The 57671-nt window shown below is 74.4% G+C and carries 44 protein-coding genes (2 of these 44 only partly in view); 31 read left to right on the top strand and 13 right to left on the bottom strand.

The features are described 5' to 3' along the window. The 5 genes from AC29IT_RS10115 to AC29IT_RS10135 form a co-directional block, all read left to right on the top strand. Window positions 1-362: the final stretch of a helix-turn-helix domain-containing protein gene (locus AC29IT_RS10115; protein ID WP_488218522.1), read on the top strand. The gene continues 1114 nt to the left of window position 1, outside the view; 362 of the gene's 1476 nt are visible here — the last part of the coding sequence; the start codon falls outside the window, past its left edge; its stop codon occupies window positions 360-362. A 59-nt stretch (window positions 363-421) separates the two neighbouring features. Continuing rightward, a complete protein-coding gene (locus AC29IT_RS10120) occupies window positions 422-1327 on the top strand; it encodes a diacylglycerol/lipid kinase family protein (protein ID WP_488218523.1) in 906 nt (301 codons plus the stop codon). A 164-nt stretch (window positions 1328-1491) separates the two neighbouring features. After that, the gene (locus AC29IT_RS10125; RefSeq protein ID WP_488218524.1) at window positions 1492-4620 is read left to right on the top strand and encodes a DEAD/DEAH box helicase; all 3129 of its coding nucleotides are present in this window, start codon (window positions 1492-1494) and stop codon (window positions 4618-4620) included. A gap of 153 nt (window positions 4621-4773) precedes the next feature. Beyond that, entirely contained in the window at window positions 4774-5715 is a 942-nt protein-coding gene (locus AC29IT_RS10130) for a DUF4333 domain-containing protein (protein ID WP_488218525.1), read from the top strand. A gap of 51 nt (window positions 5716-5766) precedes the next feature. Beyond that, window positions 5767-6987 (top strand): GNAT family N-acetyltransferase, encoded by a 1221-nt coding sequence (locus tag AC29IT_RS10135; protein WP_358441203.1) that lies wholly within the window; start codon window positions 5767-5769, stop codon window positions 6985-6987. Between the two features lie 34 nt (window positions 6988-7021). Here the strand turns inward: AC29IT_RS10135 and AC29IT_RS10140 are convergent, their stop codons facing one another. Beyond that, complete coding sequence (locus tag AC29IT_RS10140; protein ID WP_488218584.1) at window positions 7022-7933, bottom strand: 5'-3' exonuclease; 912 nt, start codon at window positions 7931-7933, stop codon at window positions 7022-7024. A gap of 374 nt (window positions 7934-8307) precedes the next feature. Here AC29IT_RS10140 and AC29IT_RS10145 point away from each other — a divergent pair, with 374 nt between their 5' ends. The 5 genes from AC29IT_RS10145 (at window position 8308) to AC29IT_RS10165 (ending at window position 14865) form a co-directional block, all read left to right on the top strand. Further along, on the top strand, window positions 8308-9456 hold the full coding sequence (locus AC29IT_RS10145; RefSeq protein ID WP_488218526.1) for a M24 family metallopeptidase: 1149 nt from the start codon (window positions 8308-8310) through the stop codon (window positions 9454-9456). After that, entirely contained in the window at window positions 9453-9917 is a 465-nt protein-coding gene (locus AC29IT_RS10150; RefSeq protein WP_374108128.1) for an Lrp/AsnC family transcriptional regulator, read from the top strand. Before AC29IT_RS10145 ends, AC29IT_RS10150 begins: the two co-directional genes overlap by 4 nt. Before the next feature lie 488 nt (window positions 9918-10405). Further along, window positions 10406-11971: a condensation domain-containing protein gene (locus AC29IT_RS10155; RefSeq protein ID WP_488218527.1), complete on the top strand. Its 1566-nt coding sequence runs from the start codon at window positions 10406-10408 to the stop codon at window positions 11969-11971. Next, window positions 11968-13401, top strand: a complete 1434-nt coding sequence (locus AC29IT_RS10160; RefSeq protein WP_488218528.1) for a condensation domain-containing protein — start codon at window positions 11968-11970, stop codon at window positions 13399-13401. The genes AC29IT_RS10155 and AC29IT_RS10160 overlap by 4 nt, the downstream gene beginning before the upstream one ends. A gap of 6 nt (window positions 13402-13407) precedes the next feature. Further along, a complete protein-coding gene (locus tag AC29IT_RS10165; protein WP_488218529.1) occupies window positions 13408-14865 on the top strand; it encodes a hypothetical protein in 1458 nt (485 codons plus the stop codon). Here the strand turns inward: AC29IT_RS10165 and AC29IT_RS10170 are convergent. From AC29IT_RS10170 to AC29IT_RS10180, 3 genes are all read right to left on the bottom strand, one after another. Continuing rightward, window positions 14852-15715, bottom strand: coding sequence for an EamA family transporter (locus tag AC29IT_RS10170; RefSeq protein WP_488218530.1), 864 nt, complete (start codon window positions 15713-15715; stop codon window positions 14852-14854). The genes AC29IT_RS10165 and AC29IT_RS10170 overlap by 14 nt on opposite strands. Before the next feature lie 100 nt (window positions 15716-15815). Continuing rightward, window positions 15816-16247, bottom strand: coding sequence for an OsmC family protein (locus AC29IT_RS10175; protein ID WP_488218531.1), 432 nt, complete (start codon window positions 16245-16247; stop codon window positions 15816-15818). A gap of 326 nt (window positions 16248-16573) precedes the next feature. Further along, window positions 16574-17269 (bottom strand): TetR/AcrR family transcriptional regulator, encoded by a 696-nt coding sequence (locus AC29IT_RS10180; RefSeq protein WP_488218532.1) that lies wholly within the window; start codon window positions 17267-17269, stop codon window positions 16574-16576. A gap of 174 nt (window positions 17270-17443) precedes the next feature. Here AC29IT_RS10180 and AC29IT_RS10185 point away from each other — a divergent pair, with 174 nt between their 5' ends. The 7 genes from AC29IT_RS10185 (at window position 17444) to AC29IT_RS10215 (ending at window position 26839) form a co-directional block, all read left to right on the top strand. Next, window positions 17444-20167, top strand: coding sequence for an MMPL family transporter (locus tag AC29IT_RS10185; RefSeq protein WP_488218533.1), 2724 nt, complete (start codon window positions 17444-17446; stop codon window positions 20165-20167). 20 nt (window positions 20168-20187) lie between these two features. Beyond that, window positions 20188-22113, top strand: a complete 1926-nt coding sequence (locus AC29IT_RS10190; protein WP_358441226.1) for a YhgE/Pip family protein — start codon at window positions 20188-20190, stop codon at window positions 22111-22113. 335 nt (window positions 22114-22448) lie between these two features. Next, window positions 22449-23171: a dienelactone hydrolase family protein gene (locus AC29IT_RS10195; protein WP_358433086.1), complete on the top strand. Its 723-nt coding sequence runs from the start codon at window positions 22449-22451 to the stop codon at window positions 23169-23171. Beyond that, the gene (locus tag AC29IT_RS10200) at window positions 23168-23644 is read left to right on the top strand and encodes a pyridoxamine 5'-phosphate oxidase family protein (RefSeq protein ID WP_358433088.1); all 477 of its coding nucleotides are present in this window, start codon (window positions 23168-23170) and stop codon (window positions 23642-23644) included. Before AC29IT_RS10195 ends, AC29IT_RS10200 begins: the two co-directional genes overlap by 4 nt. Window positions 23645-23813: 169 nt before the next feature. Next, a complete protein-coding gene (locus AC29IT_RS10205; protein ID WP_358433090.1) occupies window positions 23814-24719 on the top strand; it encodes a bifunctional methylenetetrahydrofolate dehydrogenase/methenyltetrahydrofolate cyclohydrolase in 906 nt (301 codons plus the stop codon). A gap of 386 nt (window positions 24720-25105) precedes the next feature. Next, window positions 25106-26104 carry an aldo/keto reductase gene (locus AC29IT_RS10210; RefSeq protein WP_358433092.1) on the top strand — a complete coding sequence of 333 codons (999 nt, stop codon included), beginning with the start codon at window positions 25106-25108 and terminating at the stop codon, window positions 26102-26104. 369 nt (window positions 26105-26473) lie between these two features. Next, complete coding sequence (locus AC29IT_RS10215; protein WP_358433093.1) at window positions 26474-26839, top strand: cupin domain-containing protein; 366 nt, start codon at window positions 26474-26476, stop codon at window positions 26837-26839. A gap of 44 nt (window positions 26840-26883) precedes the next feature. Here the strand turns inward: AC29IT_RS10215 and AC29IT_RS10220 are convergent, their stop codons facing one another. From AC29IT_RS10220 to AC29IT_RS10230, 3 genes are all read right to left on the bottom strand, one after another. Next, window positions 26884-27330: an STAS domain-containing protein gene (locus AC29IT_RS10220; RefSeq protein ID WP_358433094.1), complete on the bottom strand. Its 447-nt coding sequence runs from the start codon at window positions 27328-27330 to the stop codon at window positions 26884-26886. 206 nt (window positions 27331-27536) lie between these two features. Continuing rightward, entirely contained in the window at window positions 27537-28625 is a 1089-nt protein-coding gene (locus AC29IT_RS10225; protein WP_488218534.1) for an NAD(P)-dependent alcohol dehydrogenase, read from the bottom strand. Window positions 28626-28650: 25 nt separating this feature from the next. Continuing rightward, complete coding sequence (locus tag AC29IT_RS10230) at window positions 28651-29124, bottom strand: DUF4334 domain-containing protein (protein WP_488218535.1); 474 nt, start codon at window positions 29122-29124, stop codon at window positions 28651-28653. Window positions 29125-29217: 93 nt separating this feature from the next. Between AC29IT_RS10230 and AC29IT_RS10235 the strand changes: the two genes are divergently transcribed. The 5 genes from AC29IT_RS10235 (at window position 29218) to AC29IT_RS10255 (ending at window position 33249) form a co-directional block, all read left to right on the top strand. Then, a complete protein-coding gene (locus AC29IT_RS10235) occupies window positions 29218-29808 on the top strand; it encodes a TetR family transcriptional regulator (protein WP_488218536.1) in 591 nt (196 codons plus the stop codon). A 32-nt stretch (window positions 29809-29840) separates the two neighbouring features. Then, complete coding sequence (locus tag AC29IT_RS10240) at window positions 29841-30611, top strand: Clp protease N-terminal domain-containing protein (RefSeq protein ID WP_488218537.1); 771 nt, start codon at window positions 29841-29843, stop codon at window positions 30609-30611. Between the two features lie 9 nt (window positions 30612-30620). After that, entirely contained in the window at window positions 30621-31070 is a 450-nt protein-coding gene (locus AC29IT_RS10245; RefSeq protein ID WP_358433101.1) for an acyl-CoA thioesterase, read from the top strand. 59 nt (window positions 31071-31129) lie between these two features. Then, window positions 31130-31954, top strand: coding sequence for an SAM-dependent methyltransferase (locus AC29IT_RS10250; protein WP_488218538.1), 825 nt, complete (start codon window positions 31130-31132; stop codon window positions 31952-31954). 176 nt (window positions 31955-32130) lie between these two features. Beyond that, entirely contained in the window at window positions 32131-33249 is a 1119-nt protein-coding gene (locus AC29IT_RS10255) for a DUF418 domain-containing protein (RefSeq protein WP_358433105.1), read from the top strand. On the opposite strand, the gene AC29IT_RS10260 is transcribed toward AC29IT_RS10255, so the two are convergent. Next, window positions 33246-34028: a nuclease-related domain-containing protein gene (locus tag AC29IT_RS10260; RefSeq protein ID WP_358433107.1), complete on the bottom strand. Its 783-nt coding sequence runs from the start codon at window positions 34026-34028 to the stop codon at window positions 33246-33248. The genes AC29IT_RS10255 and AC29IT_RS10260 overlap by 4 nt on opposite strands. A 227-nt stretch (window positions 34029-34255) precedes the next feature. Between AC29IT_RS10260 and AC29IT_RS10265 the strand changes: the two genes are divergently transcribed. Further along, a complete protein-coding gene (locus AC29IT_RS10265) occupies window positions 34256-34981 on the top strand; it encodes an enoyl-CoA hydratase (protein WP_488218539.1) in 726 nt (241 codons plus the stop codon). 77 nt (window positions 34982-35058) lie between these two features. Here the strand turns inward: AC29IT_RS10265 and AC29IT_RS10270 are convergent, their stop codons facing one another. Genes AC29IT_RS10270 through AC29IT_RS10285 form a run of 4 tightly spaced genes read right to left on the bottom strand, consistent with a single transcriptional unit; the run spans window position 35059 to window position 38937 of the window. Continuing rightward, entirely contained in the window at window positions 35059-35823 is a 765-nt protein-coding gene (locus tag AC29IT_RS10270; protein ID WP_488218540.1) for an ABC transporter permease, read from the bottom strand. After that, window positions 35820-36770, bottom strand: coding sequence for an ABC transporter permease (locus AC29IT_RS10275; RefSeq protein ID WP_358433113.1), 951 nt, complete (start codon window positions 36768-36770; stop codon window positions 35820-35822). Before AC29IT_RS10275 ends, AC29IT_RS10270 begins: the two co-directional genes overlap by 4 nt. Further along, window positions 36767-37432, bottom strand: a complete 666-nt coding sequence (locus AC29IT_RS10280; protein WP_488218541.1) for a class I SAM-dependent methyltransferase — start codon at window positions 37430-37432, stop codon at window positions 36767-36769. The genes AC29IT_RS10275 and AC29IT_RS10280 overlap by 4 nt, the downstream gene beginning before the upstream one ends. Continuing rightward, complete coding sequence (locus AC29IT_RS10285; RefSeq protein ID WP_488218542.1) at window positions 37429-38937, bottom strand: ABC transporter substrate-binding protein; 1509 nt, start codon at window positions 38935-38937, stop codon at window positions 37429-37431. Before AC29IT_RS10285 ends, AC29IT_RS10280 begins: the two co-directional genes overlap by 4 nt. Before the next feature lie 385 nt (window positions 38938-39322). On the opposite strand from AC29IT_RS10285, the gene AC29IT_RS10290 reads away from it, so the two are divergent. Together AC29IT_RS10290 and AC29IT_RS10295 are read left to right on the top strand one after the other, a co-directional pair. Beyond that, window positions 39323-40201: a chitosanase gene (locus tag AC29IT_RS10290; protein ID WP_488218585.1), complete on the top strand. Its 879-nt coding sequence runs from the start codon at window positions 39323-39325 to the stop codon at window positions 40199-40201. A gap of 97 nt (window positions 40202-40298) precedes the next feature. Then, complete coding sequence (locus tag AC29IT_RS10295) at window positions 40299-40781, top strand: carboxymuconolactone decarboxylase family protein (RefSeq protein ID WP_488218543.1); 483 nt, start codon at window positions 40299-40301, stop codon at window positions 40779-40781. Between the two features lie 33 nt (window positions 40782-40814). Here the strand turns inward: AC29IT_RS10295 and AC29IT_RS10300 are convergent, their stop codons facing one another. After that, complete coding sequence (locus AC29IT_RS10300; protein ID WP_358433122.1) at window positions 40815-41405, bottom strand: helix-turn-helix domain-containing protein; 591 nt, start codon at window positions 41403-41405, stop codon at window positions 40815-40817. Window positions 41406-41537: 132 nt separating this feature from the next. Between AC29IT_RS10300 and AC29IT_RS10305 the strand changes: the two genes are divergently transcribed. The 6 genes from AC29IT_RS10305 to AC29IT_RS10330 all read left to right on the top strand — a co-directional run. Further along, entirely contained in the window at window positions 41538-41810 is a 273-nt protein-coding gene (locus tag AC29IT_RS10305; protein WP_488218544.1) for a GlsB/YeaQ/YmgE family stress response membrane protein, read from the top strand. 406 nt (window positions 41811-42216) lie between these two features. Continuing rightward, window positions 42217-43407: an alpha/beta hydrolase gene (locus AC29IT_RS10310; protein WP_358433126.1), complete on the top strand. Its 1191-nt coding sequence runs from the start codon at window positions 42217-42219 to the stop codon at window positions 43405-43407. Between the two features lie 382 nt (window positions 43408-43789). Then, window positions 43790-55123 (top strand): amino acid adenylation domain-containing protein, encoded by an 11334-nt coding sequence (locus AC29IT_RS10315; protein ID WP_488218545.1) that lies wholly within the window; start codon window positions 43790-43792, stop codon window positions 55121-55123. Further along, on the top strand, window positions 55120-55335 hold the full coding sequence (locus AC29IT_RS10320) for an MbtH family protein (protein ID WP_488218546.1): 216 nt from the start codon (window positions 55120-55122) through the stop codon (window positions 55333-55335). The genes AC29IT_RS10315 and AC29IT_RS10320 overlap by 4 nt, the downstream gene beginning before the upstream one ends. Further along, complete coding sequence (locus AC29IT_RS10325) at window positions 55332-57167, top strand: class I adenylate-forming enzyme family protein (protein WP_488218547.1); 1836 nt, start codon at window positions 55332-55334, stop codon at window positions 57165-57167. The genes AC29IT_RS10320 and AC29IT_RS10325 overlap by 4 nt, the downstream gene beginning before the upstream one ends. A gap of 2 nt (window positions 57168-57169) precedes the next feature. After that, on the top strand, window positions 57170-57671 hold the 5' portion of the coding sequence (locus AC29IT_RS10330) for a cupin domain-containing protein (RefSeq protein ID WP_358433133.1). It continues 35 nt past the right edge of the window; only the first 502 of its 537 coding nucleotides appear in the window; it begins with the start codon at window positions 57170-57172; its stop codon lies beyond the right edge, outside the window.

Consider the following 57671-nt stretch of genomic DNA (forward strand, 5'->3'; position numbering starts at 1 on the left):
CGCTGCTCGCGGAGCTGGACGTGGACTCCGCCGAGCGGGCGCTGGAGGAACTGGTGGACCTCGGGCTGCTGGACTGCGCGGCGGGCGGCGGGCGCTACGCCCTCGCGGAGCTGCCGCGGCTGTTCGCGGAGGAGCGGTTTCGCGCGGAGGAACCGGCGTGGCCGAGCCCGGTGCGGGCCGCCGAGCGCGCCTGCGCGGGTCCGGCCCGCCCGGCCGCCCGCGCACCGCACCTGCCGCAGGCGGCGGGCCACGAGCAGCACCGCGTCGCGGAACCCCCGCTGCGGGGGGTGTCGCGCGCGCTCGAAGGCCTCGTCCGGTTGGACGAGTCCACCCCGGATTTCGGCGCGAACGGCCGCCGCTGACCGGCGGCGCCGGAGGGGCGCTGGTCACGTGACGGGGGCGTGGGCCACGATGTTGCCCCATGCGCACCGTGGTGTTGATCAATCCAGCTTCCGGCCGGGGCCGCGCCGCGGCCATCGCCGCGCAGGCCGTGCGGCGGTTCCGCGTGGTCTCCGCGGTCCGGGTCGTGGTCGCCGCCGACGCCGCCGAGTTCGCGAGCGCCGCCCGCGCCGCGGTGGGCGACGACGTCGACGTGCTGGCCGTGGTCGGCGGGGACGGTGCCGCGCACGCCGCGGTGCAGGTCTGCGCCGGGGCGCGCACCGCGCTGGCGATCATCCCGGTCGGCACCGGCAACGACCTGGCCCGCGCGCTCGGCCTGCCCACCGACCCGTTGGAGGCCGCCCGCGCCGCCACCGACGCCGTCCAGGGCGGGCACCGCAGGGCGCTGGACCTGGGCCGCGTGGTCGGCGGCCAGCGGTTCGCGACCGTGCTGTGCGCCGGGTTCGACGCCCAGGTCAACGGCCGGGCGAACCGCTCCCGGCTGCCCATCGGGCGCGCCCGCTACGACGTGGCGGTGCTGCACGAGATCGCGCGGCTGCAGGCCATGCCGCTGCGCGTGGAAGCGGACAACGTGGTGCTCGACGTGGCCGCGACCTGCGTGGCCGTCGGCAACACCCCCTACTACGGCGGCGGGGTGCCGATCTGCCCGGACGCGGACCCGACCGACGGGCTGTTCGACGTGACGGTCGTCGGGGAGGTCGGCCGCGCCGACCTGCTGCGGGTGCTGCCCGCGATCCGCAGCGGCAAGCACGTCGAGCACCCGGCGGTGCGCACGCTGCGGGCCCGTTCGGTGCGGCTCGGCGGCGGCAACGGCTGGACCGCGTTCGCCGACGGCGAACCGCAGGCCAGGCTGCCGGTGAGCCTGCGCTGCCAGCCCGCCGCGCTGCAGGTGCTCGCCCCGGCCGCCGCCAAGATCGACGCGGCCTGAGCTGCTCGTTCGCCCCAGGTGAACGGCCCGTTCGCCCGCGCACGCCGCTCGGACGGGCCGTTCACCTCGGCGCCCCGGGACGTGGCCGGAGCACTGCGCGTGCGACGACGGTCGGTGCGATGTGAAAGCCTGTCAGGGTGGCTGTGAGCCGTTCGCACTCCGACATGTCGCATCCGGATCGCTCGGGATCGGATGAGAAGAACCCCGGTTCGCCGGGTGACCCGGCCGCCGAGAACCCGCCCGCGGTGGAGCCCGGTTCCGCCGACGCGTCCCGCGGGAGCGGGGGAGCCCCGCGCCGCAACCGGACCCGGGGCGGCCGCCGCACCGGTGAGCAGGACCGGGGCGCCCGGTCCGCAGGTGGGCCGAGCCGGGAGGACCGGTCCGCCGACGAGCGGAACCGGGACGACCGCTCGACCGGGGAGCAGGACCGGGACGACCGCTCCGCTCCGGAGCAGGACCGAGGTGACGGCCCCGTCGCGGACGAGGCCCGCCGCGGCCGCTCCACCGGCGAGAACGCCCGCCGCGCGGCCCCGGGCGACGCACCCGCCTCGCCCGCCGAGTCCTACGCCGCGCACCGCCGCCGCAGCGCGCACCCGAAGTTCGCCGAGTTCGCGGGCTCGATGAACTTCGAACTGGACGCGTTCCAGCGCACCTCCTGCCAGGCCCTCGAATCCGGCCACGGCGTGCTGGTGTGCGCGCCCACCGGCGCGGGCAAGACGGTGGTCGGCGAGTTCGCGGTGCACCTGGCGCTGTCCGAGGGCCGCCGCTGCTTCTACACCACCCCGATCAAGGCGCTGTCCAACCAGAAGTTCGCCGACCTCTGCGAGCGCTACGGCGAGGACGCGGTCGGCCTGCTCACCGGGGACACCTCCATCAACGGCGACGCGCAGGTCGTGGTGATGACCACCGAGGTGCTGCGCAACATGCTCTACGCGGGCTCGCGCGGCATCGACCAGCTCGGCTACGTGGTGATGGACGAGGTGCACTACCTCGCCGACCGGTTCCGCGGCGCCGTCTGGGAAGAGGTGATCCTGCATCTGCCGCAGCACGTGCAGCTGGCCAGCCTGTCCGCGACGGTCAGCAACGCCGAGGAGTTCGGCGAGTGGCTGGTGGCGGTGCGCGGCGACACCACCGTCGTCGTGGACGAGCACCGCCCGGTGCCGCTGTGGCAGCACATGCAGGTCGGCTCCCGGATGTTCGACCTGTTCGGCGGCGAGACCTCCGAGCGGGAGCTGACGCTGAACCCGCGGCTGCTGCGCCACACCCAGGAGCTGTCCCGGGTGCACTCGCCGTACGGCCGCGGCCGCGGCGGCCCCGGCGGCGGCAAGCGCAAGGGCGCCCGGCCACCGCGGTTCTTCGCGCCGTCGCGGGTGGAGATCCTGGACAGCCTGAACTCGGCGGGCCTGCTGCCCGCGATCGTGTTCATCTTCAGCCGCGCCGGTTGCGACGCCGCGGTCACCCAGTGCATGCGCGCCGGGCTGCGGCTCACCGGTGAGCACGAGCTGGACGAGATCCGCGAGGTAATCGACGAGCACACCAGCTCGCTGCCCGAGGCGGACCTGACGGTGCTCGGCTACTGGGAGTGGCGCGACGCGCTGGAGCGCGGGGTCGCCGCGCACCACGCCGGGCTGCTGCCCGCGTTCAAGGAGACGGTGGAGGAGCTGTTCGTCCGCGGCCTGGTGAAGGCCGTGTTCGCCACCGAGACCCTCGCCCTCGGCATCAACATGCCCGCCCGCACCGTGGTGCTGGAGCGGCTGGTCAAGTTCAACGGCGAATCGCACGTCGACCTCACGCCCGGCGAGTACACCCAGCTCACCGGCCGCGCGGGCCGCCGCGGCATCGACATCGAAGGCCACGCGGTGGTGGTGTGGCAGCCGGGCATGGACCCGAAGCAGGTCGCCGGGCTCGCCTCGACCCGCACCTATCCGCTGCGCTCCTCGTTCCGGCCCGGCTACAACATGGCCGTGAACCTGGTGCAGCGGGTGGGCCGGGATGCGGCGCGGGACCTGCTGGAGCAGTCGTTCGCGCAGTTCCAGGCGGACCGCTCGGTGGTCGGCCTGTCGCGGCGGGTGGACCGCAACGCGGAAGCCCTGGAGGGCTACGCCGAGTCGATGACCTGCCACCTCGGCGATTTCGCCGAGTACTTCGCGCTGCGCCGGCGCATCTCCGAGCGGGAGAAGGTGCTGGCCAGGCAGAACCGGGCGTCCAAGCGGGCGGAGGCGGCGAAGTCGCTGGAGAACCTGCGCAAGGGCGACGTCATCCAGGTGCCCGCAGGTCGCCGCTCCGGGCTGGCCGTGGTGATCGACCCCGGTCTGGAACCGATGGGGGAGCCGCGTCCGCTGGTGGTCACCGAGGACCGCTGGTCCGGCCGGTTGTCCGTCGCCGACTTCACCTCCCCGGTGGAGGCGCTGGGCCGGATGCGGCTGCCCAAGCACGTGGACACCCGCTCCCCGAAGTCCCGCCGCGACCTGGCTTCGAGCCTGCGGGACACCGGGATCTCGGTGGGCGGGCGCGGCGGGCGCCGGTCCGACGTCGGCGACGACGCCGAGCTGGCCAGCCTGCGCCGCGCGCTGAAGGCGCACCCCTGCCACGGCTGCGACGAGCGGGAGAAGCACGCCCGCTGGGCCGAGCGGCACGAGCGGCTGCGCTCGGAGACCGAGCACCTGCGGCGCAAGGTCTCCACCACCACGCACTCGCTGGCGCGCGCGTTCGACCGGATCATCGGCCTGCTCGCGGAGCGGGACTACGTGGCGCCGGACGATCCGGAGCAGCCGGTCACCGAGAACGGCAGGCGGCTCACCCGGCTCTACAGCGAATCGGACCTGCTGGCCGCGGAATGCCTGCGCGCCGGGATCTGGAAGTCCTTGCAGCCCGCGGAACTCGCGGCCGTGGTGTCCGCGCTCGTCTACGAGACCCGGCGGGAGGGCGCGGTCTCGCCGCCGGTGCCGTCGGGTGCGGTGGCCGACGTGCTGGACAAGACCTGGGACGTGTGGGGCGAGCTGGAAGAGGACGAGCGCAGGCACAAGCTGGACCGCACCCGCGAGCCCGATGCCGGGTTCGCGTGGCCGGTGTACCGGTGGGCGCGCGGCGAATCCCTGGAGCGGGTGCTCACCGCCGCCGAGTCCACCGGGCACGAGCTGTCCGCGGGTGACTTCGTGCGCTGGTGCCGCCAGGTGGTGGACCTGCTCGACCAGATCCGCGACGTCACCGGCAAGTCCGATCCGGTGGGCGCGGCGGCGGCGAAGGCCGTCACCGCGATCCGCCGGGGGGTCGTCGCCGCGGGCGCGGTCTGATCGGCCGCCGCGCCGGGATCGGTTGCGGCGGCGGCTGAATCGAGGCGGACCCGGCGGGGGTCATGGCGCGGTGGCGCGCTGTGATTGGATTCGGGGGAGCGGTGCGTCGGGGGTCGCGCACCGCAGAACTCTCAGCTTTCCCGGAGGTACCAGATGAGCGGCCCCAACGGCCCGTCCCCGCAGGGCGGTCGGCCGGCGCAAGGGCACCCCGGTTCCGCGGCCGGTGTCGGCCAGCGGACCAACCCCGGTCTCCCGGTCCCCGGCCGTCGTCCCGGGCGGCCGGGCCAGGGCAGGCCCGGGCAGGGCGGTCCCGAGCAAGGCAGGCCGGAACAGGGCAGGCCGGAGCAGGGCGGGTCCGGGCAGACGCAGCCCGGCCAGGCCCAGCCGCCGGCGCAGCAGCAGGCCCGGAACCAGCCGACGCCCAACCAGCCGACGCAGAACCAGCCGACGCAGAACCAGCAGGCGCAGCAACAACAAGCGCAGCAGCACCAGAACCAGTCGGCGCAGCAGCAGGCCTCGCACCAGTCGCAGCAGCAGACCGTCCGGACCCAGCACCCGCGGCAGCAGCAAGCCCACCCGCGGCAAGGGGAATCCGCCCCGCAGCAACCGGGACCGGACCGCAGGCCCGGCGGCGCGAACCAGGACACCCGGCCCCGCACCGGCGACGCGGGCGCCCGCCCGCGGGCCACCGGCGCCGAGTCGACCGCCCCGAACCTGCCGCCGATCGTCGTCGGCCCGCCCGGCCGCGGCTCCGCCCCGCCGTCGGCACCGCGCACGAGGTCGAAGGTGCCGTGGGTGTTCGGCGGCGCGGTCCTCGTGACCGTCGCCGGATCGCTCGCCGTCGTCGGTTTCGTGCACCCCGGCGTGCTGGTGCACGACCGGTTCGACGCGGACGGCCTGCAACGGGGGGTGGAGCAGACGCTGCGCGACTCCTACCACCTGGGCACCGTCGAATCGGTGAGCTGCCCGGCGGGCCAGGAGGTCGTCGCCGGGAACCGCTTCGACTGCCAGGTGACCCTCGGCGGCGGGACCAAGCCGGTGTCGGTGACCGTCCGGGACTCCTCCGGCATCTACGAGGTGGGCTACCCGCGGTAGTCGGCGGGGAATTCGCTCGACGAACTCGGCGGTGCTGGGCAGGATGCAGGCGTGACCGACGTCCACGTGCGGCCGCTGGCCGAATCCGAGTACCGCCCGAGCTTCGACCTGTTCGTGACCGCCCTGCACGAACCGCAGCGCGTCGGCGACGACCGCTGGCGCCGCTCGGTGGCCCGGTACGAGCCGGGCCGGGTGCTCGGCGCGTTCCTCGACGGCGAGCTCGCGGGCACCGCCCTGTCGCTGCCTTCCACGCTGGAGGTGCCCGGTGGCGCGGTGCTGCCCGCCGCCGCGGTGACGGGGGTGGCGGTGCGCGCCGACCGCACCCGGCGCGGCCTGCTGCGGGAGCTGATGCGCGCGCAGCTGGCCGACCTGCGCGAGCGCGGGGAGCCGCTGGCGATGCTGCACGCCTCCGAGACGCGGATCTACCCCCGCTTCGGCTACGGCCTCGGCACCCGTTCGCAGCGGGCCCGGGTGGCGCGCACGCACGCCGAGCTGCGCCCGGACGCTCCGGTCGGCGGGCAGGTGCGGCTGGTGGACGGGATCGCGGCGGAGAAGCTGCTGCCGGAGCTGTACGCCCGCATCGGCACCGGCAGGCCGGGGCTCATGGCGCGCAGCGACGGCTGGTGGACCACGCGGCTGGGCGCCGCGGTGGAGAACGGCGGAACGCTGCGGGTCGCGGTGCACTCCGACGAGTCCGGCACCGACGACGGCTTCGCGCTGTGGGAGCCGTCGAAGGCGGACCACCAGTTCGGCGACGGCGCCGTCCAGATCCAGGTGAGCGACCTGCACGGCGCGGACGACACCGCCGTCGCCTCGCTGTGGCGGTTCCTGCTGGGACTGGACCTGGCGACCTCGGTGATCGCGGTGGACCGGCCGTTGGACGAGCCGATGCCGTGGTGGCTGGCGGACCGGCGCGGGTACGGCGTGGACCGGGTGGACGACGACCTGTGGGTGCGGCTGGTGGACGTGCCCGCGGCGCTGGCCGCGCGGTCCTACGGCGCGGCGGCCGCGGTCGTCGTGGAGGTGCGGGACGCGTTCCTGCCGCAGAACTCGGGCGCCTACCGGATCGGCCCGGGCGGCGCGGAACCGGTGGCGGACGCGCCGCAGCTGAGCCTGGACGTGGACGTGCTGGGGTCGCTGTACCTGGGCGACGTCGCCCCGAGCACCCTCGTGGCGGCGAACCGCATCGACGTCCACGACCCGGCGGCCGTTCCCGCCGCCGACGCCCTCTTCGCCACCCCGCGCCTCCCGTGGTGCGGAACCGGGTTCTGACCCTTCCCGGCGGCCGAACGGGCTGTGCCCGGTGTCAGAGCGCGGCGATGAGGCGGTCCAGCGGGCCGCCGAGGCCCCAGCGGGCGCCGAGCTCGGCGAGCCGGTCCGGGTCGGCGGGCGCGGCGGGCACCGGGTCCGGCCGGTCCAGCACCACCGGCGCGTCCCGCACCACCCGCACCACGGCGGGCGCGGCGGCCAGGTACTCGGCGGCCTCGGCGAGCTTGCCGCGCACCCGGGGCGTGAGCCGCCGGTCGCCCTGCTCGGACGCCGCCAGCAGCGCCGCCAGCGAACCGAACTCGGTGATCAGCTTCGCGGCCGTCTTCTCGCCGATCCCGGCGACCCCGGGCAACCCGTCGGAGGGATCTCCGCGCAGCACGGCCATCTCCGCGTAGGCGTCGCCCGCCCGCGCGGGGTCCAGCGCGTAGCGCTCGGCGAGCTCGTCGGGACCGAAGTCCTGCGCCTTCGCCAGCCCGGCGCCGACGTAGCGCACCCGCACCGGCGCGGGACCGGACCGCACCAGCTGGAACAGGTCGCGGTCGCCGGTGACGACCTCCACCGGGTCGGTGGATTCCCGTTCGGCGAGCACGCCGATCACGTCGTCGGCCTCGTAGCCCTCGGCTTCCGCGGTGGCCACGCCGAGCGCGTCCAGCACGTCCAGGATGATCGGGATCTGCGGGCCGAGGGTGTCCGGCACCTCCTCGGCGTCCGGGTCGGCCTCGGCCACCCGGTGCGCCTTGTACGACGGCAGCGCCGCCACCCGGAAGGCCGGCCGCCAGTCGTTGTCCAGGCAGGCGACCACGCGGGTCGGCCGCCGCTCGCCGATGAGCTTCGCCAGCATGTCGCAGAACCCGCGCACCGAGTTCACCGGAATCCCGTCCGGGGAGGTCAGCGACTCGGGCAGCGCGTAGTAGGAGCGGAACCACAGCCCGGCGGAGTCGATCAGCATCACAGAACCCGTCACGGCGCCCACTCTGTCACGGCGGGCCGACACCGCCCGGCGGGCAGGGCTGTCCGATCGCCGACCGGCGGGTCGGGCCGCCAGATCGCCGCAGGGCTGTCAGATCACTGTCACCAGGCGGCTCGAGCGGCGCCATACAGTCTCAGCAGCCCGGTGCGCACGCGCCGCGCACCGCGGCTTCCCGGCCATCGCGGCCGGGGTGCGGAGCGGCCCGTCGCCGACCCCCGACCGGTGGGCGGGTCGCTCCGGCCCGCGCCGGACGGCGCCGTCCCGCATCGGACGAATGGACCATTCGCCCGAACCGGCTGGGCGAACGGGCCATTCAGCTGGCGCGCGGCGCCCGGCGGTTAGGCTTGGTGGCCATGGCCACTGACTCGCTCAAGCAGGATCCCGCGGTGTTCTCCGCCCGGTTGCGCCGCGCCGCGGAGACGGCGGCGCGCGCCGATCTGGACGCCCTGCTGATCACCCCCGGTTCGGACCTGCGGTACCTGCTCGGTGCTCGCGGGGAGTCCTTCGAGCGGCTCAGCACCCTGGTGCTGCCCGCCGCGGGCGGTGCCGCCCCGGTGCTGGTGCTGCCGAAGCTGGAGGCGCCCGGTTACGCGGACGTGCCCGCCGACGAGCTCGGCATCGAGGTCGTGACCTGGGTTGACGGTGAGGACCCGCACGCGCTGGTCGCGGACCTGCTGCGCCGCGGCGGCCGCACCCCGTCCCGGCTGGGCGTCGCGGACGTGATGCCGGCGCTGCACTGCCTGCCGCTGCGTTCCACGACGGGCGCCGAGCAAGTGCTGGCCGGTTCGGTGCTCCGCGAGCTGCGGATGCGCAAGGACGCCGCCGAGATCGAGGCGCTGCGCACGGCGGGTGCCGCGATCGACCGGGTGCACGCGCGGATGGGCGAGTTCCTCCGCGCCGGGCGCACTGAGGCGCAGGTGGGCGCGGACATCGCCGCGGCCATCGTCGCGGAGGGCCACGTCGAGGCCGAGTTCGTCATCGTCGGTTCGGCCGCGAACGGCGCGAGCCCGCACCACGCGCTGTCGGACCGGGTGATCGAGGCCGGTGACGTGGTGGTCGTGGACATCGGCGGCCCGATCGCGTCCGGCTACAACTCGGACTGCACCCGCACCTACGCGGTGGGCGAGCCGGCGCAGCCGGACGTGGCGGAGACCTACGCGGTGCTGCAGGCGGCGCAGGACGCGGCGGTGCGGGCGGTGCGCCCCGGCGCCACCGCGGAGTCGATCGACGCCGCGGCGCGGGAACCGATCGCGGCCGCCGGGTTCGGCGAGCACTTCATCCACCGCACCGGGCACGGCATCGGGCTGGACGTGCACGAGGAGCCCTACATCGTCGGCGGCAACGCGCTGGAGCTGGAGCCGGGCATGGCGTTCAGCATCGAGCCGGGCATCTACCAGGCGGGCCGGTGGGGCGCCCGCATCGAGGACATCGTGGTGGTCACCGAGGACGGCGTCCTGAGCGTGAACGAGCAGCCGCACGACCTGGTGGTGCTGCCGGCGTGAGCGACCGGAATTCGGGCGAACTGGAAGCGACCGACCGCGCGATCCTGCGGGAGCTGGCGCACGACGGCCGGTGCAGCTTCACCGATCTGGCCGAGCGCGTCGGGTTGAGCGTGTCGGCGGTGCACCAGCGGGTGCGGCGGCTGGAGCAGCGCGGCGCGCTGCAGGGCTACGTGGCCAAAGTGGACGGTGATCAGATCGGCTTGCCGCTGACGGCGTTCATCTCGTTGACGCCGATCGATCCGGCCGCGCCGGACGACTACCCGCAGCGGCTGGAGCACCTGCCGGAGATCGAGTCGTGCTACTCGGTGGCGGGCGACGAGTCCTACATCCTGCAGGTGCGGGTGGCCTCGCCGCTGGGTCTGGAGGAGCTGCTGCGGCAGATCCGGGAGGCGGCGAAGGTCTCGACGCGGACGACGGTGGTGCTGTCGACGCCGTACGAGCACCGGCCGCCGCAGATCTAGCCACGTCCGGCCCGCATCCAGCCCGCGACGTTCCGACATGGCGGTGCCGATCCGTTCGGTGCCGCCATGTCCGTTCTCCGGGTCGTGCCGTGATGAACGGCGTCTGTTGCACCGATGCGAGTTCGTGGTGAATCGTGCGGCAAGATCGATAAAACTCGCAATCAGCGCGAAATTTTTCACGTCGCCGAGAAAAGATGCAGTCCAGTGAGAAGTATTCACGGACCGGTGGAATGCTATTCCGATCTTACTTGGTGGACATCGATTTCGGCCCCGCTGGGCTGCGAAAACGCGCGATTTGCGGAATCGGGCCTTGCGGCCGCGCAGTTCCCCGGTTTTGAATGACCGCCCCAGCGCGCTGGACCGGCGGGGCCCCGAAACCCATTCCGGTCTCCTTGCGGCATCATGGCCTCGCCGCGCACCGGAATGGTCCAGTGCGACGACGAGACCGAGGCGCGCGGGGCGCGGTATCGGCAACCTGATTGGGCGGCATGAGATTCACGGAGATCGCGGACTACAGCGTCCGGCCGGGCGAGGCGGCGCAGTGGTGCGTGTCCCCGCCGGACGGGGCCGAGCCCGAACCCGACCCGCGCCCGCCGTCGCACCTGCAGCAGGCCCACGTGCGGGCCAGGGCGGAGCAGGGTGCGGCGAGCGACCCGAGCTGGCTGGCGGTCGGTTTCGACCTGGACGGCCCGCTGGACGAGCCGGCCTGGCGCACGGCGCTGCTGGACTGGCTGGACCGGCACGAGACGCTGCGCAGCGCCCTGCGCCCGGACGGCGACGAGGTCCGGCGCCACACCTGGGAACCCGGTCGATTAACGGTCTCCCGCACCGGCCTCGGTACCTTCCGGAATCCGGCCGAGGCCTCCGACGCGCTGCGCGAGCTGTTCAACGCGCGCACCGATCCGACGAGCTGGCCCTCCTTCGCCTTCGCCACCGTCTCCCGCGCCGACTCGTGCACGGTCTGCCTCGCCTTCGACCACGGCAACGTGGACGGCTACTCGATCCTGCTGGTGCTGCACGAGATCCGCGAGCTCTACCTCGCCGCCCGCGGCGGACGCGCCGCCGACCTGCCCGCGGTGGCGGAGATCGGCAGCTACGTGGACTTCTGCGCCCGGGAGCGGGAGTACACCGACGGTTTCGAGCGCTCCGACGAGCCGGTGGCGCGGTGGGCCGAGTTCCTCGCCGACTGCGGCGGCGCACCGCCCGGGTTCCCGCTGCCCGCGGGCGCGCCGTTCGCCGCGGACGGGTCGCGCCAGCACGGCCTGTGCGAGTGGCTGGTGGACGCGGACGGCGCCGCGGCGTTCGAGCAGGCGTGCCGCCGCAACGGGGGCAGCGCGTTCTCGGGGGCGCTGGCGGCGCTGGCGCTCGCCGCGGCCCGGCCGGGGGCCGCCGACGCGCCGGACCGGTTCCGCGCGTTGCTGCTGCTGCACACCAGGTCGGCGCGGTCGTGGGCGCGATCGGTGGGCTGGTTCGTCGGCCTCGCCCCGGTGGAGCTGGCGCTGCCGGTGGGCGTGACCGCCGCGGGTGCCGCCGGGGTGCCGGATGGCGTGGACCTGCTGGACCTGCTGCCGAGCGCGGGCGCGGCGTTGCGGCGGGCGAAACCGCTGTCCACGGTGCCGGTGCCGAAGGTGGCGGAACTGCTGGGCGTCGAGCTGCCGCCGCGGTTCGTGGTGTCCTACATGGACCTGCGGTCCAGTCCGGGATCGCGCTGCTGGGCCGAGTCGAACGCGCGGGCGCTGCACGCCCCGGCCAGCTCCGCGGACGAGGTCTACCTCTGGGTGATGCGCAGCGTCGAGGGCATCTACGTGACGAGCAGGTTCCCCGGCGCGGAGCAGGCGGACGCCGCGGTGCGCGAGTACGTCGCCCGGCTCCGCTACCTGGTGCTCGCGGCGGCGGCGACGGCCGATGCGGACCTGGTGCCCGAGTTCGCGCCACTGTGGACGGACGTCGAACTTCATGATCAAGTAGGGTCGGGCGCGCGCACGCCGGTCGGCGCGGGTACGCGGCACACCGGACTGGACCACGACGTGGTGCTGAAGGGAACTCGTCCATGAGGATGAACGCACTCCGCGACTACGAGCCCGCTCCGGGCAGGCTCGTCGAATGGCACCCGTCGGAGTCCACTTCGGACTCGGTGGGTTCGGCGCTGGAGCACCCGGCGCCGCCGTCCTCGTTCCAGGAGAACCACCTCCGCCGCTCGCTGGCCAACGACGCCGCGGGCGCGGTGCACTCGCCGTGGCTGGCCACCGCGTTCGACCTGCCGGGGGAGCTGGACCCGGCGGCGATGGCCGGGGCGTGGCAGCGCTGGGTGCGCAGGCACGCCACCCTGCTGACCTGGTTCGAGAACACCGGTGACGAGCTGCGCCGCTGCGCGCTGGACGCCGCGGACGTCGAGTTCGTGCCCGTCGAGGTCGGCGAGTACGACAGCGGTGCCGACATCCGGGACCACCTGCTGCACCGGTTCGCCACCGCCACCAGCGCGCTGAGCTGGCCGCCGTTCGTGCTCGGCGCGGTGCTGCGCCCGGAGTCGTCGACGGTGTTCTTCGCGGTCGACCACGCGCACACCGACGGCTACTCGATCTTCCTGGTGTTCGACGAGTTGCGCCGCCTGTACCTGGAGCAGGTCACCGGCGAACCGGCCGAGCTGCCGGAGGTCGGCGACCATGCGGACTTCGCCGCGCTGGAGCGCGCCCGCGAACTCGGTCCGGAGGAGCAGGCCGCGGCCGCGCGGACCTGGGGCGAGTTCTGGCTCGACGGCGGCAGCAGGCCGCCGTCGTTCCCGCTGCCGCTGGGGCTCGGCGACGAACCGCGCGGCAAACTGCTGACCGAGCGCGAGTTGTTCGACGACGCCCAGGCCACCGCGTTCGGCAAGCGCTGCCGGGCGCACCGCGGCGGCTTCCCGGCCGGGATCTTCGCGGCGCTCGCGATCGCCGCCGCCGAGCTGGCCGGCGCGAGCTCGTACCGCACGCTGACCCCGGTGCAGACCCGCGACGAGCCGCGGTGGGCCGCGGCGCAGGGCTGGTTCGTGAACCTGGTGCCGCTGCACTTCTCGCTCGCCGGGCTGAGCACCTTCGGCGAGGTGCTCGCCGCCGCCGAGGAGGCGTTCGTCCGCGCCCGCGCGATCGCGGACGTGCCGGTGGTGAAGCTGCTGGAGGTGCTGGGGTCGCAGCTGCGGCTGCAGGAGGACGCGCGCACGGTGCTGCCGATCGTGTCGTTCATCGACCTGCGCCGCATCCGCGGCTCCGAGCTGTGGGCGGAGGCGGGCGCGCAGGTGCTCAGCGGCCCGGGGGAGGGTTTCGACGTGCCGATGTGGATCAACCGGTTGCGCGGGCTCACCTACCTGAAGGCCAGCTACCCGGACACTCCGGTCGCCGCGGAGAACGTGGCCCGCTACCTGGACCGGGTGCGTGCCGTGCTGCACCGGGTACTCGCCGACGGCGACCACGAGTTCCGGACCGCCGCGTCGCTCGCGGCCGTGGAGTGATCGCCGGTGCACGTCACGACGACCAGCGCGTTCGACCCGCCGCCCGGCGAGGTCGTGGAGTGGACAGCGTTCCCGGCCCCGGGCCACGAGTTCACCCCGAGCGAGGTGCCGCCGTCGCTGAACCAGCGCTTCCACCTGGACGGCATCGCCGCAGGCGGGGCGCCCCACTGGCTGGCCTGCGCGTTCGACCTGCCGGGGGAGCGGGACACCGCCGCGCTGGCGGAGGCGTTCGGCCGGTGGGTGCGGCGGCATCCCGGGCTGCTGAGCCGGTTCACCGAGCGCGGCGGTGAGATCGGCCGCGCGGTGCTCGACCCCGATGCGGTGGCGCTGCACCGCGAGGACGCCGGGGAGTTCCGGACTTCGGCGGCGGTGCGCGCGCACCTGGCACGGCGGTTCGCCGAGCAGTGCCACCCGCTGCGGTGGCCGCCGTTCCTGCTCGGCGCGATCCGGCACGAGCGGGGGATGACGGTGTTCGCCGGGTTCGACCACTCCTGCGCGGACGCCCAGTCGATGGCGGTGGCCGCGCACGAGATCCAGGTGCTGTACCGCGCCGCCGCCCGCGGTGAGGAGGCGGCGCTGCCCGCGGTCGGCGATTTCGTGGCGCACTGCGCGGCGGAGCACGCGGCGGTCGCCGCGGCGCGGGTCGACGCGGTGCGCACCACGCCCGAACCGGAATGGGACGCGCCGGGCCTGGAGGCGCTGGGCGCACCGCCCGCGCCGATCGGCGAGCACCCGGCGGTGACCTACTGGCGGGACTTCCTGCTGGACTGCGGCGGCACGACGCCCGCGTTCCCGCTGGAGCTCGGGGTGCGGCCGGGCGAGCCGGTGCCGCAGCGCTCGACGACGGACCGGCTGCTGGACGCGGAGTCCGCGGACGCGTTCGACGCGGCCTGCCGGTCCGCGGCGGGCAGCGTGTTCACCGGCCTGCTGGCGGCGGCCGGGCTGGCGCTGCGCGACCTGGGCGCGGAGGACCGGATCGGGTTGCTCGTGCCGCTGCACACCCGCCGCGAACCGCGCTGGCGGCACGCCGTCGGCTGGTTCACGACGAACGCGCCGATCGCGTTCAACGTGGTGGACGGCCGGTTCGCCGAGACGCACACGCACGCGAAGGTCGCGTTCCGGGAGGCGCTGGGCACGCTGGGCGTGCCGCTGCCGACGGTGCTGGCCGCCGTCGCCGACGACTACGAGCGGGTGCGCCGCGACATCTTCATGCTGTCCTACGTGGACTACCGCGGGATGCCGGTGTCCCTGGAGTTCCCGGAATCCCGGCCGCGGCACGTCAGCAGCGAGACGGTGGCCGACGACGTGCAGCTGTGGGTGTCGCGCACCGCCGACGGGCTGTTCCTGCGCACCCGCCTGCCCGGTACGCCGGAGGCGGAGGCGGCGGTGCGCGGGTTCCGCGCCCGGCTGGTCGCGGCGCTCACCGCGGCGGCACGCCGTCCGGTGGCGGTCAGGGCAGGTTGAGCAGCACGATCCCGGCGAGCACGACGGCGCTCGCGACCACGCGCCCGCGCCCGAGGTGCTCGCGGAACAGCACCGCCCCGATCAGCGCGCCGAACACGATGCTGGTCTCGCGCAGCGCGGCGATGGGGGCGAGCGCGCCGCGGGTCTGCGCCCACAGCACGATGCCGTAGGCGGCCAGCGAGAGCACCCCGCCGAGCAGCGCGCCGCCCGGTGCGGAGCGCAGCTGTCCGGGCAGCGCCCGGCCGCGCACCGCGAGCGCCAGCGGGGGCAGCGCGAGGCCTTGCAGCAGGAACAGCCAGGCGCCGTAGGTGAGCACGTCGGTCCGGTGCACGCCGACGCCGTCGAGCACGGTGTAGAGCGCGATCATCAGCCCGGTGCCGAACGCGGCGGCCGATGCCGGTGACCGCGCCGCGGTGGGCCGGCCGCCGACGAGCACCAGGCTCATCAGACCGGCCGAGATCACCAGCACTCCCGCGAGCTCCGGCGCCGAGATCCGCTGCCCGAGCACCGTCGCGGACACCAGCGCGACGACCCACGGCGCGGTGCCGCGCGCGAGCGGGTAGACCTGGCCGAACCGGCCGAGGCGGTAGCTGAGCATCAGCCCCACCTGGTAGAGCACGTGGGCGGCGGCGGAGGCGAGCACGTACGGCCATGCGGCGGCGGACGGGAAGCCGGTGCACAGCGCCGCGACTCCGCCGACCGCGGCGTAGCTCAGCGCCATCAGCGTGAACCCGGCGAGCCGGTCGTCCATGCCGTGCGCGAGGGCGTTCCAGGTGGCGTGCAGCAGCGCCGCGCCGAGCACGGCGAGCACTACGTCGATGCCGATGGCCGCCTCCGAGGTTCCGGCCACAGCCCACCCGACGCACCGCGATCACGTCAAGGTGGACGGCTCGTCCGGCCGATCGGCACGGCCGGACGAGCCCGGCTCGCCGCTGCGGCGAGCGGAGGGGTCAGGACAGGGTGGCTTCCAGGGTGATGGTGGTGCCGGTGAGGGCGGCGGAGACCGGGCAGATCTCCTTGGCCTTCTGGGCGGCCTGCTGGAAGGTGTCCTCGTCGGCGCCGGGCACGGTGGCCTGCACGGTGAGCGCGATGCCGGTGATGGCGAAGCCGCCGCCGGACTTGCCGAGGGTGACCTCGGCGCTGGTGTCGATCCGCTCCGGGGTGAGTCCGGCTTCGCCGAGCACTCCGGACAGCTGCATGCTGTAGCAGGACGAGTGCGCGGCGGCGATGAGCTCTTCGGGGCTGGTCTGCCCGGCCGGGTCCTCGGCGCGGGTCGCGAACGACACGGGGAACTGCCCCGCGTTCGAGGAGTCCAGGGTGACGAGGCCCGAACCCGAGCCCAGGTCGCCGGTCCAGCTCGTCGTGGCGTTGCGGTCGGCCATGACCTCTCCTTCTGCGTCGGTGTCGTCGGGTGCGCGCGGTGGCGCACCCGGGATCAAGAACGTTCCGACCTTCGCAGAGCTTCCACCCGGACGCCGTGCGGAATCCCACCCACCGCCCGACCGATCCACCTCCGCCCCGGCGCCGAACCTCTCGCCCCACATCTGTTGCAGGGGTGGTCCAGTGGCGGAACCGGACATGCATCGGACATCGATCCCGCAGCGAGGAAGTCGCTGAGGTTCCGCTACCCGAGCACTACGCGGCAGAAGTAGCGAGACAGGCAGTCAGAGACTCCGAAGGATCCGCCGTGCAGGTTCGAAGACGGCCGTCAGTCCTCGTCCAGGGTGGTGGTGAGGCTGTGGACCAGCAGCGGGAGGGTCCGCATCACCTTCTCGCGCACGCTGCGGTCGGGATCGTCGTCGCCGGCGAGGATGGTCTCCTGCATCGCGGAGTCGAACTGGTCGATGAGCAGCCGGGTGAGGTCGAGCGTGTCGATCCGGAAGCGCACGCCGACGGCCCGCACCGCGGTGTCGATCATCGTGGCGAGTTCGCGCTGGAAGGAGTGCGCGGCGGCCAGGAACCGCGGGGCCACTTCGGGATCGCGCAGCGCCAGCAGCCGGAACTCGCTCTGCACCAGGCACCACTGCCGGATGTCCGGCTGGAACGACATGACGTCGGCGATGATGCCCTCGATGTGCGCGGGCGCGGGTTTGCCGCCGGATTCCCCGAGCGGCGCCACGAGGTGCGCGAAGTGTTCGCGCAGCGTTTCGAGCCGGGCCCGGTTCTCCCGTTCGGTGAGCTCGAAGAAGAGCTCTTCCTTGCTGCTGAAGTTGGAGTAGAACGCGCCCCGGGTGAAGCCCGCGTCGTCGGCGATGGCCTCGATGGAGGCGCCGTTGATGCCGTGCTCGCTGAACTGCCGGTAGGCGGCGTCCAGCAGTCGTTCCCGGGTGCGGGCGCGCCGGGCGGTCTCGCGCGCGGGCGCGTCCGGGTGCCCTTCGGGTGCGACGAGCTTGTTCGCGCTCATCACGAACCTTCCTTCCTGCGGTGTACACCAGCGGATTTCCCGCCGATCGCGGCCCGCGTGGAACCGACCCATCCTATCCGATACGCTCATGTATCGGATACAGCGTTGTATCCACTTCCCCTGATCTGGTGATCCGCCGTCCGGCGAGAACCTTCCCGGCGACAGGAGTGTGGCGTGTCCTCGTTCCTCTACACACTGGGGCGGCGGGCCTACGCGGCCCGCAAGACCGTCCTCGTGATCTGGCTGCTCGTGCTCGTCGTGACCGGCGGCGCGGCCGGTCTCCTGTTCAAAGGAATGGACAACAACGTCACGATCCCGGGCACCGAGGCGCAGAACGCCCTCGACCGGCTGTCGGTGACCTTCCCGCAGACCAGCGGCGCCTCCGCGCAGATCATCGTGGTCGCCGACGACGTCCGCGCCCCGGTCGTGCAGCGCGAGGTCGAGCGGTCCGTGGACGAGCTCGAAGGCATGGACGAGGCCGCCTCCATCGTCTCGCCCTACAACGCGGACCTCGGCGGATCGATCAGCGAGGACGGCGAAGCCGCCCTGATCATGATCCAGCTCGAGGGGCAGACCATGGAGATCGGTCAGCCCACCAAGGACCACATCGCCCAGATCTCCGCCGACCTCCAGCAGCGGTTGCCGGAAGGCTCGCAGGCCTCCTACGGCGGGCCGCTGTTCGCGCAGAGCTTCCCCGGCATCAGCATCGTCGAAGCGCTCGGCCTGGTGATCGCCATCGTGGTGCTGATGATCACGCTGGGCTCGTTCCTCGCCGCGGGTATGCCGCTGGTGAACGCGCTGATCGGCGTCGGCGTCTCCACCGCGCTCATCCTCGTCTCGACCGCGTTCGGCTCCGTCACCGCGACCACGCCGCTGCTGTCGCTGATGCTCGGCCTGGCCGTCGGCATCGACTACGCGCTGTTCATCGTCTCCCGGCACCAGCAGGAACTCGCCCAGGGCGTGCCGCCGCAGGAGGCCGCGGCGCGGTCCACCGCCACCGCGGGCTCCGCGGTGATCTTCGCCGGGCTGACCGTGGTGATCGCGCTCGTGGGCCTCGGCGTCGCGGGCATCCCGTTCCTCACCACCATGGGCGTCGCCGGTGCCGTCGCCGTCGCCATCGCCGTGCTCGTCTCGCTCACCCTCATCCCGGCGCTGCTCGGCTTCGCCGGGGACCGGCTCACCCCGCGGTCGGCGAAGGCCGGGAAGCGCGCCCGCGCCGACCGCGCCAAGCCGCCGGTGGGCGAGCGGTTCTTCGCCGGCTGGGTCCGCGCCGCGACCCGGTTCCCGATCGTCACCGTGCTCATCGTCGTCGGCGTCCTCGGCATCGCGACGGTGCCCGCGGCCGGACTCCGCCTCGGGCTGCCCGACGCGGGCGCGCTGCCCCACGGCGACCCGGCGCGAGTCACCTACGACCTCACCGACGAGCACTTCCCGCAGGGCTTCAACGGGCCGTTGATCGTCACCGGCAGCATCGTCACCAGCGAAGACCCGCTCGGCCTGATGAACGACCTCAAGGCCGAGATCGAACGGCTGCCCGGCGTCGCCGACGTGCCGATGGCCGTGCCGAACCCGACCGCGGACACCGGCATCGTGCAGGTGATCCCGGAAGGGGCCCCGGACTCCGAGCAGACCAAGGACCTCGTCGAGGAGATCCGCTCGCTGCGCGGCCACTTCCAGGAGGCCTACGGCATCGACATCTCCGTCACCGGGTTCACCGCCGTCGGCATCGACGTCTCCGACAAGCTCGGCGAAGCGCTGCTGCCGTTCGGCGTCGTCGTGGTCGGGCTGTCGCTGGTGCTGCTGACGATGGTGTTCCGCTCCATCGCCGTGCCGATCAAGGCGACGCTGGGCTACCTGCTCAGCATCGGCGCCTCGATGGGCATCGTGACGCTGATCTTCCAGGACGGCTGGGGCGCCGAGGTGCTCAACGTCGCCCGCACCGGGCCGGTGATCAGCTTCATGCCGATCGTGCTGATGGGCATCCTGTTCGGCCTCGCCATGGACTACGAGGTCTTCCTGGTGTCCCGGATGCGCGAGGAGTACGTGCACACCAAGGACGCCCAGGCCGCGATCCGCACCGGATTCGTCTCCTCCGGCAAGGTCGTCACCGCGGCCGCGGTGATCATGTTCGCGGTGTTCGCCGCGTTCGTCCCCGACGGCGACGCCAACCTCAAGCCCATCGCGCTGGGACTCGCGGTCGGCGTGTTCGTCGACGCGTTCATCGTCCGCATGACGCTGGTGCCCGCGGTGCTCGCGCTGCTGGGGGAGAAGGCGTGGTGGATGCCGCGGAAGCTGGATCGGATGCTGCCCGCCTTCGACGTCGAAGGGGAGAACCTGCGCGAGGAGATCGAGCTCGCCGACTGGCCCAGCCCCGGCTCGAACGAGGCCATCGCCTGCGCCGGGCTCCGGCTCGACGACCCGTCCACCGGCGCGCCCGTCTACCGGGACGTCGGCTTCCTGGTGGAGCGCGGCGCCGTCCACGTGGTCCGCGGCGTGCACGAGTCCGCGATCACCGCGGTGCTGCTGACCCTGTCCGGCAGGCTCCAGCCCGACTCCGGACGGCTCAAGGTCCTCGGCTACGTGCTGCCCGCCCGCGGCTCCGCCGTGCGGTCCCGGGTCGCCTACGTCGACGCCGGGGCCGGCGGGGCCGACGCGGTGCGGGCGGCGCTGCGCGAAGAGCCCGAGGTCCTGGTGCTCGACCGCACCGACCGGGCCTCCGACCCGGGTGAGCGCGGCCGCATCCGCGAACTGCTCACCGGCGCCGGGACCACCGTCGTCGCGGGCACCACCGGGCTCGCCGAAGCGCGCTACGTCCTGCCCGCGGGTGCCCCCGCCACCCTCACCGAACTGCGCGACGACGCCGCGATGCCCGACGTCCTCGCCGCCGCGATCCGCTAGAGAGCAGAGGTAAGCAGACGATGGCGAAGCGCCGCTTGATCCTCCCCCTGATCGGCCTGCTGCTGGTGCCGCTGGCGATCGCGGGCCTGCTGATCTGGTCGCTGGGCAAACCCGAAGACCGGCTGCACGACGTCAAGGCCGCCGTCGTGAACAACGACGAACCGATCGAGGTCAACGGCCAGCTCACCCCGCTCGGGCGGCAGCTGTCCGCGAAGCTCGTCGGCGGCGAGATCGAGAGCAACTACAGCTGGGAGTTCGCCACCCCGCAGACCGCCGCCGAAGGCCTGCAGGACGGCACCTACGCCGCGGTCGTGACGATCCCGGAGAACTTCTCCGCCGCCGCCACCTCCTTCTCCGGAGACCCGGCGCAGGCGAAGAAGGCCACCATCGACGTCAGCACCGGCGGCCGCAGCAAGTTCGCCGACGAAGCGATCAGCCGGGTCGTCACCAACACCGCCGCCGACCTGCTCGGCAGGCAGCTGACCACGACCTACCTGGACAACGTGTTCGTCGGGTTCAACACGCTCGGGGACAAGCTCGGCGAGGCCTCCGACGGGGCGACCTCGCTCGCCGACGGCGCGAAGCAGCTCGCGGGGGGCACCGACCAGCTCGCCGGGGGCGCCGACCAGCTCGCGGATGGGTCGCGGGCGCTCGCCGACGGCATCGGCGCGCTCGAAGGCGGCGCGCAGCAGCTCAAGACCGGGATGGGCGGGCTCGCCGACGGCATCGGGCAGCTCCAGCAGCAGACCGCGCAGCTGCCCGGCCAGGTCGGCCAGCTCGCCGACGTGTCCGCGCAGGAAGCGCAGGGCGTGCAGCAGCTCTCCGGCGGTCTGCAGGGCATGTCCGAGAACCTCGCCGAGATGAGCAAGGAGTGCCCGCCCGGCACGCTGCCCATCTGCAACAAGATCGCCATCCAGGCGGCCACCGCGAAGGCTCTCGGCGACGGCGCCGGGCAGCTGGAGCAGGCCAGCACCGGGGTGTCCGGCGGGCTCGCCGCGCTCGCCGGGAAGACCCCCGAGTCCGGTGGCGGGCTCCCCGCGCTGTCCGGCGGCATCGACCAGCTCCACGACGGCGCGCAGCAGCTCGACGGCGGTGTCGGCCAGCTCGCCGACGGGATCTCGCAGACCGGTGGCGGTGCCGGGGAGCTCGCCGACGGCGCCGACCAGCTCGCCCAGGGCGTGCGCGGGCTCTCCGACGGCGCGCACCAGCTCGGCGACGGCACCGGGCAGCTGTCCTCGGGCCTCGACCAGGCCGTGGAGCAGCTGCCCAGCTACCCCGACGGGGACCGGGACAAGCTCGCCAAGACCGTCGCCAACCCGATCACCACCGCGGAGGGCAGCAGCCTCGGGTTCGGTTCCTCCGGGATCGCGCTGTACTCGGTGCTGGCGCTGTGGGTCGGCGCGGTCGCCACCTTCCTGGTGCTGCGCGCGGTCCCGCGCCGCGCGCTGGAATCCACCCGGTCCTCGTTCTCGTTGGCGCTGCGGCAGTTCCGGCTGCCCGCGGTGGTCGGGCTCGCGCAGGGGCTGCTGGTCGCGGTCGTCGTCGGCATCGCGCAGGACCTGTCGGTGGGCGGCTGGTTCGGCTGCGCCGGGCTGGCGATGCTCACCGCCGTCGCGTTCACCGCGGTGAACCAGGCGCTGGCGGGCGCGCTGCGCGGCACCGGCCGCTTCCTGGCGATGCTCGTCGCGGTGGTGCTGCTGGCCACCGGGTTCATCACCGCGGTGCCCGCCGCGCTGAGCTCGGTGCTCACGGCGCTGCCGGTCGGGCCCGCGCAGGACGCGCTGCGGGCCGTGGTCGACGGCTCGGCGCCGTCCGGCGGCACCGTGGTGCTGCTGGTGATCTGGGGCCTCGCCGGGCTCGTGGTGAGCTACCTGGCCGTGGAGCGCGGGCGCACCGTGCGGGCCACCGGGCTGACCGGCTTCACCACGAGGACCGCAGAAGCGTGAGCTTCCCGGTGTCCACCGAGTAGCACTGGGGTGGCGGAACCTCAGCGCTTTCCTCGCTGCGGGATCGATTTCACCGGTGGCTCCGCCACAGGAGAAATCGCTGTCCTCGCGAGGAAAGCGCTGAGAACCCGCGGGTGGCCCGGTTGCTCCGGTGGTCGGCAGCTCATCGGCTTCGCCGCTGACAGGAAGAAGGCACGAACCGCGGTGCGGGTTCGGCGATGGGGTTCAGTCCATTGTGGATGGGTGGTGCGATCCTCTTCCGGGGCCGCGCCACGCTCGTTCGGGGGTGGGCGGGCGAGTGACAGCGCCGTGCTGCGGGGGTTAGGTTCGAGGTCGTGACCACGACCGTGCCCACCTCAGACGGCGACCTCCGCGCCCACCTCGCGGCGCCCTACCCCTCGATCTCCGGGGCGCCCCCGTGGCCCGGCGTGGTCGTCGTGCACGACGCGTTCGGCATGACCGACGACGCGCGCGCCATCACCGACCGGTTCGCCGCCGAGGGCTTCCTCGCCATCGCGCCGGACCTCTACACCCGCGGCGGGTTCGCCCGCTGCGTGCGCACCGTGTTCCGCCAGCTCAGCACCGGCAGCGGGCAGGCCTTCGACGACGTCGAAGCGGCCCGGCGCGCGCTGGCCGACCGCGCGGACTGCACCGGGAAGGTCGGCGTCGTCGGCTTCTGCATGGGCGGCGGGTTCGCGCTGCTCGCCGCGCCCCGCGGCTTCGACGCCGCCGCGCCCTACTACGGGCAGGTCCCGCACGACCGGGCCGTGCTCGACGGCGCCTGCCCCGTCGTCGCCAGCTTCGGCGGGAAGGACCGCGCGCTCCAGGGCGCCGCCGACCAGCTCGAAGCGCACCTCACCGAGCTCGGGGTGCCGCACGACGTCAAGGAGTATCCCGAAGCCGGGCACGGCTTCGCCAACAAGCTGAAGGTCGGCCCGTTCGGCCCGCTGCTGCGGGTCGCCGGGATCGGCTACCACCGGGAATCGGACGAGGACGCCTGGCGCCGGGTGCTGGCGTTCTTCGCCGAGCACCTCGGAGCAGGAGGGGAGCGCGCATGACCGACGAGCTCCGGCCGCAGAAGCGCGGCCGCCGGATCGCCATGAGCCAGGAGGAGCGCGACGCGTTCCTCGCCGCCGAACGCACCTGCCGGGTCGCCACCATCGGACCGGACGGGCCGCACGCCACCCCGCTCTGGTTCGGCTGGGACGGCACCGCGCTGTGGCTGAACTCCCTCACCCGCAGCAAGCGCTGGGCCGACCTGGTGCGCGACCCGCGGATCAGCGTCGTCGTCGACGCGGGCACCGAGTACCAGGAGCTGCGCGGCGTGGAGCTCACCGGCACCGCCGAGGTCGTCGGCGAGGCCCCGCGCACCGGCGAACCCGAACCGGCCCTCGCCGAGATCGAGCTGCTGTTCGCCCGCAAGTACCTCGGCGGCGACGAGATGATCCACGACGGCAGGCACGGCTGGCTGCGGGTCACCCCGACGAAGATCAGCAGCTGGGACTTCCGGAAGCTCGCCGAGCTCGGCTGACCGCGCGCACCACCCGATCATGCGCTTCCGGCGGTTGACATCGGACACACCGCCGCCCGCCGCCGCCCCGCGCGAGCCCGGGGAGATCGGTGGAACAGGAGGTCAGCGCGCTGCGGGTCGCTCCGGGGCGGCGTCGCCGACGACCGGCCGCTGTGCTAGAGAACTACCCGTGGCCGCTCGACTCCTCAACCCCAGTGCCCTCGCCGACACCTTCCGCGCGGAGATCCGCGCCGAGGTCGCGGCGCTGCCGGAACCGCTGACGCTGACCGGTTTCCGCGTCGAAGGGGACGGCCCCACCCAGACCTACGCCGAGTACACCCGGCGCGGCTGCGAGAAGGTCGGCATCCGCTTCGACCAGCGGGTGCTGCCCGCGGGCGAGGTCGAGCGCGCGGTGCACGAGGCGGGCAGCGACCCGGGCGTGCACGGCATCTTCCTGTACTACCCGATCATGGGGCCGGCACAGGACCGCTGGCTGCGCGAGCTCGTCGACCCGCGCAAGGACGTCGAGGGACTGCACTCGTTCTGGAGCCGCTGCCTCTACGAGAACCGCCGCTACATCGACGTCGAGCACACCAAGCGCGCCGTGCTGCCCTGCACCCCGCTCGCGGTGCTCAAGCTCGTCGAGCAGGCCGGGATCACCCGGGCCGGTGCCGCCCAGCCGCTGGCCGGCCTGAAGGCGTGCGTGTTCAACCGCAGCGAGATCGTGGGCCAGCCGCTGGCGGCGATGATGGCGAACGACGGCGCCGAGGTCACCTCGTTCGACGTGGACGGCCCGCTGTCCTACCTGCCCGCCCAGGAGGAGGGCGCGTTCCAGGTCCGCCCGACCGACGTCGACCGCGCCACCGCCCTGGCCGAGGCCGACGTGGTGGTGACCGGGGTGCCGTCCCGCGAGTTCCCGCTGGTCCGCGCCGCGGAGATCAAGCCTGGCGCGACCTGCATCAACTTCTCCACGTTGAAGAACTACGACGACGACATCGTGGACGCGGCCGGGGTGTTCGTGCCGCGCATCGGCCCGATGACGGTCACGATGGCGCTGCGCAACGCGGTGCGCCTCTACCGCAACTGGCACAGCTGACCACCCCACCGGCTCCAGGTGAACGCCCCACCCGCCACTCCCACCGGCCCGAAGACCCACTCAACCTGCCCGATCCCGACAGGTGAGTGGCCCACCGGCCCGCCCTCATTGGGCGAAGGGCCCACTCACCTGGTCGGTTTTGACAGGTGAATGGCCCACCGGCCCATTCTCGTTGGGTGAATGGGCCACTCACCTGGTCGGTTTCGGGAGGTGAGTGGGCCACTGGTTCGTGCTCGGGGGCTCGGGGCGCTCACCTGGTGGAGGGCCCACGATCCGGGAAGTTCCGGAGTGACGGGAACGGTCGGAGGTGCCGCTGCGTTGCGCCGGACGGACGGTGGTCCGCGCGGCCGAGCGCGGACGACGGCGACAAGGGAGGTCACCGACTGATGGCTTTGACTCGACGAGACGACATCCCGCAACACCGGCTCGGCGCGAGCGGCCCCGCGGTGAGCGCCCTCGGGTACGGCGCGATGGGGCTGTCCGGGGTCTACGGCGCGGCCGACGACGCGGAGTCCGAACGGCTGGTCCAGCACCTCGTCGAAGCCGGGATCACGCTGATCGACACCGCCGACGTCTACGGCAACGGGCACAACGAGCAGCTGATCGGCCGGGCGCTGTCCGGCGGGCTGCGCGAGCGGATCGTGCTGGCCACCAAGACCGGTGCGGGCGGCGGCGAGGGCCTGGGGCGCCCGGAGCGGATCCGGCAGGCGATCGATTCCAGCCTGAAGCGGCTCGGCACCGACCGGATCGACCTGTACTACCTGCACCGGGTGGACCCGTCCACGCCGGTCGAGGACAGCGTCGGCGCGATCGCGGAGGCCGTGCAGCAGGGCAAGGTCGGCCACATCGGCGTCTCCGAGGTTTCCGCGGACACGCTGCGGCGGGCGCACGCGGTGCATCCGATCGCGGTGACGCAGGAGGAGTACTCGCTGTTCACCCGGGACGTGGAGGCGGAGCTGCTGCCCGCGGCGCGGGAGCTCGGCGTCGGCCTGGTGGCGTACTCGCCGCTGGGGCGCGGGGTGCTCGGCGGGTCCATCCGCAGCGCGGCCGACGTGGAGAACCTGGAGGGCAGGCAGGCGCGCTACCCGCGGTTCGCGGAGGAGGCGCTGGAGCAGAACCTGACCCGCGTCGACCGGTTGCGCACCCGCGCCGAGGAGCTCGGCACCACTCCGGCCGCGCTGGCGCTGGCCTGGCTGCTCGCGCAGGGCGATGACGTGGTCCCGATCCCGGGGACGCGGCGCGCCGCGAACCTGGACGCGAACCTGGAGGCGGCGCGGCTGGAACTGCCCGCCGAGGTGGTCGCCGAGCTGTCCGAGACGTTCCCGCCCGGTTCGACGGCGGGGGAGCGGTACACCGCGAACCTCCGCGGCGGCCTCGGCCGCTGAGCGTGACCGCGGGTGGTCGTCGTGCGCGGCGGCCACCCGCCGGTATCCCGGTTCGGTCACCCGGGCCAACGGGCTTCACCGGTTCGGGTGCGGTTCTCGGCCCCGATCCGGCGCGATCCATTGTGGACTGCAAGGGAAACGGGTTGCGGTTGCGGGATGTTCGGCGATCAGGGTCCTCAGTGGAGTGATGTCTCGCCCGAGCTGCGGTTGCCCCGATCCGGTGATGAGATGATCTCGGTCGAGGCATAAAACCGCCGGTATATTCCCGAAAACGGTTCGGGGTCGGTGGATCGCCGGTGATCGTCGAGGAGCACACTGTCCGGCGAAGGAAGCGTGCCGCCCGGTTCCCGGACTGGAGATCCACCACCGATGAGCATCGACGACACCCCCGCCGTCTGGGCCAAGGTCCTGGACGAGGAGCCGTGGGTTCCGTTCGAGGACCCGCACCTGCCCGGCGGCGACCACGCCGCCCAGGTGAAGATCCTCGCGCCGAACGTCTTCTACGCCTGGTTCCCGCCCGGCTACTCCGCCCCCGAGCACAGCCACCCGTTCAACACGACCTACCACATGGTCAAGGGCGCGCTGCGCTTCGGCGAGGAGGGCTGGGTGCGCGCGGGCTCGGTGCGCGCCGTGCAGGCCGGGCACGTCTACGGGCCGGAGGAAGCCGATCCCGTCGACGGCTGCGAATTCCTGCTCGTGTCCGACGGCGCGATCGGCATCGACTGGTCCGAGTGAGCGCGCGGCCGTGCCGTCCGGCAGGCGGCACGGCCCCGCACTCGTCAGCGCAGCGCGGCCGGCAGGTCCGCGAACGTCAGGAACCGCACCTGCACGTCGGCCAGCTCCAGCAGCCGGTCCAGCAGGCCGCGCTCGTCGAGGACCACGCGGAACGAGATGTCGTGCTGGTCGGCCCGCCGCTGGCACTGGTCCAGCAGGTGCAGGCAGGCCGTGTCCACGAAGGTGATCTCCGACAGGTCCAGCACCACGGTTCCGGTGCAGGACGCCAGCCGGTGCCACAGCAGCTCGCGCAGCCGCCCGGTGTTGCCCGCGTCGAGCTCACCGCGGGCGGCGAGCAGGATGGTTCCCGGGTCGGGGCGGTGCAGCTCGAGCCCGAGCGCCCCACCCCCGGCGCGCGGTGGCGCGGAAGGGGTCGGCGGACGTCGTGCCGAGATGCCGACCTGCTCTTCCAGTGCCAGCGCGTTGGTGGTGCGTACGGGAGTCACATGCATGCCGCCTCCTGGGGGTACCGAGAGCGGGCGGCGAACGCGGACGATGCCGCGGTACGACGGCCGAGCGCACGCCCTCGGTGGCGAAAGACTTGTCGCGGCTGTGGGCTCAACCGACTCCCACGCTACCTGCCGGTGCAACCCGTTCCCGGCGACCGCAGCGCCGACGGGGGAGGGTCGCCGCCCCGCGGCGGGAAACCGGGCGCGGATCACCAGGTGAGCACCGGTTTGAGCACGCGCCCGGCGCGCTGGTCGGCGACCGCCCGGTTGATGTCGGCGAAGGGGTAGGCGGTGACGAGCTCGCCGAGCGGGAAGCGCCCGGCCGCGTGCAGCGCCAGCAGCTCCGGGATGAACCGCTGCGGCACCGCGTCGCCCTCGATGCAGCCGCGCACCGACTTGCCGCGGTGCAGCAGGTCGCGCAGGTCCAGCCGCGCGGAGGTCGCGCCGAGCCCCACGACCGCCAGCATCCCGGTGGTGCCCAGCGCCGCCAGCGCCTCCTCGAACACCGGGGCCAGCCCGGTCGCCTCCACGGCGTGCGTCGCGCCGCCGCCGGTGAGCTCCCCGATGCGCGCGGCCACCTCGCCCTCGCCCGGGTCCAGCGCGGCGGTCGCGCCGAGCCGCAGCGCCAGCTCGCGGCGCTCGGCCAGCACGTCCACCGCGATCGTGGTGCCGACCCCGATCGCCCGGGCGGCGAGCAGCGCGGCCAGGCCCACCCCGCCCGCACCGAAGATCGCCACGCTGCCGTCCGGCGGTGGGCGCAGCACGTTGAGCACCGCCCCGGCCCCGGTCTGGAACCCGCAGCCCAGCGGCGCCGCCACCAGCGGATCCACCGCGCCGTCCAGCCGCACCGCGTTGTCCTCGGTCGCCAGCGCGTGCGTGGCGAACCCGGACTGCCCGAAGAACGAGCCGCCCAGCGGCGCGCCCCGCCAGGTCAGCGTCGGCGATCCGTCCGGGCGCCTGCCCGAGCCGTTGAGCCGCCGCGCCCGCGCGCAGTAGGCCCGGTCGCCCGTGGCGCAGCTGCGGCACGTCCCGCAACTGCGGTAGCTGAGCACCACCCGGTCACCGGGCCGGACGCCGGTGACCTCGCTGCCGGTCCGCTCGACGATCCCGGTGGTCTCGTGGCCGAGCACGATCGGTTCGCGCCGGCGCGGATCGTCCTTGGTGATCAGGTCGGTGTGGCACAGCCCGGCGGCGGTGACGCGGACCAGGACCTCGTCGGCGCGCGGCTCGTCGAGCTCGACGGTCTCCAGCACGAACTCGGCGCCGGGTTCCGGTGCCACTGCCGCGGTGATCTGCACGGGACCTCCTGCGCTGCCGGGGCGTTCACTCGCGTTCGAGCAGGAAGTAGTAGTGGCGGCCGTCGTCGAGCACCTGCTCCGGCCTGCCGTTCATGATCCCCATCAGGGTGGCCGGGTCGACCGGCTTGAAGTGGTCGAGCACCGGGCGCCCGTCGTAGACCATCGTCGCGGTCACCTCGCCCCGGAACTCCACGTTCCACAGCGTCGCCTCGCCGCCGCCGAGCCGGACGTCGGAGAACGGCGCGCCGGATTCGTCGTGGCAGATGAGCGGTTTCGCGTCCAGCACCGAGTGGAAGGTCTTGCCGTGCCAGCGCGCCGCGACCAGCTGCCGGGACAACCGGTGGCCGGTGGCGAAGTCGGCGCCCCGCCACGCGCCGAGCACGTCCGCGGCGGCGATGGTCGGCAGCGCCGCCCAGATCTCGTCGAGTTCGTCGGGGGAGACGCCGGAGTCCTGCCGCCGGAGTTCGGCGAACCGGGCGCGGGCTTGGTCGAGGTGCACGGCGGCTCCCTGCGGCTGCGAGTTCCCGAACCGGATGGTTCGGCGGCCGAACGTACTCCCGAACCGAACGGTTCGGCAAGGTAGTCTCACCCGATGCGCGCAGCCGGCCACGCCACCCGGGAGCGGATCCTCGCCGCCGCCACCGCCGAGTTCGCCCGCCACGGCGTGGCAGGCGCCCGGATCAACCGCATCGCGGCCGACGCGCAGGCCAGCAAGGACCGGCTCTACGCCTACTTCCCCGGCAAGCAGGTGCTGTTCGAGGAGGTCGTGCGCCGCTGGGTCGCCGAGATCGACGAGCGGACCGCGCTGCGCGGCGAGGACGTGCCCGGCTACGTGGGCAGGCTGTTCGACCACTACCTGGAGCACCCGCAGAGCGCCCGGTTGCAGGCCTGGATCGACCTGGACGAGCCGGAGCGGCTCGGCGCCGACGACCTGCGGCTCACCGCACTGCGCCCGAAGATCGACGAGATCCGGCGCGGGCAGGCGGCGGGGCACGTCGACCGGTCCTGGCATCCAGCGGACCTGCTGATCGTGCTGCTGGGCATCGCGCGGTCGATGGCGCTCTCCGCGCTGGCGATCGGCAAGCTCGACGGCGGCGCGCGGAACCGGGATGCCGCGGGGATCCGGCGGGCGGCGGTGGTGGCCGCGCAGCGCGTCGCCGAACCATCGTCAACCGAAGGTTGACGTAGTGGATTTCGTCAACCTATGGTTGACGCATGAGCGAACCCCTCCAGCTGTCCCCGCCCGTCCGCCTCGACGACCTCATCGCGGCGATCACCAGCGTGCACACCGACGCGCTCGACCGGCTCTCCGCCGCCGTCCTCGCCGCCGACCACCTCGGCGAGGTCTCCGACCACCTCATCGGCCACTTCGTCGACCAGGCCCGCCGCTCCGGCGCGTCCTGGAAGGACATCGGCGTCGGCATGGGCGTCACCAAGCAGGCCGCGCAGAAGCGCTTCAACGGTCCCGGTCTCTCCCCGGAGCAGGGCTTCAGCCGGTTCACCGGCCCCGCGCGCAGCGCCGTCGTCGCCGCCCAGAACGAGGCGCACGGCGCCGGGCACGTCGAGATCCGCACCGAACACCTGCTGCTCGGCCTGCTCGCCGCGTCGGACGGGCCTGCGTCGGACGGGCCTGCGTCCGACAGCACCGCACCCGGCTGCACCGCCACCCGCGTGCTCGCCGCCGAAGGCATCACCCCCGACGTGCTGCGCCGCGCCGCCACCGCGCCGCTGCCGCCCGGCGGCGCCGACGTCCCCGCCCTCATCCCGTTCGACGCGGGCGCCAAGAAGGCCCTGGAGCTGACCTTCCGGGAGGCGCTGCGCCTGGAGCACCAGCACGTCGACACCGGTCACCTGCTGCTGGCCCTGCTGGAGCAGGAGGACGGCGGCGTGCTCACCGGCCTCGGGCTGCGCAAACCCGCGATCGAGGACCGCGTCCGCGCCGAGATCGCCGACCGTCCGGAGCCGCCCGCCGTTACCGGCGAGTAGTGTCCGGGCATGGCCGACTCCGCCGAAGACCTGCCCCGCCGCGGCGACTTCGCCGTGCTCTGGCCGATCACCACCAGGTGGGCCGACAACGACGTCTACGGCCACGTCAACAACGTCGTGCACTACTCCTGGTTCGACACCGCGGTGAACGGCTGGCTGATCCGCGCCACCGGTGCCGACATCCGCGACTTCCCCGAGATCGGGCTCGTCGTCGAGACCAACTGCCGCTACCTCGCCGAACTCGGCTTCCCCGAAGACGTCGAGGTGGGTGTGGGCCTGGAGCGCGTGGGCAATACCAGTGTCGTGTACCGCCTCGCCGTGTTCGGCGGGGGAGCCGACGAACCCGCCTCGGTGGGCCGGTTCGTGCACGTGTACGTCGACCGGGAGACGCGGCGCCCGGTCCGCGTGCCCGAGCGCATCAGGACCGCGCTCGCCGGACTGCGGCCGTTCGAGAGCTGAACCGCGGTCCAGGACCGTCGCGGCGGACGCAGGTGCGCGGGGAAGTCGGAGGTGGGGCCATGGATCGGTGGCCGGGCGAACGTCCCGTCGGCACCGAGGGCATCGACCTGCGGCGCCCCAACTCGGCCCGCATGTACGACTACTACCTCGGCGGCTACACCAACTTCGAAGCGGACCGGGAGGCCGCCGACCGGGTCCTCGAGGTGAACCCCGACGTGGTGCCCTCGATCCGCGCCAACCGGGCCTTCCTCGGCCGCGTCGTGCGGTACCTCCTCGACCAGGGCGTCGACCAGTTCCTCGACCTCGGCTCCGGCATCCCGACCGCGGGCAACGTGCACGACATCGCGCACCGCGTCGACCCGGCCGCCCGCGTCGTCTACGTGGACAACGAACCCGTCACCGTTGCGCACGCGCGGCAGCTGCTCGTCGACGAGAAGCAGGTCGACATCGTCGACGCCGACTTGCGGAACCCGGAAGTCGTGTTCGCCAAGGCCGCCGAGACCAGGCTGCTCGACTTCACCCGGCCGATGGGGCTGCTCATGGTGGCGGTGCTCAACTTCATCGAGGACGACTCGGAAGCCACCGACCTCGTGCACCGCTACGTCGCCGAACTCGTCCCCGGCAGCTACCTGGCCATCTCGCACTCCTCCGCCCAGTGGCTCTCCCCGGAGACCGCCGCCCGCATCGCCGAGCTGTACCGGGACGTCAACCCGCCCAGCTACTGGCGGTCGCCCGAGCAGATCGGCGCCCTGCTGGACGGCATGGACGTCGTGCCGCCCGGCGTCGTCGCCCCCTCCCACTGGCGCCCCGAAGCGGAGCCGGAGCTGCCGCCGGAACGGATCGTCTACCGGGCCGGGGTGGCGCGCATCGGTGATCCCACCTAGTCCGATCAGCCGGAAACGCGGGATCTCGCTGCCCGATGGTCGTACGCGCGCTGACCGAGCGGCCGATTCGCGCCGCCCGCCCCACCGGCGAGCATGATCCGGTGAGCACGACAGGAATCACTTCCCCAGAGACGGAACCGATCCACCGGCCTGCCGGAACCGGGCGGTTGATCGGCGTGGACATCGCGCGAGGACTCGCCGTGCTCGGCATGTTCATCGCGCACACCGGGCCGCCGCAGAGCCTGCTGAGCGAACTCGTGTCCGGCCGGTCCGCCGCGCTGTTCGCGGTGCTGGCCGGGCTGTCGATCGCGCTGCTCAGCGGCGGGACGGCACCCGTCGAAGGCCTGCGGCGGCGGCAGGTGTCGGTGCGGATCGCGGTGCGCGCGGTCGTGCTGTTCGTGCTGGGGCTGGCGCTGAGCGCGCTCGGCGCGCCGGTGATGGTGATCCTCACGTCGTACGGCGTGCTGTTCCTGCTGGCCCTGCCGCTGCTGCGGCTGCGCGCCGCGACGCTGGGCGTGCTGGCCGCGGTGCTGGCGATCGCCGCCCCGCTGGCGTCCTACCTGATCCGGAGCGCGCTGCCGCCCGCCGGTGAGTTGGGCGCGATTCCGCGGTTCGAGGACTTCACGTCCTGGTCGGGGGCGGGCACCGCGTTCCAGCACGTGCTGCTGGACGGCGGCTACCCGGTGCTGACCTGGCTGCCGTTCGTGCTGGCCGGGATGGCGCTGGGCAGGATCGACCTGCGCGCCGCGCGCGGCCGGGTCGCGCTGCTGGGGGCCGGGCTGGCGCTGGTCGGCTACGGCGGGTCGTGGCTGGCGATGAACGTCTTCGGCGCCCGCGAGCAGGTGCTGGCGTCCTTCGGCGGCGCGGTACCGCCGGAGCTGGTGGACGTGCTGCTGAGCAGGGGCTTCGGCGCCGTCGGGACGGGCAGCCCGTTCCTGCTGTTCTCGGCCGGCGCGCACAGCGGCAGCCCGTTCGAAGTCGTCGGGGCCACCGGGGCGGCGTTGCTGGTCATCGGGCTGTGCATGCTCGTGGAGCGGGCGCGGGTGCTGACGCCGATCGCGGCCGTGGGCTCGCTCGCGCTCACCGCCTACGCCGGGCACATCGTGCTGCTGGCGGCCATCGGGACGGACGGCCTGACGGGGCTGCAGCAGGTCGCACCGCACCTGGCGTGGGTGCTGCTGGCCGCGATCGTCGTGGTGTTCGCCGTGGTGTGGCGGGCGCTGCTCGGGCGCGGGCCGCTGGAACGCGTGCTGCACCTGGTCTCGGCGGCGCCCGCCGCCCGGATCGGGCGCTAGCCGTCCCGCTGCGCCCGGCGCTTCTCGTGGAAGGCGTGATCGCGGCGCACCAGCCGCGCCACCTCGTCCGCGGACGCCGGGCCCAGCGTCGGCGGGGCCTGCCGCAAGGTGCGCACCAGCTCGTCGAGGCTCGCGGTGACCAGCGCCAGGCCGCTGCGCCGCACCGAACCGATCTCCGCGCGCGGGTTCACCACCACCAGCGCCGGCCGCACCAGCACCTGGCGGCCGCGCTGCCGCAGGAAGTCGGCGAGCGCCTTCGCCACGTCCCGCACCTGGCGGCCCCAGCTCCGGCCGCTGCGGTCCGCGAGGGTGCGGTCCTCGACGTGGTTGCCGTAGCGGTCGAACACCTCCGAGCGCCAGGAATCGCCGTCGGCGTGCACCCGGCCCGGGTGGTTCTTCACCTCGATCGCCCACACCCCGCCGGGGCCGACCACCAGGTGGTCCACCTCGCCGCGGCGGTTGCGGTAGCCGCGGAACACGATCCAGTCGTCGGAGAGGCGTTCCAGCGCGGTGGCCACCGCGTCCTCCGCCTCGATGCCCGCCTCCTGCTGGGCGAGCCGGTCCTGGACCGCAGCGTCGTCGGTCGGGCGCGCGGCCTGCAACCGGCGCAGCTCCCGCCACTGGGCGGGCAGCTTCCACACCTGCCACCAGCGGCGCCGGGCGTGGCGCTCCCGCGCCTGCGCCACCGCCTGCTCGTAGCGGGTGCGCCGCTCCCGCGCGGCCTGTTCGGTCCGGCGGGCCTCGGACCGCGGATGATCGGAGAGCACCTCGACACGCACCCCGGAACCGTACTGCCCGAGCCGCGCACCTCCCGAGCTGGTCCCGCCCCTCGCCGGCACTACGAGGCCGAGGTCCCGGTCTCCTCGGGGCCTGCGCAGGTGAGCGGCCGGTTCGACCGTTCAGCGCGGTCCGGTGGATGTGATCTGGTGCGGGGCGGGGACCGCCGTCGGCGCGCGGGTGGTGCACTGGCGGCGGCACGGCACCGGGTTCGGGGAGGATGCGCGCGATGATCAGCACCGGGTGGGACGGGACGGTCGGCTTGATCGCGCTCGACCGGCACGAGCGGCGCAACGCCCTCGACCTCGAGCACTGCCGCGGGCTCGCCGCCGCCGTCACCGAGCGGGTCGAGCAGGGCGCCCGGGCGCTCGTGCTCACCGGCGAGGGCAGCACCTTCTGCGCGGGCGCCGACCTGGACGGCGTGTACGGCGACGAGTTCCGCGACGCGCTCTACACCGCGCTGCGGTCCGTGCTGGACGCGCCGGTGCCGGTGCTCGCCGCGATCAACGGGCCCGCCGTCGGCGCGGGCGCGCAGCTCTCGCTCGCCGCCGACCTGCGGGTCGCCGCGCCGGAGGCCTACTTCGCGGTGCCCACCGCCCGCAACGGCCTCGCCGTGGACCCGTGGACGGTGCGGCGGCTGTCGCTGCTCGCGGGCGGCGGACCGGCCCGCGCGCTGCTGCTCGCCGGGGAACGCCTCCCCGCCACGACCGCCCACGAGCGCGGCCTGGTGGACCGGCTCGGGACGCACGCGGACGCGGTGAGCTGGGCGCGGGAGCTCGCCGAGCTGGCGCCGCTGTCGCTGCGCTACGCGAAGCTCGCGCTGAACTCCCTCGACACCGAGGTCCCGGACGCGGAGCTGGAGCAGGCCTACGACGCCTGCTGGGCCAGCGAGGACGCCGCCGAGGCGAGCCGCGCCCGCACCGAACGCCGCGCGCCCCGCTTCCACGGCCGGTGAGCGCCCGCCGGTGGTGACCGGCCGCCGGTGGTGACCGGCCGTCGGTGGTGCCCGGCCGTCGGTGGTGCGCGGGACCGCTACCGCTCCGCGACCAGCGCCGTCACGATCGTCTGCACCGCCACCAGCGCGCACACCGGCGCCGCCAGCAGCCACGGCGCGGTGCCGAGGTGGTCCACCGACTCGGCGATCATCGCGCCCCACTCCGGCCGCGGCGGCGGTGGCCCGAGCCCCAGGAAACCCAGCGCCGCCACCGTGTTCACCAGCGCGGGCAGCCGCACCGCGGCCAGCGCGCCCGCCGCCGGGGCCAGGAACGGCAGCAGCGACCGCCGCCAGATCAGCAGCCGGCCCGCGCCGAGCGCCCGGTGCGCCAGCACCCAGTTCCGGGTCCGCAGCTGCGCGGTCATCGCATCGGCCTGCCGCGCGAACGGCAGCCAGCTCACCCCGGCCAGCGCCAGCAGCAGCGCCGCCGTGCTGGGCCCGGCGATCAGCGTCGTCACCAGCGCGACGATCAGCGGCGGCAGCGCGGTGGCCACGTCCACCCCGGCCCGCACCAGCGCGGCGACCGGGGAAGCGCTCCACCCGGTGGCGCATCCGGCGAGCAATCCCAGCAGCACCGCCACGACCAGCGCGGACCCCGCGGTGCCGAGGGTGAGCAGCGCGCCGTGCGCCAGCCGCGCCAGCACGTCCCGCCCGAGCTCGTCGGTGCCCAGCGGGTGCGCGAGCGACGGCGCCCGCAGCACCGCTCCCATGTCCGTGACCAGCGGATCGCCGGTCAGCCCGACGCCCAGCACCACCGCGCCGATCCCGGCGGTGACGAGCGCGGCCCAGCGCCGCGCCCTCACGTCAGGGCCTCCCGCCGCGCACGTGGTTCGGCGGCCAGCCCGAGCAGGTCGCCGACCGCGCCGACCGCGAGCGCGGCCAGCGCCGCCACCACCAGCCCGGCCTGCACGACGGGCACGTCCTGCGCCCGCACCGCCTCCACCACGGTGCTGCCCAGCCCGGGGATGTCGAAGACGACCTCGATGGCGGTGGTGCCGGAGATCGCCCCGGCCGCGTTGTAGGTGAGCAGCGACAGCGCCGCGGGCAGCGCGGGCCGCGCCAGGTGCACCGCCCAGATCCGGGTCTCGCCGAGCCCGCGGGCCCGGGCGGCGACCGCGAAGTTCTCCCGCCGCAGCGCCACCACCTGCTCCCGGGTGACGGCGGCGATCGGCACGGCCAGCGACGGCACCAGCGACAGCAGCGGCAGCACCGCGTACTCCGGCCCGCGCCAGCCCGAACTCGGCAGCGCGTGCAGCCCGACCGCGAACACCAGCACCAGCAGCGGCGCGAGCGCGAACTCCGGCACCGCCGAGAACACCCGCACCAGTCCCGAGATCGCCCGGTCCACGACCGATCCGGGCCGGTGCGCGGCCACCAGCCCGGCCAGGTGGCCGACCAGGAACGACAGCACCGCGGCGCCGAGCATGATGCCCACCGACACCTGCAGCGCAGGCCCGATCAGCGCGGACACCGGTTCGCCCGACACCCACGAGGTGCCGGGGTCGCCGCCGAGCAGTGCGCCGAGCCGCGCCGCGATCCGCTGCGGCAGCGGCACGTCCAGGCCCAGCTCGGCGCGGATCCCGGCCAGCAGCGCCGGATCGGGATCGGCGTCGGCGTAGCGGGCGGTGAGCACCGTGCGGGCCGCGTCGACCCCGGTCAGCTCCGGCAGCAGCACCGCGACCAGCACGATCAGCACCGCCACGACCGGCGCCACGGCCAGCCGCAGCAGCAGGCCGCGACTCCCGGTCACCGCCGCGGGGCGCGAGCGGACAGCAGGAAGAACCCGGGTGCGCTCGGGTAGGGGGCGCCGTCGAACAGCGCCGTGCGGTCGGCGCGGTCCGCGAACCCGGCGCGGTCGACGAGGTCGGCGCAGCCCGCGAAGTCCACGCCCATCGGCAGTTCCGGCGCGGTGTCCGAATAGGACGAGGTGAACCGCTCTTCGGCGGCGTCGTCGCCGACGGAGGCCGCGTCCCACCGCCCGTCGCTGATCAGCAGCAGCCCGCCGGGGCGCAGCACCCGCGCCCACGCGTCCACGGCCCGCTGCGGTTCCGGCAGCGTCCACAGCACGTTGCGGGTCACGACCACGTCGAACGGTCCGGCGGGCGGTTCCTCGGCGACGCCGGTGAGCCAGTCGGCGGCGAGCCCGTCCGCGGCGGCGCGCTCGGCGGCGACGGCCAGCATCCCCGGCGAGGCGTCCTGCCCGGTGACGCGGTGCCCGTCGGCGGCGAGGATGCGGGCCAGGAATCCGGTGCCGCAGCCCGAATCCAGCACCCGAGCGCCCGGCCCGACGGCGTCGGCGACGAGCGGGCAGATCCGCTTCGCCCACAGGTCCAGCGCCGGGTCCTGTCCGGGCTGCTGGTCGTAGCCGCGGCGGGCGCGGTCGTTCCAGTAGTCGACGATCGGCGCGCTCATCCGAGCTCGACCTCCTTGGTGAGGAATTCCCGTTCCAGCGGATCGGCGGGCACTCCGCGCACCGCGTCCCGGTAGGCGAAGCGCTGCTGCTCGTGCACCAGCGGGATGCCCGCGATCCGGTCGGCGAGCAGCTCGTCGGCGCGGCGGAACACCTCGGCGCGCCGCGCCGGATCGCTGATCGCGGGCAGTTCGGCGAGCAGCGCGTCCAGCTCGGGCGCGCAGAAGTGGTCCAGGTTGAACCCGCGGCGGCAGCTGAAGTCGCTGGTCAGGTGAGCGGCGGCATCGGGCACGTCGACCAGCTGGTTGCGCGAGTACACCGCGCCGTCGAGCTCCCCGGACAGGATGCGCGGCTCGATGCTCCCGGCCGGTTCCTGCACGATCCGCACCGCGAACCCGGCGCGGCCGAGCTCGTCGGCGACGACGGTGGTCAGCGCGGGCAGCTCGGGCCGGTCCGGGTAGGTGCCGATGGTGATCGGCACGGGCGCGCCGCCGCGCACCGCGGTGACCTCCCGGCGCGCCGCGTCCGGGTCGGGCGCGGGCGGCGGGTGCTGGGCGCTCCACGGCACGGCCGGGCCGAAGTAGTGGCTCGCGGCGACGCCCTGGCCCTGCAGCACCCCGCTGACCAGGCCCGCCCGGTCGATGGCGGCGCGGGCGGCGGCGCGCAGCCGCGGATCGGCGAACGGGCCGCGCGCGGTGTTCAGGTGCAGCGCGGTGGTGCGCGGCAGGTCCACCGCGTCGGCCCGCAGCGCCGGGTCCGAGCGGATCTCGCCGAGCTGCGCGACCGGCACCTTGTCGATCAGGTCGAACTCGCCGCTGCGCAGCCCGTTGACCCGGGCCGAGGCGTCCGGCACGAAGCGCACGTCGACGCGGGCGAGCTTCGCCGGTCCGCCGTGGTGGCCGTCGAAGCGGCGCAGCTGCGCGCCGCGGTCCCCGTCGACGGCGGTGATCTCGAACGGGCCGGTGCCGACGCCCTTCGCGGGGTCCACCGAGCCGTCGGGGCGGATCGCGGCGGGTGCGAGGACGGCGGCGTTCGCGGCGCCGAGCCGCTGCGGCAGGATCGGGTCGGGCCCGGTGGTGCGCACGGCGAGGGTGCGGTCGTCGAGCGCGGTGGCCCGTTCGACGGTGCCGTTCAGCGCGCGCGGCGGGGCCGGGGCGTGCACGACGCGGTCGATCGAGTCGGCGGCGGCCTGCGCGGTCACCGGCTCACCGGACTGGAAGCGCAGGCCCGCGGCGAGGGTGAACCGCCACTCGGTGGGGGAGGTGCGCCGCCAGCTCTCGGCGAGCCCGGGGCGGGCACCGCCGTCGGCGTCGGCGTGCACGAGGGTGTCGGTGACGCCGAGCCGCTGCAGCAGCAGCGCGTCGTCGGAGGCGGGCGACCAGGCCGCGCGCGGCGGGATCGTCACCGCGACCTCCAGCGCGTCCTCGTCCGCGCCGCCTCCGGTGAAACCGCACCCGCCCAGCACCAGCGCGAGCCCGAGAACGAGGAATCCACCAGCACTTCGCAACAGCAAGCTCCTTGCAACAGACCGCAGCGGATCTTTGCACGGACAACGGCGCCGGAACCACGCCGGGCGGCCCGAACGTGTTCTCCGCCTCCCGGTGCGGCGCGCACGGGCTGCTCCCCGCGGCGGAGCGGACCGCGGCGACCGGCGGAGCCGTCCGCGCAGGTGATCGCGCCGCGGGTCGGGGGGAATTTCCCACTTGTCCGGCGCGACCGCGGTCCTGAACAGGCGCGGAGCCGCGCACCCGAGCCCGCCGCGGTGCACGTCCGAGCGGCCGGTGTTGACGCTCCCGGTGGGCCCCGGTTGGCTGCTCGGTGCCGGTGGGCCCCCCGACGCTCACCGGCCTCGAACCCCGAAGACCCGAATCCCGAAGATGGAGTCCGACGACATGGCCACCCCCTCGAAGCCGCTGCCCCGGCGGACCCTCCGGCTGCTGCTCGCCACCGGTGTCGCCGCGGGCGCGCTGGGCGCCACCGCGCTGCCCGCGCAGTCGGCGGTCCCCGAGGCGGCTCCGGCGGCCGCTCCCGCCGCGCTGCGGGCCGCGCCCGCCGCCGAAGGCGACCTCGCCGACCCGCACACCAAGGACATCGCCATGCAGCTGGTGTCCAGCGCCGAGAACTCCTCGCTGGACTGGCGCGCCCAGTTCGGCTACATCGAGGACATCGGCGACGGCCGCGGCTACACCGCCGGGATCATCGGCTTCTGCTCCGGCACCGGCGACATGCTCGCGCTCGTCGAGGCCTACACCGAGGCGAAGCCGGACAACCCGCTGGCCGACTACCTGCCCGCGCTGCGCGAGGTCGACGGCACCGACTCGCACGAGGGCCTCGACCCCGGCTTCACCGACGCCTGGGCGCAGGCCGCCGAGGACCCCGACTTCCAGCAGGCGCAGGAAGCCGAACGCGACCGGGTGTACTTCGACCCGGCCGTGCGGCAGGCCAAGGACGACGGGCTCGGCGCGCTCGGCCAGTTCGCCTACTACGACGCGATCGTGATGCACGGCCCCGGCCAGGACTGGCCGAGCTTCGGCGCCATCCGCCAGGCCGCCCTGGACCGCGCGACCTCGCCCGCGGACGGCGGCGACGAGACCGCGTACCTGCACGCGTTCCTGGACGCCCGGGTGGAGGCCATGAACGAGGAGGAGGCGCACAGCGACACCAGCCGCGTCGACACCGCGCAGCGCCGCTTCCTGGACGAGGGCAACCTGGCGCTGACCACGCCGCTGCACTGGGCGGTGTACGGCCAGGACTTCAGCATCGAGGAGTGACCGCGCGCCCGGTGGGCCGGGCCCGCGGCACTGGACCAGCCGATCGGGCGCGAAGTGGACCAGGAGAGCGGGCCCTCGCGGCACTAGCGTCGTGGGCATGACGCACTCCTACGAACCCGAGCACACCCCGCGGCTGAACATGGCGGAACTCGCGCCGGACGTCTACAAGAGCATGCTCCGGCTCGACGCCGCCGCCCGGAAGGGGCTCGACCCGACCCTGCTGGAACTGGTGAAGATCCGCGCCTCGCAGCTCAACCACTGCGCGTTCTGCCTGGACATGCACAGCAAGGACGCGCTCGCCGCCGGCGAGTCGGTGCAGCGGATCGTGCAGCTCTCGGCGTGGGAGGAGTCGCGGCACTTCTACACCGCTCGGGAGATCGCGGCGATCGAACTCACCGAGGCGATCACCGTGCTCACCGACGGGTTCGTGCCCGACGAGGTCTACCAGCGGGCCGCCGCGCAGTTCGACGAGACCGAACTGGCGCACCTCATCGCCGCCATCACCGTGATCAACGCGTGGAACCGGATCGCGGTCACCAGCCGCAACGTCCCCGGGCACTACACCCCGGGCTCGCACTGATCCCGCGCCGCCGCCCGGGGCCGGGCGGCGGCGTCACCCGGCCGGTTTCGACTTCACGTGCATCCGTTCGCCCTGCGGGCCGAACAGGACCAGCAGCTCCACCGCATCGCCGGTGGCGGGCCCGAACCAGTGCGGCACCCGGGTGTCGAACTCGGCCGCCTCGCCGGCCCGCAAGGTCAGGTCCTGGTCGCCCAGCACCAGCCGGACCGCGCCGTTGAGCACGTAGAACCACTCGTATCCCTCGTGGGTCTGCGGATCCGGCTCACCGCGCAACCCGCCCGGGATGATCATCTTGAAGGCTTGGACGCCGCCGGGACGCCTGGTCAGCGGGAGGAACGTCCGGCCGTGGCGCACGATCGGCTTCGCGTGGATCCGCGGATCGCCGGTGGCGGGCGCGCCCACCAGCTCGTCCAGCTGCACCTGGTGCGCCTTCGCCAGCGGCAGCAGCAGCTCCAGGCTCGGGCGGCGGCTGCCCGATTCGAGCCGGGACAGCGTGCTCACCGAGATGCCGGTGGCCTCGGACAGCGCGGCCAGCGTCAACCGGCCGCGCTTGCGCAGCGCGCGCAGCCGCGGCCCCACCTGGGCCAGCGTCGCGTCCAGCTCGGGGGACGGGGGTTCGGTCATCCTTCCATTGCAGGATCGGCAACGGAATTTGTCAACGATCCGCCCGAACACACCCGTGCGCAGGCTCGGCCCGGGGCATCTCCGCCAAGTAGGGTCTCCGCTCGAGAGGGGCACCGACAGAAGGAGGAAGCGATGATCGGTACCGCCATCGGCTGGATCGTGCTCGGCCTGATCGCCGGGTTCATCGCCAGGGCCGTCGTGCCCGGCAAGGACGACATCGGAGTGCTGCGGACGATCGTGCTCGGCATCGTGGGCTCCGTCGTGGGTGGCGTGGTGCTGGGGGCGCTGACCTTCGGTTTCCGCGGGTTCCACCCCGTGGGCTGGATCGGCTCGATCATCGGCGCGATCATCGTTCTGGTCGTGTACAACAAGTTCACGGGCCGGAAGAAGACCCCGCGCGACTGACGTGTCCGGAGGCGCGGGCCGTCCGGCCCGCGCCCGGATCTCCGCTGGTCGAGCCCGTGGTCCGGCTCGTGGTGGTGCCAGTGCTGCTCGTCGAGTCGCCCGAGGTCGCGCGGTCGCCGGGCCGGTCCGCGCGCGTCCTGCGCGCCGAGAGCCCGCCGCGAAGTCCGCGGACGGCGATGCGACGACCCGGCCCGTCGCGGTGGCGACCCCCCGGACACCGCGTCACCTGGTGGGCACCGCCCCACCTGGCGGACACCGCCCTCCGCGGACACCTCCCTCCCGGCGGACACCAGGCTGCCGACGGATCTCGGGCTGACCGGCACCGCCCGGCCCGGGACCGCGGCGTCCCGAACCCGGATGTCGCCCCACCGGGCGACGTCGCGGCGCTGCCGGTAGACGTGGGGGCATGGCTCCTGAGACCGACCGGCCCGGTGCCGTAGCGCTGCTCGCCAGGGCCGCCGTGCCGCCGCTGCTGGCGTGCGCGGCGGTCCTGGTGCTGTTCGTGCTCGGAGCCCTCGTCCCCGCGGTGCCGGTGGCGGGGGCGCTCGGTTCGCGGTACGTCGGCCGGTGGGCGCTGGGGTTCGTGCTGCTGTCGCTGCTGTGCTGCCTGCTCGCGGTGCTCGCCCGGCGCACCGGATCGCGGCGCGGCGCGACCGCGCTCGGTGGTGGCGGCGCGTTCGCGCTGCTCGGGTCGCTGGTGGTGCTGGGCGCGCAGCTGTCCTTCGCGCACGACCGCGGGGCGAGCATCGGGCTCGCCGACCTCGTCGACACCGGGACGCCTGCCGCGCCACCGGACCGGACCGAGGTGTACGCCGACGTGGACGGGACGCCGCTGCGGGCCTCGATCTGGTCGCCGCGCACGCCCGGCGCGAACCGGCCCGCAGTGCTGTGGGTGCACGGCGGCGGATTCATCGCGGGCAGCCGCTACGAGCAGCGCGCCCTCTACCGGAACCTCGCCGACCACGGCTATCCGGTGATCTCCATCGACTACCGGCTGGCGCCACCGGTGCGCTGGCGCGACGCGACGTCGGACGTGGTGTGCGCGATGAACTGGGTCGCGGGGCACGCGGGGGAGCTCGGCGTCGACCCGTCGCTGCTGGTGCTGGCGGGCGGTTCCGCCGGGGGCAGCCTGAGCATCAACGCCGGGTACGCGCTCGCCGACCACGACGCGGCGAGCAGCTGCGGCGGTGCTCCGCCCGCCCCGCCGATCGCGGTGGCCGGTTTCTACCCGGCGGTCGACCTGGCGGGCGCCTACGACGACAACGGGGTGGCCGGATACGCGCGGCGGGTGTCGGTCAGCTACCTCGGCGGTTCCCCGGAGCGGTATCCGCAGCGCTACGAGTACGCCTCCGCGCTGGATCGGGTGCGGCCGGGCCTGATGCCGACGCTGCTGGTCACCGGCGCGTCGGACCACCTCATCTTCGAGGACCGGGTGCACGGCTTCGCCGAGCGGCTGCGCGCGGCGGGCGACGAGGTGGTGTACGCGGCGTTCCCGTACGGCGAGCACGCCTTCGACGCCGACTTCCACAGCATCGGCGGCGCGGTGAGCCGCGCGGAACTGCTGCACTTCCTGGACGAGCACGCTCCGTTGCGGTGAACCGGGCGACACGCCGTGCTCCGTGATCGCCCCGGAGGCCGCCCCGTGTCGCACCGGCGCAACCCCTCTGTGGGCCGCGACATCGAGCGAGTTGTCCGAATTGGTCTGAATAGGTGCTTTGTGTCGACTGTCCGTCGTGCCGCGTGCAAGGGTCAGGACGTGAGCGAGGGAGATCGCCGTCCGCCGAGCGGGAGCTGCGGCCGGACCAGGTACGGGGAGCGCGGCACCGCCGCACCCCGCCACGGCTGACACCACTTTCCCCGCAGTGAACCGAGATCCGTCGACCCGCGCGTCCCGCGGGCGATGACCCCTGGGCCGCCCCGATGGCCGGCGCGGCGAGCCGAGGCCGGCGCACGCAGGCCATTCCCGTGAGGAACGACCGATGAACCTGGGCCAGAACTCCGCCGAGCCGCCGTTGTCCGAAGCCGAACTGGGCATCTGGATCGCCGAGCGCGCCGCGTCCGGCGCCCGTTCTCGCTACCTGTGGGGCGAGTACGTCGACCTCGCCGGGCCGCTGGACGCGGCGCTGCTGGTCGTGGCGGTGCGCCGTGCCGCGGGCGAGGCGACCGCGCTGCACGCGACGTTCACCGCGGACGCCGACGGGCTGCCGCGCCGCCGGTCGCAGGCCGTCGACCTCGCGGTGCCGGTGCTCGACCTGCGCGCCGAACCCGACCCGCAGGCCGCCGCCGCGGCGTGGATGCGCGCCGAACTGGACCGGCCGGTGGACCTGGGCACCGGGCCGCTGTTCGGCGCCGCGGTGCTGCGCGTCGCCGAGGAGCGGCACCTGCTGTTCCAGCGGGTGCACCACATCGCGCTGGACGGGGTCGGGATGACCCTGCTGTCGCAGCGGATCGCGGAGGTCTACGCGCACCTCGTCGCCGCGGAGCCGGTTCCGGAGCACGGCTGGGCGGAACCGGACGTGCTGCGGTCCGAAGAGGACGAATACCGCGGCTCCGCCGAGTTCGAGGACGATCGCCGGTGGTGGCGGGAGAAACTCGCCGACGGGCCGGGATTCGCGAGCATGGCGTCCCGGCCCGCGGCCGCGGCGGACCGGTCGCTGCGGTTGACCTCCACTGTGGACGAAGCGGGTTTCGCGGCGCTGCGGACGGGCGCCGACCGGCTGGGGCAGCGCTGGTCCCGGCTGGTCGTGGCCGCCGCCGCGCTGCACGCGCACGCCGCCACCGGCAGCCGGGACGTGGTGCTGAGCCTGCCGGTGCCCGGCCGCACCACCGAGCCGGCCCGCCGCACGCCGTCGATGTCGGCGAACGTGCTGCCGCTGCGGCTGCGGGTGGACCCGGCCGCCACCGCGGGCGAGTTCACCGCGCAGGTCGCCGCCGCGATCGCCGAGGTGCAGCGCCGCCAGCGGTACCGGGGCGAGCGGCTGCGCCGCGAACTGGGCTACCCGGAGGACGGGCGGGTGTTCTTCGGGCCGGTGGTGAACGTGCAGAAGTTCGCCTACGGCTTGGAATTCGGCGCGTGCACCGCGACCGTGCACAACCTGCAGGCGCCGCCGTCCGAGGACTTCTCGGTGGTGGCCTACGACCGCGGCGACGGCGAGCTGCGGTTCGACTTCGACGCGAACCCCGCCAACCACGACGAGCCGCTGCTGGCGGCCGCGCGGGACCGCTACCTGCGGTTGCTGCGGCAGCTGGCGGACGCCCCGCCGGAGCTGCCGCTGGCGCGGCTGGACCCGCTGTCCGAGCAGCAGCGCGCCGAGGTCGCGGCCGCGGGAACCGGCGCGCCGCCGGCGTCCCCGGTCGAGGACGTGCTGGAGGTGTTCGCCGCGCGGGTGCGCCGCGCCCCGGACGCGATCGCGGTGCGCGAGGCGGCCACCGGCCGGGCGTGGACCTACCGGGAGCTGGACGCGCGCGCCGCCGGGCTCGCGGCCCGCCTGGTCGCGGCCGGGACGCGGGTGTCGACGCCGGTGGGGCTGCTGCTGGACCGCTCGGCGGACCTGGTGGTGGCGGTGCTGGCCGTGGTGCGGGCGGGCGCGGCGTACGTGCCGCTGCACCGGGGTGACGCGCCCGGCCGGTTGCGGGGCATCGCGCAGCGGGCGGGCCTGGAGGTGCTGGTCACCGATGCCGCGGACGAGTTCTCCGCGTGGTTCCAGGACATCGGGCCGGTGCTCGACCCGGAACCCGGCTCGACCGGAGCCGAGCCGCCGGTGCTCGACCCGGAGAACCTGGCGTGCGTCATGTTCACCTCCGGCTCGACCGGGGAGCCGAAGGGCGTCGCGATCACCCGCGGCGACCTGGTGCGGCTGGCCGCCGATCGCTGGTGGGCGGAAGGCGCGGCGCAGCGGGTGCTGCTGCACTCCCCGCACGCGTTCGACGCGCTCACCCTGGAGCTGTGGGTGCCGCTGCTCACCGGCGGCGAAGTGGTCACCGCGCCGCCCGGCACCACCGACCTCGGCGTGCTGGCCGAGACGATCGCCGCGCACCGCATCACCGGGCTGTGGCTCACCGCGGGCCTGTTCGGCGCGCTCGCCGCGGAGAACCCCGGCTGCCTGGCCGGGGTGCGGCAGGTGTGGACCGGCGGTGACGTCGTCTCGCCGAAGGCGGCGCGGCGGGTGCGGCAGGCGGTGCCCGGCCTGACCGTGATCAACGGGTACGGACCGACCGAGACCACCGTGTTCGCCACCCGCTACCCGGTGCCCGCCGATCCGCCCGCGGTGCTGCCGATCGGTGCGCCGCTGGACGGCAAGCGGGTGCACCTGCTCGACGACGCGCTGCGCCCGGTGCCGCCAGGTGTGGTCGGGGAGATCTACCTGAGCGGCGCCGGATTGGCCCGCGGCTACCTCGGCGATCCGGCGGGGACGGCGCACCGGTTCGTGGCCTGCCCGGCGGGCGAGCCGGGGGAGCGGATGTACCGCACCGGTGATCTGGCGCGGTGGAACGCGGACGGGTTGCTGGAGTTCGCCGGGCGCGCCGACGGGCAGGTGAAGCTGCGCGGTTTCCGCATCGAGCTCGGCGAGGTCGAGGCCGCGCTGCTCGCCGCGCCCCGGGTGCGCCGGGCGGCGGCGGTGCTGCGCGAGGACCGGCCCGGCACGCGGCGGCTGGTGGGCTACGTCGTCGGCGCGGCACCGGACGGGGCCGAGGTCGTGGCCTGCGCGGCCGAGCTGCTGCCGCCGTTCATGGTGCCCGCGGTGGTCGTGCCGGTGCCGGAGTTGCCGTTGACCCGCAACGGGAAGCTGGACCGGGCCGCGCTGCCCGCACCGCCGGACGTGCTCTCGGGTCCGGTCGAGCCCGCGGCGCCGGACGGGTCGGCGGAACGGGTGCTGCGCGAGCTGCTCGGCGAGGTCCTCGGGGTGGCGGACGTGCCCCCGGACGCCGACTTCTTCGCGCTCGGCGGCGACAGCATCACCGCGATCCAGTTCGCCAGCCGCGCCCGCCGTGCCGGGTTCGAGCTCGGCACCGCCGACGTGTTCCGCCACCCGTCCGTCGCGGGACTCGCGCGGCACGCGGGGGCCCCGGCCGCGGCGCCCGCACCGGTGCGTCCGGCCGCGGAGCGCGGGCCGCTCCCGCTGACGCCGATCATGCACTGGTTCCGGGAGCTGGGCGGTGCGGTCGCCGGGTTCGCGCAGTGCGCGGTGCTGCGCACTCCGGCCGGGCTCGACGAGCAGCGGCTGCGGGCCGTGCTGGACGCGGTGCTCGCCCGGCACGAAGCGCTGGGCATGCGGCTGTCCACGGCGGACGGGATCTGGTCCTGGGAGATCGGCGGCCCGGCCCGCTGCGAGCCGCTGCGCGTGGACGTCCGCGATCGCGCCGAACCGGAACTGATCGCGCTCGCCGTGGAGCATTCGGTTGCGGCGCAACGAGAGCTCGATCCCGAGTCCGGCAGCGCGGTGCGGGCGGTGTGGCTCGACGCGGCCCCCGAACCCGGCATCCTCGTGCTCGCCGCGCATCACCTGGCGGTGGACGGCGTCTCCTGGCGCATCCTGCTCGACGACCTGCGCGCGGCGGGAACCGCGCTCGCCGCCGGTCGGACGCCGGAGATCGCACCGGTCGGCACCTCGTTCGGCGACTGGGCGCACGCGCTGGAGCGCCGCGCCCGGCACCCCGAGGTGCAGGCGGAATTCCCGCTGTGGCGGGACATCGCGTCCACCGAGCAACCGCTGCCGTTGCGGCTGGACGCGGAGCGCGACCGGGAATCCACCCGCGCGCACGAAGCGCGCACGCTGCCCGCCGAGGTCACCGGCGAGCTGGTGCACCACGCCGCCACCGCTTTCGGCTGCCCGCTGGACACGCTGCTGCTGGCCGCGTTCGCGCAGGCCGCCGCCGGGCTCGGCACCGACGGGCCGGTCCTGGTGGACGTGGAGCGGCACGGGCGCGAGGAGTTCGACCCCGGTCAGGACCTGGCGCGCACCGTCGGCTGGTTCACCACCACGTTCCCGGTGCGCCTCGACGTGCGCGGCGCCGGACTCGACGAACTGCTGGACCGGGTTCGCGCCGAACTGGACCGGGTGCCGCGCAACGGGATCGGGCACGGGCTGCTGCGGTACCTGAACCCGCAGACCGCGCCGGTGCTGGCCGCGGGCACCCGGCCGCTGCTCGGGTTCAACTACCTCGGCCGGTTCGACACCGCGGGCGACCGGAATTGGGCGCCGCTCCCGGGAGCGGGCGTGCTGGGGTCCGCGATGCCCGCGGACCTGCCGCTGAGCCACGCCGTCGAACTGGACGCGCTGATCACCGACGGGGACGGCGGGCCGGAGCTGACCGCGAACTGGTCGTGGGCGGGCGAACTCGTGCCGCGGCGGCAGGTCGCGGAGGTCGTCGACCGGTGGTGCGCGCTGCTCGCCGAGTTCGCCGCCGAGGCCCGGCGGCGCCGCGAGCAGGACGGCGGTGAGCTGCTGCCGGTGCCGCCGTTGGCGCAGGGGCTGCTGTTCCACTCGCTGTTCGACCGGGCGGGTACCGACCCGTACCTGGTGCAGTTCGCCTTCGAGCTCACCGGTGCGTTGGACGCGGCGGCGCTGCGCGGCGCGGTGCACGCGCTGCTGCGCAGGCACCCGCAGCTCAGCGCCGGTTTCCGGCACGGCGCCGACGGTGTCCCGGTGCAGCTGTGGCCGCACCGGTTCGAGGTCGGCTGGACCGAGCTGGACGCGCCCGCCGAAGCCGACGTCACCCGGTACCTGGACGCCGACCGGGTGCGCCGCTTCGACCTGGCCGAGCCGCCGCTGCTGCGGGCCGCGCTGCTGCGAACCGGGCCGGACCGGTACGTGTTCGTGCTGACCACGCACCACGTGCTGCTCGACGGCTGGTCGATGCCGGTGCTGATCCGGGACCTGTTCGCGCTGCACGCGGGCGAGCAGCTGCCGGAACCCGTGCCGTACCGGCACTTCCTCGACTGGCTGGGCGCGCAGGACCTGGACGCGCACGAGGCGGCCTGGCGGGCGCTGCTGTCCGATGTGGACGAACCGACGCTGGTGGCCGCGCCCGGCGCGAGCACCGCGCCGCACCGCCGGACGCACCGCGAACTGGACGAGGCCACCACCGAACGGCTCCGCGCGACCGCCCGCGCCCGCGGCGTCACCACCAACGTGCTGGTCCAGCTGGGCTGGGGAGTGCTGCTGGGCGCGTTGACCGGGCGGGACGACGTGGTCTTCGGCGCCACCGTGTCCGGCAGGCCCGCCGAACTGACCGGGGTGGAGGAGATCGTCGGGCTGCTGATCAACACGGTGCCGGTGCGGGTGCGGCTCGACCCGCACCGCAGGACCGCCGATGCGCTCGCCGCGCTGCGCGCGCAGCAGCTGCACGTGCTGGAGCACCAGCACGTGGACCTCGCCCGGCTGCAGGCCATCGCCGGGCGCGGCGACCTGTTCGACACCGTCGTCGTGTTCGAGAACTACCCGCCGGAGCGGGAGGACGCGCCGGACGGGCCGCGGATCACCGGGATGCGGGTGCACGACGGCACGCACTACCCGCTGTCGCTGATCGTGCTGCCCGGCGAGCGGCTCGGGTTCCGGCTGGACCACCGCACCGACGTCGCCGACGAGGCCGCGGCGCGGCTGCTGCTGGACCGGCTCGCCGCGGTGCTGGACCGGATCTGCGCCGCACCGGACGCGCCGCTCGGCGCCGTGGACCTGCTGCTGCCCGGCGAGCGCGGCACCCCGGCACCGCTGCCGGACCGGGACGGCGGCACCCTGCCGGAGCTGTTCGAGCGGCACGCCGCGGCACGGCCCGACGCGCCGGCCGCGTCCTGCGGGGAGGAGCGCCTCACCTACGGCGAGCTGAACGCGCGCGCCAACCGGCTGGCCCGGCTGCTGGCCGATCGAGGTGCCGGGCGCGGCCGGCTGGTGGCGCTGGCGCTACCCCGCGGCCTCGACCAGGTGGTGGCGCTGCTGGCGGTGCTCAAGACCGGCGCGGCCTACCTGCCGCTGGACCCCGACCACCCGGGCGAACGGCAGCGCGAGGTGCTCGCGGACGCGGCGCCGGCCCTGGTCGTCGCGGCCCGCGCCACGGCCCCCACCTGCGCCGCCGAGGTGCTGGTGGTCGAGGACGTCGACGACCCGGCGATCTCCGGCGCCGACCTGGGCGTACTGATCCGGCCCGGCGACCCGGCGTACGCGATCTACACCTCCGGTTCGACCGGCAGGCCGAAGGGCGTGCTGGTGACGCACGACAACGTGCACCGGCTGCTGGCCGCGGGCGATCGGCACTTCGGGTTCGGGCCGGACGACGTGCACGCGCTGTTCCACTCCTGCGCCTTCGACATGTCGGTGTGGGAGCTGTGGGCCGCGCTCGGGCGCGGCGGACGGGTCGTCGTGGTCCCGTTCGACGTGAGCCGGTCGCCGCGCGAGTTCCGCGAGCTGCTGCGGCGCGAGCGGGTCACCGCGCTGTCCCAGACGCCCTCGGCCTACTACCAGCTGGTCGAGGCCGGGGCCGAACCGCCGTCGGTGCGCAGCGTCGTGCTCGGCGGCGAACCGCTGGACCCGGCGCGCATCGCCGGGCGCATCGCCGCGGACGGCCTCCGCGCCATCAACATGTACGGGATCACCGAGACCACCGTGCACAGCACGTTCGCCGAGCTCACCGACCCGGCGGAGACCCGCGGCGTCGTCGGCGCCGGGCTGGACGACGTGCGGCTGCACCTGCTCGACCACGCGCTGCGCCCGGTGCCCCCGGGCTGTCCCGGCGAGATCTACGTGGCAGGACGCGGCGTGGCGCTCGGGTACCTGAACCGGCCCGGGCTGAGCGCGAGCCGGTTCGTCGCCGACCCGTTCGGGCCGCCCGGTTCCCGGATGTACCGCTCCGGCGACCTGGGCCGCGCGCTGCCGGACGGATCGCTGGAGCACCTCGGCCGCACCGACCAGCAGGTGCAGGTGCGCGGCTTCCGCATCGAACCGGCCGAGGTCGAGCACGCGCTGGAACGCCACGACGCCGTGGACCGCGCCGTCGTGCTGCCGCAGGACGGCCCCGGCGGAGCGCGGCTGGTGGCCTACGTGCGGCTCGCCGCCGACGCGGCGCCGACGGAGCTGCTCGCGCACGCCGCCGCGCTGCTGCCCCGCTACATGGTGCCGTCGTTCCTGCTGCCGGTCGACGAGATCCCGTTGACCCCCAACGGGAAGCTGGACCGGCGGGCGCTGCCCGCCCCGGAGTCCGGCCGCGCGCCGGGGCGGCCACCGGCCACCTCGGTCGAGCGGTTCCTGCGGGAGGCGTTCGCCGCGGTGCTGGACGTGCCGGAGATCGGGGTGGACGAGAGCTTCTTCGACTGCGGCGGGCATTCCCTGCTGGCCACCCAGCTGATCAACCGGGTGCGCTCTGGGCTGGGCGTGGAGCTCGACGTGCGCACCCTGTTCGACGCGCCCACCGTCGAAGGCCTCGCCCGGCACCTCGCCGAACGCGGCGAGACCGCCCGGCCCCGGTTGCGCGCGGGACGCCGCCCGGAGCGGGTGCCGCTCTCGCCCGCGCAGCGCCGGTTGTGGTTCACCAGCGGCTTCGCCGAGTTCGGCGACACCTACAACCTGCGGTTCGCGCACCGGCTGCGCGGGCGGATCGATGTGGCGGCGCTGCGTGCGGCCTGGCAGGACGTGGTGGACCGGCACGAGGTGCTGCGCACCGCGATCGCCGAGGCGGACGACGGCCCGTGGCAGCGCGTCCTGCCGCCCGGCGAGGTGTGCTTCGAGCACGTTCGACTGTCCGAAGTGGACCTGATCGATCGGATGGCCGCCGACGCGGCGCACCGCTTCGACCTGGCCGCCGAGGCACCGCTGCGCGTCACCCTGTACGAGACCGGGCCCGCGGAGCACGCGCTGCTGGTGCTGCTGCACCACATCGCCGCCGACGGCTGGTCCTTCGCGCCGCTGAGCCGCGACCTGTCCACCGCCTACCGCGCCCGGCTCGGCGGGGGAGCTCCGCAGTGGACGGACGCACCCGTGCAGTACGCGGACTTCGCGCTGTGGCAACGAGATATCGACACTGCATCCGACCTGGAGCACTGGACCGAGGTGCTGCGCGGCGCACCGCAGCTGCTGCCGCTGCCCACCGACCACCCGCGGCCCGCGGCGTCCGCCCACCGCGGCGAGACCATCGAGGTCGAGTTCGGCGCCGCGACGCACGAGGCCGCCGCCCGGCTCGCCCGGGACCACGACGTCAGCCCCTTCATGGTGCTGCACGCCGCGCTCGCCGCCCTGCTGCACCGGCACGGCGGGGGCGCGGACATCCCCATCGGGACACCCGTCGCCGGGCGCGGGGACGCCGCGCTGCACGACGCCGTCGGCTGCTTCGTGAACACCGTGGTGCTGCGCACCGACCTGTCCGGGCGGCCCACCTTCCGCGACCTGCTGCGGCGGGTCCGGGCGGTCGACCTGGACGCCTTCGACCACCAGGACCTGCCGTTCGAGCAGCTCGTCGAAGTGCTGCGGCCGCCGCGCTCGCTGGCCCACCACCCGCTGTTCCAGGTGATGCTCGCCTTCCAGGACACCCCGCCCACCGAGTTCGACCTGCCCGGCGTCGAGGTCGCACCGCTGGACCTGCACGGCGGTTCCTCGCGGATGGACCTGCTGTTCAGCCTCCGCACCCGGCACGACGCGGCGGGCGGACCCGCGGGCATCGGCGGGGTGCTCGAGTACGACTCCGAGCTGTTCGACCCGGAGACGGCGCGGGCGCTCATCGGCAGGCTGGAACGGCTGCTGCTGTCCGCCGCGGCCGACCCGGGGCAGGACGTGGCGGCGCTCGCCGTGCTCGGCGAACCGGAACGCGCCGCCCTGCTGTGCACCGGCGAAGGACCGGATGGTGAAGCGCCGGGAGCCGCGGCGCACGAGCTGTTCGCCGAGCACACCGCCCGGAACCCGGCCGCCCTCGCCCTGGTCCACGAGGACCGCGAACTCTCCCGCCGCGACCTGTCCGAGCGCGTCGAGCGGATCGCCGCCGACCTCACCGCCGCCGGAGCAGGGCCGGGCGACCTCGTCGCGCTGCGGCTGCACCGCGGGCCGGACCTGGTCGCGGCGGTGCTCGCGGTGCACACCGCCGGGGCCGCCTACCTGCCGTGCGACCCGGACCTGCCGCCGCGGCGCGCCGCGGACCTGCTCGCCGACGCCCGGCCCGGGTTGCTGCTCGACCACGACGGGACCGGCGCGGTGCGCTGCTCCCGCCTGCCCGGCACGCCCGCCCAGGTGCCGCCCGGCACCGCGTACGTGCTGCACACCTCCGGCTCCACCGGCAGGCCCAAGGGGGTGGTGGTGCCGCAGGACGCGGTGCGCAACCTGCTCGCCGAGCTGCGCGACCGGCTGCGCCCCGGGCCGGGGGAGCGGATCCTGGCCGCCGCGCCCGCCGGATTCGACATGTCCGTGCCCGAACTGCTGCTCGGACCGGCCACCGGAGCCGCCGTGGTGCTCGCCGGGCGGGACACCGTCCGCGACCCGCGGCTGCTGCTCGCCCTCTTGGCGCGGCAACGGGTGACGATCGTGCAGGCCACGCCGTCGCTGTGGCACGCGCTGCTGGCCGCCGACGGCGCCGCGCCCGCGCTCGACGGGCTGCGGGTCGTGGTCGGCGGTGAGTTCGTACCGGGTCCGCTCGCCGATCGGCTGCGCGCGCTCGGCTGCGAGGTGCACGCCTGCTACGGGCCCACCGAGACCACCGTCTGGTCCACCGCGCACCAGGTCACCGGCCCGCAGTCCGCGGGCGTGCCGCTCGGGACACCGCTGCGCGGCACCCGGTGCCTGGTGCTGGACCCCCGGCTCGAACCGGTGCCGCCGGGAGTGGTCGGCGAGCTGTACCTCGCCGGGCGCGGCGTGGCCACCGGCTACCTGCACCGCACCGCCCGCACCGCGCAGCGCTTCGTCGCCGACCCGTTCGGGCCGCCCGGCGGCCGGATGTACCGGACCGGCGACCTCGCCTCCCGGGACGCCGCCGGAACGCTGCGCTTCCACGGCCGCGAGGACGACCAGGTCAAGATCCGCGGGCACCGGGTGGAACTCGGCGAGGTCGAAGCGGTGCTCGCCGGGCACCCGCAGGTGCGTGCCGCCGCCGTCGCCGTGCACGACCACGACGAGCAGGACCGCAGGCTGGTGGCGCACCTGGTCGCCCCCGGCGCCGACCTCGGCTCGGTGCGCGCGCACCTCGTGGAGCGGCTGCCCGCGCACATGATCCCGTCCCGGCTGCTGCGCATCGACCGGCTTCCGCTGTCGGACAACGGGAAGCTGCTGCGCGACCGGCTGCCCGCGCCCGAGCGGGCGGCGAGCACGGGCAGCACGGCGAGCACGGGCAGCGCGGGGAACGCGGACAGCACCGGGCCTGAGCTGAGCGCGGTGTTCGCCGAGGTGCTCGGCGTGGCGCACGTCGGGCCGGAGGAGAACTTCTTCGAGCTCGGCGGGCATTCGCTGCTCGCGGTGCGGCTCGTGGACCGGGTCGCGGAGCGCCTCGGCACCCGGCCGCAGCTGCGCGACGTGTTCGCCGCACCCACCCCCGCCGCGCTGGAGCGCGTGCTGCGCACCGGCTCCGGAACCACCGGGCACCTGGTGCCGCTGCGGACCGGCGGCACGGCCGCGCCGGTGGTGTGCGTGCACCCGCTCAGCGGGCTCGCCTGGCTCTACGCCGGGCTGCTCGCCCACCTGGACCCCGCGCACCCGGTGCTCGGGGTGCAGGGCATCGGCGCCGGCGGCGTCGCCGACCTGCCCGGGAGCATCGACGAGATGGCCGAGCGCTACCTCGCCGAACTCCGCGCCGCGCACCCGCACGGGCCGTACCACCTGGTGGGCTGGTCGTTCGGCGGCGTGGTCGCGCACGCGATGGCGGAACGGCTCGGCGACGACGCGGGACTGCTGTGCCTCATCGACCCGCCGCTGCCCGAACCCGGTGGCGCGGCGGACGAGATCGACCCGGCGCGGATCCACCGCGTGCTGCTCACCTCCGTCGACCAGGACGGCACCGGCGAACCCACCTTCGCCGAGGTGTCCGCGGCGCTGCGCCGGGAGGGCAGCGCGCTCGCCGCCCTCACCGAGCAGGACGTCGCCGACGTCGTCGCCGGATCCCGGCACAACGCGGCCCTGCTGCGCGACCACCGGATCGGCCACCGCAGCGGCGACACCGTCCACATCGGAACGTCCGAGGGCCCCGATCCGCAGCGCTGGCGCGCCCACCTCGACGGGCCGTTCACCACCTACCACCTGGACCACCCGCACCACCGGATCATGCAGCCGCGGCACGTCGGCGAGATCGGCGCCGTGCTGCGCGAACACCTGCGCCACCACACCGCGACCGAGGAGGACCGGCGGCCATGACGAACCCGTTCGACGACGAGGACGGCACTTTCCTGTTGCTGCGCAACGAAGAGCTCCAGCACTCGCTGTGGCCCGCGTTCGCCGCGGTGCCCGCGGGCTGGGACGTGGTGCTCGACGCGACCGGCCGGGACGCGGCGCTGGAGTACGTCGAGCAGCACTGGACCGACCTGCGCCCCGCCTCGCTGCGCGGCGGAACGGAGCCCGCGCGATGAACCACCGGCCCGAACTGGCCGCGCTGCCGCCCGGGGCGCGCGTCGTGATCCGGCTGCCCAACGGGCCCGAGCTCGCCGCCGTGCTGCTGGACTGCTTCGACCGCGAACTGGTCGCCGTGCCGCTGGCGCCGCGCGGCACCGACCTGCCCGAGATCGTGCGGCGCGTGCGGGCGAGCGCCGTCGTCGAACAGCACGCGGGCACCACCACCGTCCGGACCACGGGGCTCGCCGCCGAGCACCCGGAAGCCGCCGGGCTCGCGTTCATCATGTTCACCTCCGGCTCCACCGGACGGCCGAAGGGCGTGCGGCTCGGGCGGGCCGCCGTGCTCGGCAACGCCGCGAAGACCGCCGCGCTGCACGGGATCTCGCCGGACCGTCCACATGGGACTTGCTTACCGCTGTACCACTGCAACGCCCTGGTGCTGTCGCTGCTCGGCACCCACCTCACCGGGGCGCCGCTCGTGCTGCACCCCCGGTTCGACCCGGCCGGCTACTTCGCCGACCTCGCCGCCGCCGGAGCGCGGACCGCCTCGATCGTCCCGGCGCTGCTGTCCGACCTGGTCGACGCTGCACCGGACTGGCCGCCGGACCTGGAGTACCTGATCACCGCGGCGGCCCCGCTCACCGGCGACCTCGCGCACCGGTTCCACCGGCGCTACGGGCCGCGGTTGCGGCAGGGCTACGGGCTCACCGAAGCCGTCAACTTCAGCTGCACCGCACCGAGGTTCGACGGCGCGGGCTTCACCGAGCACTACCTGGACCGGTTCCCGCCCGTCGGCGAAGCGCTGCCCGGCACCGAACTGCGGCTCGACGCGGGCGAGGTGCAGATCCGCACCCCCGACCTGATGGACGGCTACTGGGAGGACCCGGCCGCCACCGCCGAGGCGCTCACCCCCGACGGCTGGCTGCGCACCGGCGACCTCGGCGAACTGCGGGACGACCGGCTGCTGGTGCTGCGCGGGCGCACCGCGGAGCGGATCAACCGCGGCGGCGAGAAGCACTACCCGCTGGAGGTCGAACGCGGCTGGCGCACCGCCGGGCTCACCGGCCGGTTCGCCGCCGTCGGCGTCGCGGAACCCGCGCTGGGGCAGGAGATCGGGCTCGTCACCGCCGACGCCGACGTGGACGAGGTGCGGGACCTGTGCGCCCGCGCCGAACCGCGGCCCGCCGTGCTGCGGTTGGGCGGGTACCGCGCGACCGCCACCGGGAAACCGCGCCGCTCCGCGATGGGCGCGAGCCTCGCCGCGCGGCGGCAGCCCCCGGACCGCTACGCGCGGCTGCTCGCGCACGCGGGCGCCACCGCCCGCGCGATGCTGCGGGAAGCGCCCCGCTCGGCCGACGAGGAACTGCGCAGGCTCGTCGCGCACGCGCCGCGGACCCCGGTGCTCGGCGGCGACGATGCCTGCGCGGCCTGGGACTTCCTGCGGGAGCACTGGCTCGACGAGGAGGACGGGAGCGCCGCGAAAACCCGGTGGCGCGCCCGCCTCGCCGCCTGCTGGCCGCTGTCCGCCCACGTGGACCTCGCCGCCGCCGTGGCCGCCGCCGAAGGCGCCCCCGCCGTCGCCGTCCCGTTCGGCGAGGAGACCACCGTGCAGGACGGCCGGCTGCTGCTGCTCCCGCACGCGAGCCCGACCACCACCGGAGCCGCGCCCTGGGCGCTCGGTCCGGTGTGGACGTTCCTCACCGGCGGCACCCGCCACCGGGTGGACCGGTGGAACCGGATGCGCCGGCTGCGGCACGACGGGCACGCCCTCGTGGGCTGCTCCGTGCTGCGCGCCGGACGGCACGATCTCGGCGGCGTCGTCTGGGCCCGCCCGAAGGACGAGGAGTGAACGTGGAACACCCGCTGCAGATCACCGACTGGGCGAAGAACTCCCTCCACGACGACCACACCGAGCTCCGCGTGGAGCACGCCGAGCTCGAAGTCCCCATGCACGGCACCGCCGCCGCGAGCGGCCGCGAACTGGCGACCAACGGCGAGATCGGCGCCGACCTGATCCGGTTGCCCGCCGGACACGGATTCGTACCGCACACCCATCCCGGGCACCACGTGCTCACCGTCGTCGCGGGCATCGGCACCATCACCTACGGCGGGCGCATCCACGAGACCCGTGCGGGGCAGACGTTCCTCGTCGAGGGGGAGGTGCCGCACGCGGTCGGCGCCGTCACCGACCACCTCATCGTCGCCGTCGGCGCCCCGCACAAGCGCATCGACTCGACGGACCGGATGACGCCGGTGCCGTACGAGGAGATCATCGCCGACGACGGAGACCTCACCTGCCTGCTGTGCGAGAAGACGGCGGGCGCGCCGAAGTACCTGCACTCGCTGGGCTGTC

This window comes from Saccharopolyspora sp. MMCC62, assembly GCF_057736575.1.

What these genes read in the sequence shown, in the direction of transcription:
- AC29IT_RS10120 (WP_488218523.1), top strand. Translation starts at nt 422, where the DNA reads ATGCGCACCGTGGTGTTGATCAATCCAGCTTCCGGCCGGGGCCGCGCC.
- AC29IT_RS10125 (WP_488218524.1), top strand. Translation starts at nt 1,492, where the DNA reads ATGTCGCATCCGGATCGCTCGGGATCGGATGAGAAGAACCCCGGTTCG.
- AC29IT_RS10130 (WP_488218525.1), top strand. Translation starts at nt 4,774, where the DNA reads ATGAGCGGCCCCAACGGCCCGTCCCCGCAGGGCGGTCGGCCGGCGCAA.
- AC29IT_RS10140 (WP_488218584.1), bottom strand. Translation starts at nt 7,933, where the DNA reads ATGCTGATCGACTCCGCCGGGCTGTGGTTCCGCTCCTACTACGCGCTG.
- AC29IT_RS10145 (WP_488218526.1), top strand. Translation starts at nt 8,308, where the DNA reads ATGGCCACTGACTCGCTCAAGCAGGATCCCGCGGTGTTCTCCGCCCGG.
- AC29IT_RS10155 (WP_488218527.1), top strand. Translation starts at nt 10,406, where the DNA reads ATGAGATTCACGGAGATCGCGGACTACAGCGTCCGGCCGGGCGAGGCG.
- AC29IT_RS10160 (WP_488218528.1), top strand. Translation starts at nt 11,968, where the DNA reads ATGAGGATGAACGCACTCCGCGACTACGAGCCCGCTCCGGGCAGGCTC.
- AC29IT_RS10175 (WP_488218531.1), bottom strand. Translation starts at nt 16,247, where the DNA reads ATGGCCGACCGCAACGCCACGACGAGCTGGACCGGCGACCTGGGCTCG.
- AC29IT_RS10180 (WP_488218532.1), bottom strand. Translation starts at nt 17,269, where the DNA reads ATGAGCGCGAACAAGCTCGTCGCACCCGAAGGGCACCCGGACGCGCCC.
- AC29IT_RS10190 (WP_358441226.1), top strand. Translation starts at nt 20,188, where the DNA reads ATGGCGAAGCGCCGCTTGATCCTCCCCCTGATCGGCCTGCTGCTGGTG.
- AC29IT_RS10200 (WP_358433088.1), top strand. Translation starts at nt 23,168, where the DNA reads ATGACCGACGAGCTCCGGCCGCAGAAGCGCGGCCGCCGGATCGCCATG.
- AC29IT_RS10210 (WP_358433092.1), top strand. Translation starts at nt 25,106, where the DNA reads ATGGCTTTGACTCGACGAGACGACATCCCGCAACACCGGCTCGGCGCG.
- AC29IT_RS10215 (WP_358433093.1), top strand. Translation starts at nt 26,474, where the DNA reads ATGAGCATCGACGACACCCCCGCCGTCTGGGCCAAGGTCCTGGACGAG.
- AC29IT_RS10220 (WP_358433094.1), bottom strand. Translation starts at nt 27,330, where the DNA reads ATGCATGTGACTCCCGTACGCACCACCAACGCGCTGGCACTGGAAGAG.
- AC29IT_RS10235 (WP_488218536.1), top strand. Translation starts at nt 29,218, where the DNA reads ATGCGCGCAGCCGGCCACGCCACCCGGGAGCGGATCCTCGCCGCCGCC.
- AC29IT_RS10240 (WP_488218537.1), top strand. Translation starts at nt 29,841, where the DNA reads ATGAGCGAACCCCTCCAGCTGTCCCCGCCCGTCCGCCTCGACGACCTC.
- AC29IT_RS10245 (WP_358433101.1), top strand. Translation starts at nt 30,621, where the DNA reads ATGGCCGACTCCGCCGAAGACCTGCCCCGCCGCGGCGACTTCGCCGTG.
- AC29IT_RS10250 (WP_488218538.1), top strand. Translation starts at nt 31,130, where the DNA reads ATGGATCGGTGGCCGGGCGAACGTCCCGTCGGCACCGAGGGCATCGAC.
- AC29IT_RS10265 (WP_488218539.1), top strand. Translation starts at nt 34,256, where the DNA reads ATGATCAGCACCGGGTGGGACGGGACGGTCGGCTTGATCGCGCTCGAC.
- AC29IT_RS10280 (WP_488218541.1), bottom strand. Translation starts at nt 37,432, where the DNA reads ATGAGCGCGCCGATCGTCGACTACTGGAACGACCGCGCCCGCCGCGGC.
- AC29IT_RS10290 (WP_488218585.1), top strand. Translation starts at nt 39,323, where the DNA reads ATGGCCACCCCCTCGAAGCCGCTGCCCCGGCGGACCCTCCGGCTGCTG.
- AC29IT_RS10295 (WP_488218543.1), top strand. Translation starts at nt 40,299, where the DNA reads ATGACGCACTCCTACGAACCCGAGCACACCCCGCGGCTGAACATGGCG.
- AC29IT_RS10300 (WP_358433122.1), bottom strand. Translation starts at nt 41,405, where the DNA reads ATGACCGAACCCCCGTCCCCCGAGCTGGACGCGACGCTGGCCCAGGTG.
- AC29IT_RS10305 (WP_488218544.1), top strand. Translation starts at nt 41,538, where the DNA reads ATGATCGGTACCGCCATCGGCTGGATCGTGCTCGGCCTGATCGCCGGG.
- AC29IT_RS10310 (WP_358433126.1), top strand. Translation starts at nt 42,217, where the DNA reads ATGGCTCCTGAGACCGACCGGCCCGGTGCCGTAGCGCTGCTCGCCAGG.
- AC29IT_RS10315 (WP_488218545.1), top strand. Translation starts at nt 43,790, where the DNA reads ATGAACCTGGGCCAGAACTCCGCCGAGCCGCCGTTGTCCGAAGCCGAA.
- AC29IT_RS10320 (WP_488218546.1), top strand. Translation starts at nt 55,120, where the DNA reads ATGACGAACCCGTTCGACGACGAGGACGGCACTTTCCTGTTGCTGCGC.
- AC29IT_RS10325 (WP_488218547.1), top strand. Translation starts at nt 55,332, where the DNA reads ATGAACCACCGGCCCGAACTGGCCGCGCTGCCGCCCGGGGCGCGCGTC.